Here is a 57,671-nt window from a genome sequence, read left to right as displayed (position 1 = left end):
GCAACGCGGGCAAGACTTATGAGATTTGGGAACAGATTTTTGGCGGCTCTAAAGGCGAACCCAACTCACTGCTTCAGAATGTAGTTGTGACAGATAAATCCACGATTCAGTTTGGGTTGAAGCAGCCGTTTGCGGCATTTCCTAGCACGATCGCGTCGGGTTATTTTGGCATCGCTAGCCCGACTGCGATTCAGAAGGCTGGGGCGAGTTATGGCACACCTGCCGCCGGAGCCGTGGGCACAGGAGCCTTTGTATTTAAAGAATGGCGATCGGGCGATCGCATTGTTCTCGAAAAAAACCCCAATTATTGGAACGCTGGATTTCCGAAAAGCAATCAATTAGTGATGCGATTCATCACCGATCCCGCCGCACGACTAGCACAACTCCGCGCCGGACAGCTTGATTTCACCGTCGATCTGGCACCCGATCAGAAGGCAGAAATCGATCGAGACTCCAATCTCACCGCCGTTGCCCGACCGTCGTTTAATGTTGGCTATCTGGCGCTGAATCCGACTTATAAGCCGCTGGCTGATGTGCGAGTTCGGCAAGCGATCGCTCATGCCCTTAATCGAGCGGCGATCGTCAAAGCCTTTTGGGGTGATTTGGCAGAAAGTACACCTCACTTCGTACCGTCTATTCTCGCGTGGGCGCAGTCTTCAGATTTAAAGGACTACGACTACAGCCCCCAAAAAGCTAAAGAACTGCTGGCTCAAGCAGGCTACCCCAACGGCTTCGAGATGGATTTGTGGTATATGCCCGTCTCTCGTCCCTACTTCCCGACTCCAAAGCCGATCGCTGAGGCATTTGCCGCCGATCTCAACGCGGTAGGAATTCGCGCCTCCCTCAAAACAAAAGACTGGACAGCTTATCTTGCTGATCGCATCAAACCTCCTGGCTATCAGTCTTTTATGATGGGCTGGACGGGTGACTATGGCGATCCAGACACATTTTACTATCCTCACTTTGGGACGGGTGGCACCAAAGATATTGGAAATTGGAAGAACGATCGCATTCTGCAAGCATTAGATCAAGCGAGACTGACTGCCGATCAATCCGCCCGATCGCAGCTCTACGCAGAAGTAGACGAAATTTTGCATCGAGAAGTGGTGCGGCTGCCGATCGTGCACTCTAAACCCCTGCTTGTTTCTCGCAAATCGATCGACGGTTGGCTGCCTAGCCCGCTAGGAACGGAACCCTTTGAAGCGATTTCTAAGCGATGACAGCAATTCTCATTAAGTAGCATAGAGCAACTGATCTCATCTACCTGCTGATGAGGTTCAAGATAGTCCTTTCGATGAAACAAATTTAGTCGGTGGAAGGATGTGAAAAATGAGGTAAAACCTATACTCTACGCAGAGTATAGATTAATACACCTCCTTGGAATAACAAATCATGGCTCTTCATAAGATTAAAGATTTTGACCCCGATTATCGCAGCCATTTTGATGGCGATGACGTGGTCGGGCTTGACCTCTATACTGGAAACGACAAAATTGGTTCAGTTGACGATGCGTTAGTTGACGATGAAGGTCAGTTTCGCTATCTCGTCATCAACACAGGCGTTTGGATTTTAGGCAAAAAAGTCTTGCTTCCGATCGGAGGTGCCCGCATTGACTACGTTGCTCGTCGTGTTTACGCCAAAAGCCTCAGCAAAGCCCAAGTAGAAAACCTGCCTGAGTTTACGCAAGATGCCACGATCGACTATGACCACGAAGAGCAAGTCAGAGGGATTTATCGCCCTTCTATGCTGAACACGGCTGCATCAGGCGTTGGCTATGTCGGTGACAGTGCGCCTGCGATTCAAAGTGCGGCACCGATGCTAGATGTAGATGCTGGCTACGATCGCGACACCTACAGCTATGACAAAGAGCCTGCACTCTATGGCGTAAACGAGCAAGACCATCAGACCCTACGTCTTTATCAAGAGCGATTGATCGCCAGCAAGACTCGCCAAAAAACGGGAGAAGTCGCGATCGGGAAGCACATCGAGACCGAAACGGCGCGGGTGTCAGTGCCGATCGACAAAGAGCGCGTGGTCATTCAGCGAACTGCTGGCAACACTGGAGCGGTGATTCCGGCAAGTGAAGCCAACTTTCAAGCGGGAGAAGTGGCGCGGATTGAAGTCTACGAAGAAATTCCTAATATTCAGAAAGAAGCCTTTGTGCGCGAAGAAGTGCGTGTCACAAAAGTTGTCGATCATGATACCGTCACGGCTGAAGAGCAGGTGCGGCGAGAAGAGCTAGATGTCGATACCGAGGGTCGCCCTGTCGTTGAGAAAAAGCTGTAAGTAGACCTTGCCCTATGCAGCTACTTTAGAATCAGGGCTTAGAGCGTGGTTTAAACCTTTCTCGCTGCGATGCTGCCCCGCCCTGAACTGAAGTTCGGGCTAACGTGGGAAAGTCCGCTGACACGGACTGAAGACCTGGCGATAACTCGCGTTTAGTCCGTCTTAACGGACTTGCCATCACTAGCCCGAACTTTAGTTCAGGGCGGGATGGCAACGAAGATTAGAGCTTTAAACCACGTCTAAGCCCCGGTGCTTCGATAGAAACACAGCGTCCTAATGCAGTTTCGTAGCGCCGTCTCATCAAGTGTGCATCTAGATCCCCGGTTAAAGAAATCGGGGATTTTGTTTGGTTGCTTTTCCAAGTTCTTAACTTTTTTCGGGTAGGTTGACACCACATCTAAACTTAGATAGACGATGAACACAACTCTGAAAAAGGCAGCAAGTGACTTCACAATCACCACGCCAAGTCTATTGAATTGACACATCAAGGGTGTAGATAATTCAATATTACTTTGGTGTAGCAGCCAACTTCCTAAAACTCTCATCCAACGGGGTGATTACCCCAGCGTCAGGAGCGCCATCTATGAAAAAGACGTTATTTCTCAGTCCCCCCTCGTTTAATGGATTTGATGGAGGTGCCGGGTCGAGATATCAAGCAAAGCGCGAGATTACCTCGTTTTGGTATCCAACCTGGTTAGCACAGCCTGCCGCACTCGTGCCAGGAAGCAAGCTCGTCGATGCCCCACCGCATGGTCAGACTGTCGAAGATGTGCTGAAGATTGCTAAAGATTATGAATTAGTGATCATGCACACCAGCACGCCCTCGCTGGCAAATGACGTGAAGTGTGCCGAAGCGCTCAAAGCCCAAAATCCGGCAGTAGAAGTAGGTTTGATTGGTGCTCACGTTGCGGTTTTGCCCGAACAAACGCTGCGCGACAACCCAGTCATTGATTTTGTCTGTCGTCACGAATTTGACTATACCTGCAAAGATCTCGCAGCAGGCGACCCGTGGGATCAAATCAAAGGCTTGAGCTATCGAGACCCCGACGGGAATCTGTGCCACACGCCCGATCGAGACTTGATTCACGATTGGGATGCGATGCCTAGCGTTCTCCCCGTTTATGCCCGTGACTTAGACATTGAAAAATATTTCATTGGGTATTTGCTGCATCCCTACATCTCGTTTTACACGGGGCGCGGCTGTCCGGCAAAGTGCAGCTTTTGCCTATGGCCCCAAACGATCGGAGGACACCAATATCGGACCAAAAGCCCAGAAGCAGTGGGGCGCGAACTGACAGAAGCGAAAGCGATTTTTGGAGATCGGATTCGTGAATATATGTTTGACGACGACACTTTCACGATCGACAAACAGCGCGCGATCGCCATTAGCGAACACATGAAGCGGCTAAAACTCACCTGGAGCTGCAACGCTCGTGCCAATCTCGACTACGACACGCTGAAGCAACTGCGTGATAATGGACTGCGCCTATTGCTCGTCGGTTTTGAGTCGGGCAATCAGCAGATTCTCAACAACATCAACAAGGGCATCAAATTAGAGGCGGCTCGGCAGTTTATGAAACACTGTCGCGACTTGGGGATCACGGTTCACGGGACGTTTATCGTCGGGTTGCCGATTGAAACTCGTGAAACCATCGAAGAAACGATTCGATTTGCCTGTGAGATTAGTCCCCACACGATCCAAGTCTCGATCGCGGCTCCCTATCCCGGCACCGAACTCTATCAACAGGCAATCGCAAACGGCTGGTTTAGCGATCAGGCACTCGTCGCCAATTCTGGCATTCAGACCTCGACGCTGCACTACCCCGATTTGTCGAGTGCCGAGATCGAGGATGCGGTTGAGCAGATGTATCGTCGGTTCTACTTCCGACCCAAAGCCATTGTGCCGATCGTGCGCGAAATGTTGGGCGATCGGCAAATGCTGATGCGCCGACTGCGAGAAGGGGGAGAATTCTTTTCGTATCTAAAAGATCGTCGCACCCAAGCGGCTACTAGATAACTCTCGCCCAGAGAATTGCTCCCACTCAATAATCACGACTATCAAACGGTAGAATCTCGGTGCGTAAGTATGTTGTTCTTTGTCTGTTGGTGGTTTTTCAGGTCTTGGGTGATGTCTGGTTAAGCCGAGGAATGCGGCAGATTGGGGCAGTGAGTCTTTCAAATCCTGCTGCGCTATTGACGATCGGAGTGCAAGTACTAACGAATCCCTGGATTGTGCTGGGCATCGCTTTTTTGGTGGGCGCACTGCTGCTTTATCTAGCCGCGATTTCGCGACTGGATTTGAGCTATGTGCTGCCAATGACCGCCTTTAAGTATGTGCTATCTGCTTGCTTTGCCGGGTTAATTCTCGGTGAAAGCATTTCGCAACTTCGCTGGGTGGGCACTGCTCTAGTATCAAGTGGAGTGTTGCTAGTGGCGTTGGGCGAAGCCGCCGCTGAGATCAAAAAGCGCAGAAAAGACCGTCAATTTTCTGGCTTGTTGCTTGCGCCGCTCTCGTTTTCTCTGTCTGCCTCCAAGGTGGGAACGACAATTTTGCAAAGCAACGCCCTGACCGGAATCGTGATCATGGCTCTTGCTGCGTCTACGGGCGACATTTTGCTGACGGCTGGCATGAAGCAGGTGGGTGGAGTGACAACGGTGAATGCGCGATCGCTGATGCAGCTTGCCCGTCGAGCGATGACAAATCCTTTTATAGGCTTAGGAGTTGCGTGTATGGCGGCTGACTTTTTCTTGTTCATTGCGCTGTTAAGTGAGGCTGATTTGAGCTTAATCATGCCCATGACTGCCTTGAGCTATCCTTTCAGCGTTGTAGGGAGCCACTATGTTCTCAAAGAGCGGCTGACATCTGGGCGACTCGCTGGCACCGGGTTGATTGGCATTGGGGTTGCGTTCATCTTGGTAAATTCAGCCCCATAGCTAATTCCATTAATTTATCTAAGAGAAAGCTTCATCAATCATGACACGTCTTAATTTACTGTCTGTCACGTTAGAATTTGATTTTGAAGTCTGGTTTGCATCTCATTTTCTGCTGTTGCTCCCATTGTTTTTTTGCATTACTGCCATTGGCTACTACAGCTATGCGATTTACGCAGCGCACACATTTTTTTCTCAGACTGAACGGATTGATCCTAATTTTCATCCCCCGATCAGCATTCTAAAACCCGTGTGCGGCTGCGATCGAGATGCCTATAAAAATCTTTCCTCTTTCTGTTGCCAAGACTATCCCAACTATCAAGTTATCTTTGCAGTGCAAGATTGGGCTGACTCTGGGATTGAGGTGATCAAGCAAATTATTCGCGATTTTCCGACGATCGACCTTCAGCTTGTGGTCAGCGATCGCGCGATCGGGTCAAACGGCAAAGTTAGTAATCTTGGCAATGCCATGACCAACGCCAGTCACGAAATAATCTTGATGGCAGATAGTGATGTGTATGTTGAACCTAACTATTTGCAGCAGGTGATTCAACCCCTAAATAATCCTCAAGTCGGAGTCGTAACCTGTCTCTATCGATCGCTCACAGACCGATGGTTAACTCATTTAGAAGCGTTGAGTTCAGCAACAGAGTTTCATCCGGGGGTTTTGGTCAGCAACCAGTTAGAGGGAATCAAGTTTGCGATGGGTCAAACGATCGTGATTCGTCGCTCAGTGCTAGAAGAAATTGGCGGGTTTGGGGCGATCGCTAACTATCTAGCCGATGACTTTCAGTTGGGTTATCTACCTGCTCAAATTGGCTATGATGTCGTGCTTTCTCATCACATTGTTGACCATGTGATTGCAACCAGCACTCTGATGGGTTCTTGGCAGCGTCAACTGCGCTGGATGGTAGGGATTCGAGTCTCGCGCCCTTGGGGATATTTGGGGTTAATATTTACTTACGGCACGGTGGCGAGTCTATTGTTCTTGCTGATCACAGCCGGATCGATTTGGGGTTGGATCGTTTTAGGAATTACGTGGACAACTCGATTAGCAATGGCGTGGTTTATTGGAGTCAAAAGCATTCGCGATCCGATCGCAAAACAATTCCTTTGGTTTGTGCCCTTGCGTGATCTGATCAGTTTTGCTTTATGGTGCTACGGATTTTTGGGCGATACGATTCGATGGCGCGATCGCCAGTTCAAATTGACGCGAACAGGTAAACTGGTTCCCTGTCCACCCGATTTGTCAGAAGAAATAAAGTCAGCTATCAGTTAAAGGACAAACCATTGAAATTCGATCAGACAGCACCTCGTCGATTAATTATCAACGGCGATGATTTTGGGTTTTCATCTGGCGTTAATCAAGCCATTATTGAGGCGCACGAACGAGGCGTTTTGACCAGCACTAGCCTGATGGTGACGGGCGATGCGTTTGAAGAAGCGGTGACGCTAGCAAAGGCACATCCGACCCTTGCAGTTGGGCTACATCTCGTTTTAGCCTGCGGACGATCGGTGCTGCCGCCCGCTCAAATTCCTCACCTAGTTGACGCTCACGGCAATTTCTCAAATCAGCCAGAAAAAGCGGGTATTTACTACCACTTCAGCGCGGCTGCACGGCGCGAAATTCCGCTTGAGATTCGGGCGCAACTCGAAAAATTTCGTCAAACTGGACTGCCACTATCTCATGTGGATGGGCACGTCCATGTTCACATTCAGCCCGTGGTGCTGAATCATCTAGTCAACTTGTCAGATGAGTTTAACATCCGATCAATGCGGTTGCCCCTTGAAGATCTGTCTGCCACTCTTCGAGCCGATCGCTCTGATCTGCCTATAAAACTGCTGCTGTCGATCGTTTATGCTGTGCTACGGCGCTATGGAGAATTTGTGCTGCGGTCACGCAATATTCAGTTTGTCGACCGCGTGTATGGCTTGTTCAACAGCGGTCGGATGACTGAAGACTATTTGCTCAAGCTGATTCCCCACATTCAGTCAAATTGGGTAGAAATCTATTTTCACCCCGCCGTTGCAATTGCGGGAGAACCTGCCAACGAATCGTATGGGTTAGGTGAGGCAGAACGCGATGCGCTGATTAGCGATCGAGTGCGGGCTATGATTCACGATCAAGGCTTTAAGTTAGCCAATTATTCTCAATTAGGAGCGGTTGTCCGTTAATGCTATCAGTCCTTCATTTAACAGAATTTGGTGGCTACGCCCGATTCATTCCCTTGTTGTTTTGCCTCGTCGCGATCTTTTATTACTGCCTTGCCGCTTATTCTGCGATCGCATTTTTATCTCAATCTACCCCGATGAATCCTGAGTTTCATCCGCCGATCAGCATTCTCAAACCTTTATGCGGATTAGATAGTCACACCTACGAAAATCTTGCCTCATTTTGTCGCCAAGACTATCCCAACTATCAAATCATCTTTGGAGTGCAAGATCCAAACGATCCCGTCGTGGCAGTGGTGCAACAGATTATGCAAGACTTTTCCGCGATCGAGATGCAGTTAGTGATCAGCGATCAGGCGATTGGAACCAATCTAAAAATTAGCAATTTGGCAAATGCCGCGATCGAAGCTGACCATGCGATTTTGCTGATTTCAGACAGCGATATTCGGGTGGGTTCAGATTATCTGATCAAAGTGGTGCAACCCTTGTGCAATCCCTCAGTCGGGGTAGTGACCTGTATGTATCGTTCACAGGTTCAAGGATGGACGGCTGCGTTTGAAGCATTAGGAATTTCAACCGAGTTAGCCCCCACTACGTTGGTGTCTCGAACTCTGTCAGGCATGAATTTTGGCATCGGTGCCACGATCGCGATTCGCCGCTCTGTGTTAAACGCGATCGGAGGATTTCAAGCAGTCGCCAACTACCTTCATGACGACTTTCACTTGGGACGAATGCCCTTTGATGCAGGCTATCAAGTGGTGCTGTCTCACTACGTCGTCAACCACGGATTAGACACCAACCGCTTTTCTGATCTAATTCAACATCAGACTCGCTGGAATCGAGGCATTCGAGTCTGCCAACCTTGGGGATATGCAGGGCAAATCTTCACTTTTGGAACGGTGACAAGCCTGTTGTTTTTGCTGACCACACAAGCCTCTCAGCTAGGCTGGATCGTGCTGAGCGTCACCTGGCTTTTTAGACTAACAATGGCTTGGATTGTTGGGGTAAACGTCTTAAACGATCCCACGGTCAAAAAACTATTTTGGCTGGTGCCGTTGAGCGATCTGATGCGATTTGCGCTCTGGTGCTATGGGTTTGTCGGCGATCGCATTGAGTGGCGAGGGCGACACCTCAAGCTGACCAAAGAGGGTAAGCTTATCGACCTCAGTTCTAAACCGATGGCTGAAGTGAACCTTGCCTAAGACGGTTATATCAGCAGAATAATTCTCAATGAGATAATCTCAGGTGCTGTTCTGCTGATGATTTAAAACGGAGAGAGAGGGATTCGAACCCTCGTTAAGTTGCCCTAAACAGCATTTCCAGTGCTGCGCCTTCAACCACTCGGCCATCTCTCCAAGGCTGTGCTGTATTCTCAGTCACAGAATTTCTATCCTACCAGAATTGTTCCATACTGGAAAGAGAGCGAACGAACTTTGGCAATTTATGACTCAGTTTCATACCATCCGCGTTTATAACCGTCAAAAAGACACCTATGCCTCGTTTCAGGTGCCCGACGATCGCTACATTCTCCACAGCGCCGAACATCAGGGCGTTGAGCTACCGTTCTCGTGTCGCAACGGGGCATGTACGACATGTGCGGTTCGGGTCAAAGCGGGGGAACTCTATCAGCCAGAGGCAGTAGGGCTATCGATCGATTTGCAGCGACAAGGCTATGCCCTGCTGTGCGTGAGCTATGCCCGATCGGACTTAGAAGTCGAAACTCAAGATGAAGACGAAGTGTATGAGCTTCAGTTTGGTCGCTATTTTGGCAAAGGCAGAGTCAAACGGGGGTTGCCACTCGACGAAGAGTAGAAAACAAAACGGGGCGGTGAAGTGTGAAAATTTGGAAAAAGCGTGTCCCGTTCTGGATCGTGCCTGTTTTGCTTTGTCTATTAGTTAGCTGCCAACCAGTAAATTCTCCTCAAGGAGACACGATCGCCGTTCAACGCGTTTTGAGCGGTCAAGAACTTGAGCTGCAAGGCATCTCTGGGGAGCCGGACATCACCGAACGAGTTCGACTTGCCGGAATCGCGGTGCCAAACCTGACTCAAAAACCGTGGGGAAGTGCGGCTAAAGTCCGGTTGGAGGCGATGATTCTCAATCAGTCTGTGGTGCTGGAGTCCGATCGCACTCCTCGCACCGCCAAAGGACGGCGATCGGTCTACGCTTGGCTAAATGGAGTTTTGTTAAATGAACGGCTAGTTGCAGAAGGACACGCGATAACGGTTTCCAATCCGCCGAAATCTGCATACGAACTGCGGTTAAGTCGTGCCCAAGATCGCGCTCGAATTTTAGGACTAGGCATTTGGAATCCTCAAGACCCAATGCGGCAGCCTCCGGGAGACGTGAGCGATCAAGCCTAGACCAACGCCTCGATCGAACCTGAGCAGATGCTAAACTTTCCCCATTTCCACGGCTTAAATTCATGTCCCACACGCCTCAACAACTCCAAATCTTTTTAGACATCGCGACCGAGGCAGTGTTAGCCGCCGGAGCCGTTCTGCAAACTCACTGGGGCAAGCTCGAAGACATTCAGGAAAAAGGTCGCCCAGGAGATTTAGTCACTGAGGCAGACAAAGCCGCCGAAGCCGCCGTTTTAGAGGTGTTGCGTCGTCATGTGCCCGATCACCCCATTTTGGCAGAAGAGTCAGGACAGTTTGGTCGCTCTGACAGTGAGTATTTGTGGGCGATCGACCCCCTGGATGGCACGACCAATTACGCCCATCAATATCCTTGTTTTGCGGTCTCAGTCGGCTTACTGATTGACGGCGTTCCCCAAGTGGGAGCCGTGTTTAACCCGATTCAGCAAGAGCTTTTTAGAGCCGCCAAAGGGCTAGGGGCAACCTGCAATCGGCGATCGATTCGAGTGTCGCAAACCGACGAATTGAGTAAAAGCCTGCTCGTCACGGGGTTTGCCTACGATCGCCACCAAACCCCCGACACTAATTACGCAGAATTTGCTCATCTGACTCATCTAACTCAGGGCGTTCGTCGTGATGGCTCTGCCGCCCTTGACCTTGCCTACGTTGCCTGCGGACGATTTGACGGCTATTGGGAACGAGGCTTATCCATGTGGGATATGACAGCGGGAATCGTGCTCGTCGAAGAAGCAGGAGGCAGCGTCACCGCCTACGATCGCGCTCCCTTTAACCTCTCATCTGGGCGAATTTTAGCCACAAATTCCAAGATTCATCACTCATTGAGTCACGAGTTGATGCAGGTAAAACGGACAGATCCTATAGAATAAGCGGATACTCTTTGAAAGACGTTTTGAATTGCGGCGATCGTTCTTAAAAACGGGTCGTTAAAACCCCATCACTTACCCAGATAGACAGAGCACATGAGTTTTCAAATTGAACGAGGTTTGTTCATGTTGGACTTCTCCGACTATCACTCGGTCATCGGGGTGTCGGTCGAAGCAGACATCAAAGAAATTCGCAAGAATTATTTGAAAATTGCCCGTCGCCTGCATCCAGACAGCAGTGTTTTAACGAGCGAGAGCGATCGTCATCTGGCAAGTCAATTTCTCTCAAAAATGGTCAACCCCGCCTGGGAAAAGCTGTCTCAAGAGCGCACTCGCGTTGATCACGCGGTCTTGCTCAAACTCAAAGGGCAAGGAGCCATGCGGCATCAAACCCACACTCAAGTGTTAGGAAGTCTGGCAAAACAGTTGTTGACTGCCAACAATCTTGACTACTTTTATCGAACTGCACTGCAAGATCTCGCCGATCGCCAATATCAGCAGCTTGACCAAGTTTTAGAATTGACCGCGCAGATTAGTGAACTTAATCTAGTCTACCTGGCGAGAAAAGAAGGCAAGGGCGAGGGCACGATCGGAGAACCCAAAAAACCGCTTTACACGACTGCGACTCCAACCTCTACAGAAGCTCCTAATTCGGCAGCAGTGACTCCTCCCTCCGCCCAAGAACAGCGAGATTCGCTCCTCGAACAATATTATCGTCGAGCAGAAGGATTTATGAAGAAGGGGAATCACGCGCAAGCGACGTTAGAACTGCGAGATGCGTTGCAAATTGATCCCAACCACTGCCGTTGTCATAGCCTGATGGGGATGGTGTATCTGCAACAAAAGCAAGGGACGATGGCAAAAATCCACTTCAATAAGGCGTTGGCGATGAATCCAGACGACCCAACCGCCCTAGAAGGAAAGAAATATCTAGAGCAACAGACCAACAAAGCAGCCTCTCAGGCGACTACAGGCAGCAAGCCCGATCGCAACAAGTCAGAGGGCACTGGCGGGCTGTTTGGCGGTTTATTTAGTGGAAAGAAAAAATAATGGTTTATCAACCTCCAGCAGGTGCCAGAGATTTATTGCCTTTGGATGTCACGCAAAAACGCTGGATTGAAGAGCGGCTACAGCAAGTCTTTCATCGCTGGGGCTATCACCGGATCATCACCTCGACGCTAGAACGGCTCGACACGTTGATGGCAGGGGGTGCAATTCAGCGATCGACGGTCATTCAACTCAACAATTTGGATGATGAAGTTTTGGGGCTGCGTCCCGAACTGACGGCTTCGATCGCTCGCACTGCGGTGACTCGCATGGCTGGCGCAACCTATCCTCAGCGGCTCTACTACAACACAAACGTGTTTCGTCGCGCCCAAGAAGGCAGTCACAGTGGTCAGCAGGAGTTTTATCAGGCAGGCGTTGAGCTGCTCGGCGGCGGTGGGCTGTTAGCCGATGCCGAAATTCTCTTATTGCTGATCGATTGTTTGAATAATTTGGGATTGGGACAGCTAAAAAGCTCATCTGATGCGTCTTGGAGCCTGATTTTAGGGGAAGCGGGTTTGACGCGATCGCTCCTTTCTCCCTTCCCGGCAAATGTGCGCGATAAAGTCCGCTATGCTATTGCTCAACTCGATCGACTCGCGCTAGAGGCGTTGCCACTCTCGGCGGAATTGCAAGATCGGGCGCTCCTCCTGCTCGATTTGCGAGGTAAACCTGCCGATGTGATTCAGCGAGTCAGCAGTCTTGATCTCGATGACACACAGCGAGAGTCAGTCAATAACCTCAAATCGTTGATCGAACTGCTGCAAGAAAGTCTCGATTTACGGTTGAGAGATTCGACGATCGCGCTGCCGATTATCCTCGACTTAAGCCTGATTCGCACCTTCGACTACTACACCGGAATCGTGTTTGAAGTCACCAGCACGACGGCATCGGGGCAAAAAGTTTTGGGTCAAGGCGGACGCTATGACCAGCTTTTAGGGCTTTTCCATCCTCAAGGACAGTCAATTCCGAGCATCGGGTTCTCACTGCAAATGGAGCAACTGCACCAGATTCTGCTCCCTACGGGGCAACTGCCTGACCAGACCCCCGCCAGCGATTGGTTAGTCGTGTCAGAGACTCCGCAAACTCACGCGATCGCCTTTGCTCATGCCCAAAAGCTGCGAGAATCTACCCACCCGCTCCAGGTCGAACTCGATCTGAGCGGCACCAGTCGAGAAGCCATTCGAGACTATGCCCGTCGTCGTGGCATTGCCCAAATCGTTTGGATGGATATCAACGGCTCCCCGGTTGATGAAATTCTGACGCGATAATAGAAAGCGTTCTCAGTGAATTCTCTCACTCAATTTTTTAGGAAGCAACTACTGTGTCTCATACGATCGTTACAAACATTTGCGAAGGCGTTGCAGATTGCGTTGATGCCTGCCCCGTTGCGTGCATTCACGAAGGTCCCAGCAAAAACGCCAAAGGAACCGATTGGTATTGGATCGATTTCTCCACCTGCATCGACTGTGGAATTTGTCTGCAAGTCTGTCCGGTTGAAGGCGCGATCGTGCCCGAAGAACGACCGGAACTGCAAAGCACTCCCCAATAACTCTGCTTATCATGAATAACACTGCCCCTCTGCTCGAAGTTGAAAATGTCTACGCTGGCTACATCAAAGACCTAAACATCTTGCAGGGGGTCAGCATGAAGGTTTATCCGGGCGAGTTGGTGGCGATTATTGGTCCCAACGGAGCCGGAAAATCGACGCTGGCAAAGGCGGTGTTTGGCTTGCTGACTCCTAATCAGGGCACGATCGTCTTTAAGGGCGAAAGCATTGCAGGGCTAAAATCCGATCAGATTGTCCGACAGGGTATGTGCTATGTGCCGCAGATTTCCAACGTCTTCCCGTCTCTCACCGTCGAAGAAAACCTGGAAATGGGCGCGTTTGTCCGCGATGTTTCGCTCCAGCCACTCAAAGACGAGATTTTTGCTAAGTTTCCTCGCCTCGCCGATCGTCGTCGCCAGCGAGCCGGAACGCTGTCGGGAGGCGAACGGCAAATGCTGGCAATGGGCAAAGCGTTGATGCTGCAACCCAGCTTGCTGTTGCTAGACGAGCCTTCAGCCGCGCTGTCTCCGATTCTTGCCAACAGCGTCTTTGAGCAGATTCAGCAGATTAACCAAAGCGGAACGGCGATCGTCCTAGTCGAGCAAAATGCTCGTAAAGCGCTAGAGATGGCAGACCGAGGCTATGTTTTAGAAGCGGGACGCGATCGTTTTGAGGGTCGCGGGGCTGATCTGCTCGACAATCCCAAAGTGGGAGAACTCTATCTCGGCGCAGGAAAATCGGGCGTTGCTGAATCTGGCTGTGAATCAAAGAATTTGCCCTCACCCTAGCCCTCTCCCGCAGGAGAGGGAACAGGATTTCTAGCTCTCCTCTCCTGCGGGAGAGGGGTTGGGGGTGAGGGTCATTCATAGTTCTATTCAGCAACGCCAAAAATCGCACTAGCATTCAAGCAAGGAGACAACAATCGATGCGGGTAATTGGTCTAATCAGCGGCACTTCTGTCGATGGAATCGATGCGGCTCTGGTTGAAATCTCAGGCACCGTCCACGATCTCACCGTTCAGCTTTTGGCAGGAGAAACCTATCCCTATCCCCCTAACCTGAGAGAAAAAATCCTTTCGGTCTGTAGCGGGGCGGCTCTGTCAATGGCAGACTTTGCGGAGTTGGATGACGCGATCGCCGCTCAATTTTCTCAAGCCGCATTATCGATTCAAACTGGGCACCCGATCGCGGAGTTGATTGGCTCTCACGGGCAGACCGTTTATCACAGACCGAGAGAAAAAGATGAGAACGGAAGGATGGAGGCTCAATTAGGATATAGCCTTCAGTTAGGTCGAGGTGCCACGATCGCCGATAAAACAGATATCACAACCGTCAGCAATTTTCGAGTTGCAGACATCGCGATCGGAGGGCAAGGTGCCCCACTCGTTCCGCCCGTTGATGCCGCCCTACTGAGCCATCCCATCTACAGTCGCTGTGTTCAAAACATTGGCGGCATCGGCAACCTAGCTTATCTGCCCGCAACCTCCGCGCCTCACTCCCAAAAGATTCTCGGCTGGGACACCGGACCTGGAAACGTGCTGCTCGATCTCGCCGTTCAGCAGTTCTCGAATGGGTCAAAAACCTATGACCAAAACGGCGCTTGGGCAGCCACCGGGCAGCCGTGTCAAGCTTTGGTCGATCGCTGGCTTCAGCAAGACTTTTTCCAACAACTGCCTCCCAAATCCACGGGGCGAGAGCATTTTGGATCGGACTATCTGCAAACCTGTCTTGCGGATGCCGTTGCTTATCGGCTCAGTTCTGCCGATATGTTGGCGACTTTAACAGAACTGACGGCTGCGTCGATCGTTCACAGTTACCGATCGTTTCTGCCTCAGATGCCCGACCAAGTTCTGCTCTGCGGTGGCGGCAGTCGCAACCTATACTTAAAACAAAGAATACAGAACCTACTCAGTAATATTCCTGCAATGACCACTGATGAAGTAGGTTTAAATGCAGACTTTAAAGAAGCGATCGCCTTTGCAGTGTTAGCCTACTGGAGACATCGCAAGATTCCTGGTAACTCCCCTGAGGCTACGGGTGCATCAAAAGCGGCACTTTTAGGGGAAATCAACTACGCTCACAAAAACTCCCGCGTGATAGCATAAAGTGCCATTAGAGCCGCTGGCTCGCCTTTGGGCATAATCTCACTAGACCCCAAAATCTGCCAGCCATCTAGTTGGTCTCAATGACGCAAGGAATGGCACTGTGACCCACACCTTTTTAATAGAACCAGGACGGTGGACCCTTCACGGAAGCTGGTTAGAACGTCACGGCTTGCCCATCACCGTCAAAGGCAAAATACTGGTCGCTTGGAGCCGCGATGACTGGTTTACAATGGTGACAAAACTGGTTTTTCCCAACACCGATCGAGAAGAAATTAGCTTTCAATACAAGGGGCGATTAGACTCTGGAGAGCGCCGCTACAGCTTTGTGCTGCAACACAGTCTATTGGGTCGCGTCGAAGGAGAAGGATGGGTCGCCCCTGACTCGATCGTGCAGCGCTATTGGGTGCTAGGCGATCGTCAACGCCGCAGTGGCTTTGAGACGATGGTGCGCCTCGACGATAATAAATACTATCTTTCAAGCGGCATTCTCTCAGGGCACTACTTAACCAGCGCAATGGAAGCAACCCTAGAACGACAGCTAGAGTAGCCGTCTCTCGTTACTTTAGGGTTTAAAGTGTCCATAATTGAAGCTACCAATCGGTATCATTCTTTACGACTAATTTAGTCTGATTGATTGAAAACTTAAACTCTACAATAGAGTAGCAGACTAAGTTTGGCGGGCAAACCTAGCATTCCCCTTCCCCCTGTGCAGAATCGTTCACCTTCAATGGCAGACTCTAAAAGCGAATCCCTATTGACCAATCGCTATCGGCTAATGGAGTTGATAGGTCGCGGCGCAATGGGGCAGGTTTATCGAGCTGAAGATGTGTTGCTGGGCGGAGTCATCGTCGCTGTCAAGTTTTTAGCACAGACTTTGCTGACTCCGAGAATGCGCGATCGCTTTCGCAGTGAAGCTCGCACCTCTGCGCTGCTCAGCACCAAGAGTATGCACATCATTCGCGTGATGGACTATGGAGTCAACGACGAGGGGGTGCCCTTTTATGTGATGGAATATTTGCAGGGTCACAGCCTCAGCGAAGTGATCACGACTCAAAACCTGCCGCTACCCAGGTTTCTCAGCACTGCCCGTCAGATTTGCCAGGGGCTTCAGTGCGCCCATCAAGGAATCGCGATCGATGGCTCGGTTTATCCAATCATCCATCGCGATGTCAAGCCCAGTAATATTCTCGTCAGCCAAGACCCTAGCTGGGGTGAGCTGGTTAAGATTTTAGACTTTGGCATTGCCAAAATTCTGCAAGCCGATGCTAATCAGACCAGTTCATTTATGGGCACTCTCGCCTATTCGTCTCCTGAGCAGATGGAGGGAAAAGAGCTAGATTCTCGATCGGACATCTATAGTCTGGGGGTGATGCTGTTTGAGATGCTCACGGGCAAGATGCCGCTGCAAGCGGAAACCCATTCCTTCGGCAGTTGGTATAAAACTCATCACTTCCAGGTGCCGCGCAGTTTTGAAGCGGTCAATCCTGATTTAAAGGTTCCCAAAGTTTTAGAGAGCCTGGTGATGAGCTGTCTGGCAAAATCAGCCAACGATCGTCCGCAGACCGTGGGCGAAGTGTTAAGAGCACTAGAACCATTAGAGCAACGCTATAACGCGACTCGTCAAATCAGTCACCGCATTGGGGAAGCGTTGCTAAGGCGACCAGTGGCAGCTCCAGCGCGAGATCCTGAAGCGCTTTCACCCGATGAAGCGTGTCAACTGACGACTTGGCCTCAAGATAAGCCCATCGCTCAGATTGTCTTTCCTCATGTGTTGAAAACTAGGCGAGAAGAAATCGCAACCGTCTGGGTGATGCTGCACCAGCAGGAGATCGAAAACCTTCAGTTAGGCAAGCTTTATAACAAACTCTATAAAAACTTTTTGTGCTGCATGTCTCCACACCCAATGCTGCTGTGGATGACTGCCCTTTATAACCAGCTTCACCATAAAGAAGCAGATCCGCGTTGGCTGCGTTGCTATCTAGATTTAAAGTCGGCTCAAGGGCAGCAAATTATCCGCCTGTTGGTCGAGCGTAAGCAATATCACGTTTTGTTTTTCGCCCTCGAAGACCCGCAGCACTGTGCCTATGTGATGCCGATGGCGCTCAATGATTCTCAACTCTCTCAACTTCAAACGTGGACTGTAGACAGCCAGAATTGGAGGTCGATTGGAAACCCCGCTCTCAGCAAAGAGGTTCTCAAAGGGGAGTTTGAAAAGCTCAAACCCAAAATTATCGGAGACTTAGCGGGTCGTTAAGGAACGTGGATTCATTAAGGTGCAATTTTCTGCTCTCGCCAACCCTTCGTGAGGAGGGCAGAAGCTGCCTACAAGTTTTACAGCTTATTTAATTCACGATCCTAAGTGAGATTCTCGCTCGACTCGTTGATCCACTGTGAAAACTGCTCTTGCTCGGATGCAGAAATTCCCTGCATGGTTTCTTGCATGACTTTAAGGGCGATCGGCGGCAGCACTTGGCTGAGTTCTTGTCCTGCATCGGTCAGCCAGATTCGCCAAACGCGGCGATCGTGAGAGTCTCGTTCGCGGCGAATTAGATTTCGTTCTGCCATGCGATCGAGCACTCCCGTTAACGTGCCGCCTACTTGCTGAAGCTGATCGCTAATATTTGAGGTTGCTAGCCCGTCTTCTTGCCAGAGACAGCAGAGCACAATCCAATGAAATGGCGTTAACCCGATCGGCTCTAAATTCTCTTGAAAAGTGCGGGTCAGCAGTTGAGCTAATAGTTTGATGCGATAGCCCAAGCTATAGGGAGCCAAAATCTCTTGCCAGCCTCGCCTCGATTCGGTCACGTCTAATTCGATCGAGCCTAGCGACTTTTCAGAGATGGGAAGCGTAAATCGCTGCCTGTTAATCAGCATCCGATCGAGGAGTTGAGACAGCCGATCTCGATCAGCATAGGAGATGCCTTGCAAAGCGACTTCCCGCAGTTCGATCGCGATCGGGGGCAAGGTATCCTGCAATTTGCGACCCTCATCAGTGAGCCAAATCCGCCAAACCCGCCGATCGTGAGCATCTCGTGTACGGCGAATCAAATTGCGCTCTGCCATGCGATCGAGCACCCCGGTGAGAGTGCCGCCCACTTGCTGTAGTCGATCGCCCAGCACAGACGTTGCCAGTCCGTCTTCTTGCCAGAGACAGCAAAGCACAACCCAGTGAAAGGGCGTTAACCCAAAGGGATCAAGACGTTCTTGAAATTTGCGCCCTGATAGCTGGGAGAGCAGTTTGATCCGATACCCAATTCCGTGCGGAGCCAAGATGCCTTGAACCTCTGATGACAAAGGTGAATGGTGTGAGGGCAAAGAGATCATCTTGGATTTAAGAATTACTTAGAACACTTAATATAAATAATTCTACCGGAGTCTGCTGTGACATCAGTTCTAAATTTCGTGAAGAGTTTTTAAGCGATGAAAAATCGAGGGAGAGTGAGCCAAAATAGCTGGCTGTTTGAGATGGGCGACCCGGATAGAGGAAGAGTTAGCCCGATCGCGCCCGCTTTTTTTAAAGTGAATTTTCCTTGAGATTCACCCCAGATCAAAATCTCAGCCCAAGCACTCAAATCTGGCTCATGACCCACCAGTGCGAGCGACTTTTCAGATTCTTTCCAGCCTTCTAGCCAATTCACCCAGTCTTGAATGTTGCCACCCGGAGCGAGATAGGCAGCGTCTTCGAGATGTTTGGTTAGCCCAGCGTCTTTGAGAATGGCAGCCGTTTGCTTTGCCCGAACTAAAGGACTCGTCAAGATTAGATCAAACTTCAAGTCCAACTCAGCCAATCGTTGAGCGACTTGCTGAGTTTTGCGCTTGCCTTCATCGGTTAAAGGACGATCGGCATCGTTGTCATAGTCGCCGTGCTGCCCTGCCAAGCCGTGACGGATCAAATACAGATTAAAAGTTGCCATAAAAAAGGGTAGAACGCTCTCCCTTCCGTTCTACCCTTTTCACGGATGATTTAATTCACGCCTTTGGGATAGTTTTGCTCAGGATTGACCAAGTGCAGCAGTTTTTGTTTGACTTGGGCATCATGAACGCTCCACTTCATCTTGGCGTAATCGCTGTTTTCGGTAAAGCCAGACAAAAAGCCCATCGGAATCTCGAACCCGCCTGCCTGCAGTCGTCCGCCGCCAAAAAAGCGCCCTTGAGCGTCTTGCCCAAAAGCTTCTTTGATAAACTCGTCGGGATCAAGGGTAAGCTTATTCGTTCTGAGCGAACCGACGACTACCTCTAGTTCTTCATCTTCATCGTGAACGATGCCATAAACGACGGCGGTATGGACATTTTCTTCAGTGACTAAGAAATCGGCGGCTTGGGGGATCGCGTCGCGATCGTCATAGCGCAGATAGCCCACACCCGCGATCGAGAAGTTGTTGTGAATCGTGCGATTTTTGAGCGATCGCTCGATCACGTCCATGACTTGCTTCGATCGAGCCGATTGCAGCACCGCGTTAAGCAACTGAGCGTCATAAAATCGACTCAGATAGGCGGCTGCTAAGAAATCTTCTTCTTGAGCCTGCATCAGACGGTTGGTGTCTGATCGCAACCCGTGCATCAGCGAAGTCGCACATTTGACGTGTTCAGTCAGATTATTGTCGAGCTTTAGCAGCCCAGACTGTAGGTATTGCGTCAATATCGTAGCGGTCGCACGAGTGTGAGGACGGATATCGATAAATTCCGCCTTCATGTCCTCTTGCATACTGTGATGGTCGATGACAACCGCGATCGGCACTCCAGCCTGCCGCATCGATGCAAATAGCTGGCTCGTGGTTCCCTGATTGTCGATGAACACGCAGCCTTTATAGAGAGACAGATCTTTCGTCTTCAGCGACTGCACCGTCCAGCGTTGAAGCGGCAACCCGGTGAGCTTGACGAGCGCAATATTTTCTTGGTGACTGAGCGTTCCTGCATAGACGATATCGCACTGAATATCATATTTTTGGGCGATAAGTTTATAAGTCCACGCGGAAGAGAGCGCATCGGGATCGGGAAAGTCTTGCAAAATCACAACTTGACGATCGCCGCGATGCCGTTCTAGCGTTTGCCGAAACCCATCGATTTTTTGCTCTTGTTCGGGCGATCGAGCCGCGTCGTAGGGAAAGCGACCCCGATACTCACTGGCGTATCCCATTCCATTTGCCGCTTTGACAGCAGGCTCAAGAGTCGGATATCCAACCGTCGAACTCGCACTTAACGCGAGAGAGTCTGGTTCCATTGTGGTCAGTAAGGTGTTAAGCGATGAACTCGAATCAGATTGCATAGTTGAGTGTGACACAACGGAGAAGCCCAGGACGCTGACCTGGTTTGGCATTTCTGCCAGTTTGGAATGAATCTTTAACCGCTTGAGGCGATCACTTCCTTGATCTTCGCAAAAAAACTCATAAAACGGTGAAGTCTGATCAGGTTTCTCCCTCAAGGCAGACCAAACTCTGTGCATCTCATAAATTAATCAAAAACCCCAAACCAAAAAGGCAAGGGGTTAGATACCAATGACATATTTGCGCCACTCTTGGTTCACGCCGTTTTTGACGTGTTTGGTGACTTCAAAGTAGAGACTGCTGTAAGGCTTACGAGGTGGATGTTGAAGCGGCATATTCGCCTCTTTGGGGGTGCGACTGCCTTTCTTGACGTTGCAGCGCACACAGGCAGTCACAATATTTTCCCAAGAGTCGCCGCCGCCGCGCGATCGAGGAATCACATGATCTAACGTCAGTTCATCTCCAGAATAGCCACAATATTGGCATGAGTGACTGTCTCGATGCAGCAGGTTCTTCCGAGTTAGAGGAATTTCTTTGTAGGGAACGCGGACATAGTGACGCAGCCGGATCACCGTTGGCAACGGAAACCCTGAATAAACGTATTTACCGTTATGTTCGACCTGCTCTGCTTTACCCTTGATCAACAAAACGACCGCTCGTCGCCAACTGGTTATGTTGAGCGGTTCGTAGGAGGCATTAAGCACCAGAACCTTGCCCATTGCTCAATCACTTAAGACAATATTTGCAGTGATGCTAACACATAACGCTGGGGAGGGGTTTGAGTTCTAAGGATAATGACGACTCGGTAACGGGAAGGGAGTGAATAGTTAAGCTTGATTGTTGAACTTAAAAAGAAGTCGTTGCACCGCTTCGAGAATGACTTCGGGTTGGTCTACCCAGACAAAATGACTGCTCCGATCGGCGGAGATCTGCGAAACGTCAGTGGAGAGCTTGCTCAGTTTAGATTGCATCTGGTCTCTCAGGCGATCGGCAAAGGGAATCGGAAACGAAAACAGTCCCAGTGAAGGTTTGAGAAAGTGTTTGGCTTGAATGCTGACGATCGGGAGATTGCCCAGGTTTTGCGCTTGCTGAAGCTGGCGACTGCTAGTGTTGAGTGAACGCATTTCTCGACTCATCGCTGCCCAGTGATTTGAGCGGTAGAACGATCTCATCACAGGCTTGAGGGCGGCGGTCGAAAAATTTCGCAACGTGGGCTTAAGAAGATAAAAAAGTCCGATCGCTCCACAGAGGCGAATGATTCCTAGAAAGGCTCCGATTTGTGCTAGCCCAAAAGAGAGCGTCAGGAATGCTTTGACGAGTTTGAGAAAGACGGGCATTTTGAGCATCAAATCTTCGTGGAGTCCATCAGTCAGCACTATGCCAACCACTTTTTGGGGAAACTGATGGGCATAGAGACGCATATTATAAGACCCAAAAGAATCGCCAATTAAAAGGTAAGGTGGCTCGATGTTAGCCATTGTCAGCAAGGCATCCAATTCATTCACAATTTGCTGGCTGGTTCGAGGCTTTGGGCTGGGCTGACTCCATCCATAGCCGGGACGATCGTAGATAAAAACCCGTGATATTTTAGAGAGTTCTTCGATTAAGAAATAGCCATCTAGCCCACCTAAACTGTGATCGAGCACAATGGTTATATCGCCCTTCCCTTTCCACCAGCAGTGAAATCTACGCCCATCTAGTTTAATGACTGTTCCGGGAGGATTTATGGTTTTATCTTCAAGGATTCTGGATATCAGTTGATAAGCGATCGCGATCAGCAAAAATATTAGCTGCCTAGAAACTTCTGCCACTTTGGTTGATTAAATCTTGTTTTTGAGTGCTTCAAATCTCTGACTTCCTGCAAAGTCAGTACTATTTAATTTAACTGCATTTCAACTTTGCTGGATTAATTTGAAACTGTACGCTCACAATCTTGTTTTTACCAGGCAATTCTTGTGCGCCTAAAATGTAGCCTTCCTGCTTTAATTCTTCGACAGTGCGCCAAAAAATTTGATTATTTCGAGAAGAATTGCTGCCTAATAAATCTAAGTTCTTAAAGAGATATTGTTTGGAAATAACAACATATTGACCCTCTTGAAGAATGTCCCATTTCATGCGGCTGGCTAAGTAGATCAAGAGCTTAGTTTTATAATCACTTTTGGCATTGCTGCCCAACTTTTGAGTGATGTCAATATTGTTTGCGAATAAGACAGAATCTCCCGTGCGGGATGGACCGTCAAAAAATTCTAAAGAAATCGTGTAAGCGTCGGCTAATTCATAGGTGTAGTCAGCGGCTTTGCTGAGATCAAAATCGCGAGGCACGTTGTCAATCTCGTAGTCTTTGATTCGCAGCACGCTTTTGATCATGACTTTGGCACCCATATTTTGAGTGCCCTTTCTAAACGATTGAGCAAGCACTAATTCGGTGCGATGAAGGGAGACCAAATCGCAGTTGAGCTGCGATCGCAGCTTCGAGGCAAAGCCGCCATCTCTCGTGCGAGTGTAGCCCAAAATTTCTAGCAAATCATTCGATCGGAATGTGACGATCGCGCCATTGTTTTGCTGAGAGGCGAGTTTGTAGAGATAGAGAACGATCGAGACTTGGCGAGGGTTGAGAAACGTCATCAACGCCACAAATAATCGCTGAGTTTTGCGATCCTGGATCTTTTCTAACCCTTTGCTAATGCCCTTGTTGGCACAAACGCTCCAGTCAAGTTTGGCATATTCGACTTTGAGATCTTCCCACTCTTCGGCAGAGAGATTTTCGAGCGGCACCCGTCGAATTAGGGTGAGTTCACTGTTTTCTCGCGGGTCTGCTTCGACGCGCACTTCAAGATAATAACCGTCTGCGTCAGACCGCAAGATCGGCAGTTGCAAATCTGGGTTTTTGAGAGATGCGGCAGCCCTGGGCAACACCATCAAGAGTTGCCCGTCTACAGGGAACGTTGCCTCTAATTTTTTCATCGATCGTGAATAAAAGGACGGTGACTCAGGTTTGTGGTTACCCACTGATAGGGTCTTGCCAGCAACCACAAACGGCTAACCGTTCATATCCTGCATTAAGGTTTCCATTTTGTCCAGCAATTAGACGCTACCTATAGCGGTGTGAGATCTGAGAGTTTGGGTGACACCCTGCATCTAGGTAGTACTTTCGCTCTGATTCTATAACGCCCGCGTATGTTTTTCGTTCGCTAACCCGTCACTCTAGCGTCTACCTGTTACCTGTAACTTTAGCGTAGAGGAGGTCCTCAATCCTGTAACTTTAGCGTCGCGTTTAGTCCATCACTCAGACATCACTCTAAGCAAACAGAAATCTGTTTCATCAAGCGTTCCATCCTTTGTCCTGTAACTCTAGCGTCCACCTCTCGCCTGTAACTCCTGCGTCAGAACAACCCTTGATTCCGTTACTCCCGCGTCCGGCTTTTACCTGTAACTTGCGCGTAGAATTTGCCTGTAACTTGCGCGTATGGGTTGTGAATGCCTCTTGAGTTGTCAAATCTTCAGTGTTAATGTCTCATTCACACCACGGCGGTTGATCAAACTACTATCTGTGGTGTGACGACAAACCCTGCTTTGCTAGATGTAGCCTGACCTACCACTCAGACTGACTCCGACCTACCACCGGATGCTATCTAGACAAGCAAAATCCCTCTAGCGTCCCTACCACAGTCTGCTAAAGGGGTCTGAATGCAACCTTGTGATCCCAACATTTTGCTGGGAATCGATTCTTATGCTGACAAATTGTATCAGTTGTGGCGACTCAATGCTAGAGTCGTCTTCATTTTGGCAACCTTCGAATTCGGCTCCAACGACCTCTGAGCTTGCCGTTGAGCATGAACAAGAATGGCTTGAAAGTGGAGTCGATCAAGACCTCATTCGCTTGAATGTGCAGACGTTGCATGACACGGCGGTCGATCCCTTTAGCCACGAGGTTTCTTACCCAATCGCCGAGCATCTGCACTGGAGCGTGACGCGCTTTGGGCAAGAGGCGCGGGCAAATGTGCGGGGCTGGTGGGTGAGCGGCATTGACCCGTTTAGCGACTGGCAGCGCATGGAATGGGGGCGGTTTAAGCCAGATGCTGATACACCTGTGTTCGATCGGGCGAAGCGCAAGCCTGCTAAGTATCTCAGTCCCAGTTTGGGCAAGGGGTCTAGCCGGCTCGTGCTGTTGGATGTGCCTGAGTCGATTTGGCGGCGCGTTGCCGGTCGCTACCAGGTCGCAATCCCTACAGAACTTGAGGATAAAAAATCTTTCTGGCAGTGGGTTTGGGAGAATAATCTGCCGCTGGTTTTGACTGAGGGTGAGAAAAAAGCGGGATGTTTGCTGAGTTTGGGATATGCGGCGATCGCGCTACCCGGAATTTTTAGCGGCTATCGCAGAGATACTCGGCAACTGATTGCAGAGTTGGCACACTTTGCGACAGAAGGGCGATCGGTGCATATCTGCTTTGACTATGAGACGAAACCAAAGACGATTCAAAACATTTTGCTGGCAACGTCTCGGCTCGGTCAACTGCTGACCCGTGCAGGCTGTGAAGTCAAAATTATCGCGCTGCCGGGACCTCAAAAAGGAGTGGACGATTTCGTCATCGCTTGCGGACAAGAGGCGTTTGAAGAAATCCACGAGTCTGCGATCACGCTGGAATTTTGGCAAGCTTCTCGGCTGTGGTCTTTGACTTATGCGCCAACGATCGCGCTCAATCAGCCCTATTTGGGAGATTTGCCTTATCCAACGTCTGGTTTAGTCGGAGTCAAAAGTCCGAAAGGGACGGGTAAGACAACGGCGCTGCAAAATTTGATCAAATCCGCTCGATCGGACGGGCGAAGAGTCTTAGTGATTACGCATCGGATTCAGTTGGGTAAAGCAATCTGTAACAGCTTAAACCTGGACTGGATCGAAGATGTTCAAGAGTCTGAAACTCAAGGGATGTATGGCTATGGCTTGTGTATTGACTCGCTGCATCCCGGATCAAAAGCGCGATTTAACCCCGAAGATTGGGAGGGCGCGATCGTCATTCTCGATGAGGTCGAACAGGTGCTTTGGCACGCGCTCAACAGTTCGACGTGCTATCACCAGCGAGTCAGAATTCTAGAGACATTGAGAGAATTGGTGCAAATCGTTCTCTCGACACAAGGATTATTAATCGCCCAAGATGCTGATTTGTCGGATGTCAGTTTGGACTATCTAAAAGGACTGGCAGAATTCCCGATCGCGCCCTGGCTCGTCACCAACCAATGGAAGCCCGAACTGGGTTGGGATGTGTCACTCTATGACACCAAAAATCCCGCTCCGCTCGTCGCTCGAATGGAAGACGTGATTAAAACCGGAGCCGTGTTTGTTTGTGTCGATTCTCAAAAAGTTAAAGGCAAATGGAGTTCTAAAAACTTAGAGACTTATTTAAAGTCACGCTTTCCAGATAAGCGCATTTTGAGAATCGATAGTGAAAGTGTTGCCGATCCCGAACATCCGGCGTTTCGAGTCGTCGATCGGCTGAATCAAATTATTCCCGACTACGATATTGTGCTGTCAACTCCGACCATTGGAACCGGAGTCTCGATCGACGTTCGCGGACACTTTAAAGCCGTGTTTGGCATCTTTCAGGGAGTCACGCCCGACTCAGAATCGCGTCAGGCGTTGGCACGAGTGCGCGAATCAGTGCCCCGGTTTGTGTGGGGCGCGCACTTCAGCCCGGTCAAGATTGGCAACGGAAGCTGCAACTATCGAGACGTGGCGCAATCGATGACCAAAGCCGTCAAATACAACATTTCTCTCTTAAAAGAAGTGGACTTTGATTTGGACGAACAGAGCGACCCGATCGCGCTTCGCACTTGGGCAAAAATGGCGGCACGAGTCAACGCCTCACTCTGGAGCTATCGCAAAGAACTTCGCAACGGCTTATTGATGGAAGGTCATCAAGTGACGACGGTTACTGACGATGCGACCAAGATTTTTACCCAAACTGCGGTCACTGAAGAAATGCTGTATCTACTCAAAAATGGCTCGCTACAAGTTCCTGGATTTGAATTTCTAGACTGGCGACACACCTCACAAACCACTGAGCAAGTCGTGCAGGCGATTACAAAAATTAGAACTCAAAATCAAAAAGCAGAAGCGATCGCGATTTCAACTTCTGCTGAATTGAGTCTCTCAGAATACGACCAACTCAACGGTCAATCATCACAAACGACACGCAAACGCAACAGTAAACGCAAACACGAACTGCAACGCCGATACTCAGTTGAAATTACGCCAGAAGTCAAACTCAAAGATGACGAAGGTTGGTATTCTCAACTGCGTCTACATTATTATTTGACTCACGATCCCAACTTTGTGCAACTGCATGACATGCAAGAGCTTCAAGGACACTTGGATCGAGGAAATGGCAAAGTCGCCGTTCAAGATTTACGGTTGCTAACCGCCCAAGTCGAAGCGCTGCGATCGCTCAAACTTCTCGACGTGTTTAAACTTGACGAAAAGATCCGCGCTACCGATCCCGAAGTGCAGCACATTGTCTCATTTGCAATGCAATATAAAGACGACATCAAAACTCTATTCAACGTCACCATTACCGAAAAACTGGCACCGATGGCGATCGTGCAGGCGCTGCTCGGCAAAATTGGCATCAAGCTCACCTGCACCGGACGCGATCAGGCTCCTGACGGGCGACGCGGCGGAGTTCGGGTTTATCGCTATCATCCGCCAACCGACGATCGAAAAGCCATCTTTGACGAGTGGGAAAAGCGTGACTTAGCCACTTTGCAAACCTTAATGGACGTGACCGGATGCGGCTCATTCGAGGATATGGATGATTGGATGCAGATGTCTGCTTAGAAATCCAAAAACCTGAAGTCAGACAGAGATAGAGCGCTGATATTCCCGTTACCCTGAAGAGAGTCACTCAAGGATAGGCATCTATGCAGCGCTCCGATCGCTCTCCTCAATCAGTCTCTAGTCACCAAATTGCGACAATCGCGGCGATTTTGGGCGCGATCGCGGTGAATGCCCTCTCTAATTTCTTCCCGCTCAATGGGCTGAGCATCGGCGCAATTTCAAATACGCTTTTTGGTGGGGTTTTGGTGACTCCTGCCAACTATGCGTTTGCGATTTGGGGCGTGATTTATTTAGGGCTGATCGCCTTTGGCATCTATCAAGTCGCCCCGGCTCAGCGAGAGAACGTTCGGCTGCAAAAAGTGCGATCGCCCATCATCGCCGCGTCTCTCCTGCAAATCCTCTGGGTGTTTGCCTTTCAAGGACGGCTATTTTGGCTCTCAGTTGTGATAATGATTGGCATTTTGTTGTCGCTAGTCGCAGCATTTTTGCAGCTTAGAAAGGTGGACGATCGTATTTCTCGCACTGAGAAATGGCTGATTCAAATTCCCATCAGCGTTTATTTTGGGTGGATTACCGTCGCATCTGTGGTGAATATTGCGTCCGCTTTCTATGATTCTGGCTGGACGGGTGGCGGAATTTCTCCAGCGATCTGGACCGTGATCTTGTCAGCAGTCAGCGCCGCGATCGCCGCAGTCATCACGCTTCGATATCGCGATGTTGCGTTCCCGTCGGTGATTATTTGGGCATTGGTGGCGATCGCTATTCGTCAGATAGGTCAGTCTGCCCTTGTGATGACAGCGCTCGGACTCGCGATCGGATTGGGATTGCTGATTCTCTTCGTGAAGTTTAAACCTAGAGCATTAGTGCGATAGACCTCTTGCAAAAGTCTCTGCCCTCACCCTAAATCCCTCTCCCACATTTGGAAGAGGGACTTTGAAATCTGGCTCCCCTTCTCTCAAGCTTAGGCTGGGGAATGAGGACATCTTCAGACTGCAAGAAGTTTAATGATTCCGGTTGCTCTAGTGTCCATCAAGCTTAAATTTTGCTGTCAAAAATCGAAGGCGCTTGCTTTCACTGGTATGAATTTAAGTAACGTTTAATAAGTTCTATAAAACTCGCTGTCTGCTGTCCAAATCTCAAGCTCAGAGCCGTGCAAGTTTATTCTGATTCAGATCCCGATCGTCTTCCTCAACTGACTCATCCTCCCAATCTTCAACGAGTGCTCGATCGACTCGCTGGCAATATCGAGCGAGATAACTTAGTCCAACAGACCGCTGACCAAGTTCGTGATGCCCTTGAAGTCGATCGAGTGGTTTTATATTATTTCTATCGCCAATGGAAAGGGCAAGTCACCTTTGAGTCTTTGAGTTCTGACAGATTTTCTATCTACGGCTCGACTGGACCGGATGAATGCTTTAACGGTGACTACGCCAGAATGTATTTAGAAGGACGAGTTCGAGCGATCGCAGACATTGAGACCGAAGTGATCGCGCCCTGTCACCGTGAGTTTCTTCGCAATCTGCAAGTGCGCGCTAATCTAGTCGTGCCGATTCTGACCGCCAAAGGGTTGTGGGGGTTGCTCGTTGCTCATCATGGCTCGATTCGTTCGTGGTCACACTACGACATTGAGCAGGTGAAATCAGGGGCAGAAACCTTGGCAGCGGCTCCCTCCATTCGAGAAAGCTGATGACGAAAGTTATAGATCGGACTCGTCTTCAACGTCTCGCACCTCAACCTCTGTCGAGATCATCAGTGGCTCAAACACTGGACAATAGCCATCCAGCGTGACTTTAAAGTTAAACAACGGCGAACTCGGATTCCAGCAGCGTTGCCCTCGACAGTGACGGCAATTTGAGCAGCAGTCTTTCAGCGTCCCGTCTGCCGAAATGGGTGAGCGATCGCCCCCCGGACTCAATAACTCTCGCTGATGTAGCCCCCGCAAAACGAGATCTTCTCCTTGCCAACGGGCTTCGATCAGCCCGGTGTCTGCAAGAGTGCGCCAGCGAGGATCAGCCCTAATTGCGTCGGGTAGCGTAATCGTTACCACCGTTCCCAGTTCGGCTAACTCTCCTTCATAGCTGTGGTCTGGGGCGGCAGGTTGCAGAAAGGTTTCTCCGATCGGCAGCTCAACCAAGGCTCCGATCAAGGGTGAATGCAGATGATATCGGTTGTGCAGTTCTTCTAAGCCCGTTAAGTCTGCCAGATAAGTCGGCGACCCATGCACAAATACCACATGCTGAGGACGCAAATTGTGAATCAGTTGCGTCGTACTCGGTCCATCGCAGTGCTGTGCCAACAGATAAGATTCAACACTCACCTGCACAGACTCAGCCGAAAGGAACGAAGAAAGCTCTTGAGAGTCGATTTCTAGCTGACTGCTCTGTTGAGGAAACAGCACCAGCCATGAAGAATCGGAGTGACAAAACTCGTTGAGGTCAACGGTCAAATCTGTTAAGACAATGCAGGGAGACTCGATTGAAGATCGTCGATCGGGCTGCAAATGCCGCACATGGGGTCGCACTCGCTCATCCCAAAAGAGCGGTTGGTGACGCGCAAAATTCTGCACAGAACTGGGCAGATGAGGCAGCAAATCTAAGTAGGCATCACAGCCTGCGGCAACCGTTCCATCGACCCAAATCGTCAAATCCCGCCCCGTAAACAAATGATGGCTCCGCAGCAGCATCAGCAGTTCTTGCCCCAAACCGAGAGTTGGCAACGGCAGCAAAACGGATTGCCCTTGGGCGATCGCGTGACTAATCCGCTCGATCAGTTGGTTTTCTTGCTGCCGCCGATGCGGATATCGAGCCGTGCCATAACTGCCTTCCACAATCAGCACATCTGGCTCTAATCCCCGCAATTCCTCAATCCGCAACCCTTCGACGAGCCGAGAATTCGACAAAAAGAAATCGCCTGTGTAAATCAGCCGATAAGGGCGATGACCCTCCGATCCAGGGGGTGTATAGGTCAGCAAAATCACAGCCGCTCCGGGCAAGTGACCTGCTGGAAACAATTCAGCAGTTAGCCCGTCACAAAATTCCACGGGCGATCGCCACGGCAACGCATGGCAAAACTGAGGCACTGACTCCCCAATCCAGTTTAGTGGAAGCAACTGAGTCGTGACTTCACTGGCATAAATCGGCAGTTTAGGAAAGGCTTGATGAAGCGATAGCAATCCTCGTGCATGATCTGAATGAGCGTGACTGCACAACACCAAATCAGCAGGAAACGCCAAATCAGAGCGTTGCTGACTCAGAGGTGAAACGTCTCTTAAGCCACAGTCCAGCAAGATCCGATACGGTCCCATGCGAACTAGGAGAGACACTCCTTCATCGGCATGACCAACGCCATAGGGCAAACATTCCAGTTGAGTCACGTTGGATGGCTACTTTCTGTTGTCTAAAATTATGAAGCCTAAGTTGAGTGAATGGCTAATCGTAGGAGGGGATTTGCGATTCTTAACACTCGATTCACCCCTCACACCTTTGAAATCTCTAGTGTGCTGATCCATTACCGTGATAATTGTCGGAGTCATAAAAACCGTTACGGGTGCCAAAAAACAGGCAGGCTATCGTAAAAACCCCAGTGAGAACCAGTAAAACAAGTTTGACATCCATAATGGTTATAGCTTTCTATGATGGTTTTTGTAGAGTTGAGTCGTGCTAGAGGCACATTTTGCTCGGAAGTTCCTAGCTCAACACTACCGCAAAGATCCTCAGATCCTAGCAAACCAAAGATTTTTGACAGATTCTCCTAAAGACTGAAAATGACGATCGATTCATCTTTTATTCAACCTGAGTGGCTATCACGATCGTCTCTCGAAGTCGCGCCTGATCTATTAGGCTGCACTTTGGTGCGCCAATTTGACGATGGGCTAACGCTTCGAGGCATGATTGTTGAAACCGAAGCTTACACGGTGGGCGACCCGGCGTGTCATGCCTATCGACGACAGACCAATCGCAACCGCATCATGTTTGGCGCGGCGGGAATGAGCTATGTCTATCTCATTTATGGGATATATCACTGTCTAAATGTGGTGACCGATCGAGACGGGGTGCCCAGCGCTGTATTGATTCGGGCGCTGCAACTCGACACTCTGCCGCCTTGGTGTATAGATGAAAAGTTAGCTCGCGTTGCCGCAGGTCCTGGCAAACTCTGTCGGGCGTTCAAAATTGATCTCACGCTGACTGCCCAACCCTTTCAACCAGGACAACCTCTGTGGTTAGAGCCTCGAAGTTCCCGATTTCAGGAGCAGATTGAGCAGGACTCGATCGGGTTCGTTCAAACGACTCGCATCGGGCTAACTCAAGGAGCCGATTCGCCTTGGCGATGGTATGTCAAAAATTGTGCGGCAGTCTCGAAAAAAGGTTAAAGAACCACCTCTTTGCCTCGATCGGTAAACCGGACTGATTTAATTTTCCATTGAGCATTGCTGGTTAAAGTTTTGCGAAGACTGCCAAAAATCGCCATTTGTTCGCAGCTTGAGAGAGACACCAACTTGCGCTTTGAGTCGGGCGCAACTCGCAGATCAATGGTTGCGACACCAGAGGCAACATTCACCCGATATCCAGACAAGCTGAAGTCGGCACTATCCGCGTTTTCTAAGACCTTGCCCACGGCTGCGGCGATCGGTTGATTTGCCGAGACTGCCGTTTTTTCTGCCACAAAGTCTCGACATTGGCTATCCAATTTATAAACGTTTACAGGAACTGTCTTTGCAGAAACTACCGAAGAGGTTTGAACGGGTGAGCTTGTGCGAGATGCCGCAGACGGGCTTTCTTTAGGAGCAGGCGATGAACTGGGACTAGGTGTGCCCGTCGGACTCGTCTCTGGAGACGATGCAACAGGCAGATTAGAGGGAGCCGTACCGCAACTACTCAATACTACTGAAACGGTCAACGGCACGACGTAAAAAAAGAGTTTGTGCATTCTTCCGGTTTTTGGCTTCTTGCTTAAGAGAGGAGAGACATACCTCTGAGCGCTGATTATGAGCTTTATCATCGTTAACAAAAGTGGGATCTTTGATTAAGAAAGCCATCTCCACCGTTGTAGGTTTGTGGCTTCGGGACGAACGAAGGCGTGCATCCTACCTCTGCAACAAGAGAGAACAGAAATAAAACCATATAGATAGAAGTTAGGACTTACGCATTGACAGAAGATCCAAAATAGCAGGTGTGGTTTCCAGCCCTTTGAGCTTGATTTTTCGGTTCCTTTCTGCCTGATCTAAACCCCAAGAGCGGGATATGTAAAAGGCTGAAGCGACGTATTTGCGTTGATTCACAATATGTCCATTTTGTACAGTGCGTAAGTCCTAGAAGTGATCGAATCCCACGGTCTCAGAACCAGTGGACGGCTTGAGTGGAAGTTAGCTCTACCAGAGGCTTTGGCAAACCTAACTGTTCATTCTTTAAAGATGGGTAGATTAGCATGACCAGCTTTGGAAGCGGTAACCCGATAGAGTCGAGCCAGTTGGTAAGCTGTCGTAGATCTCCTTGCGTCTGCATCAGTTTTCAGCTTACTTTGAATTGAATCTACTGAACGCCTTCGCGAAGAGTTTTCTCAATAGAATGATCGATCAATACTCCGGACATTTTTTTGAACGGTTCCACAAGGCTTTCAGAGTTTATGGTTCAAGGATCGAGCTATTTTTTCAAAGTTAGCTCTGCCTCTGACTTGGAAAAAAAGATCTTGTCCACGGCAGAATAAGGGTTTGAGCCTTAAAATCTGCTCAAATTTTGTCCGGAGTATTGATCGATGGAAGCGCCATAAAAACTTTATAACGTTATTTCTATGCTAAAGCGAACGTTTCCCTCTCCTGAAGCTCTACGACGATTCCCCTTTGGGCTGGCAGATATTGCTGTCATTCTGGGAACGCTAGTACTCCTTGCCCTAATCGCCCGGATCGGTGCAGGAACGCTAGTCAGTTTTCAGCCACCCGATGTAATGCCAGGAATTGATCTCGATCCACGCAATCTGCCGTATTATGCAGGGCGATCGACCCTGCGAATGTTCATCGCTTTGCTTTGTTCAACAGTATTCACTCTCGTTTATGGCTATGTCGCTGCCAATAGCCGTCGTGCTGAACGGGTGATGATTCCACTGCTAGATATTTTGCAGTCTGTGCCAGTGCTAGGCTTTTTGTCGATCACGGTGACGGGCTTTATTGCCCTGTTTCCAGGTAGTCTGCTGGGGTTGGAAGCTGCCTCGATTTTTGCAACGTTTACCAGCCAAGTTTGGAACATGACCTTTTCGTTTTACCAATCACTGCGGACAGTGCCTAAGGAACTGGATGAAGCTATGACGCTCTATCGTCTGTCGCGTTGGCAGCGGTTCACCAAGCTTGAAGTGCCTTCTGCCATGATTGGACTGGTCTGGAATGCAATGATGAGCTTCGGTGGAGGCTGGTTTTTTGTGGCGGCGAGTGAAGCCATCAGCGTGTTGAATCAGAACTATACGCTACCGGGGATTGGATCATACGTAGCAGCCGCGATCGCCAAAGAAGATCTCCCCTCTTTGGGCTGGGCACTGCTGACGATCGCCGTAGTGATTCTGCTCGTTGATCAAATGTTTTGGAGACCTTTAATTGCCTGGTCAGACAAGTTTCGCTTAGAGCAAAGCGCCTCTGCCGATACACCGCAATCCTGGGTCTATGACCTGCTGCAAACCGCTCGGATTCCTCGGCTCTTAGGGAAGGCTCTCACTCCGATTCAAGACAGGATCAATCGGCTGTTGTCTGCCCTCACGCCTCCTTCTCCTCCACGTTCTGATGCACCAGAGCAACCAAACGATCGCCTCTACAGCTTGATTTTGCTGTTTGTCGTAGGGGCGCTGGTCGTGACTGCCATCCATTTCATCTTGACGACTGTGGGCATCAACGAAGTGGTGACGACCTTTGGGCTGGGCTTGCTGACGTTGTTGCGGGTAACGGTGCTATTGATTTTTGCCACGCTAATCTGGACACCGATCGGCGTAGCGATCGGCTTCAATCCAAAACTGGCGCGGCTATTGCAGCCTGTGGTGCAGTTTCTGGCATCTTTCCCAGCAAACTTTATTTTCCCGTTTGCCACGCTCTTCTTCATTCACACCCATATCAGCATCAACTGGGGCAGCATTTTGCTGATGTCTTTGGGTAGTCAGTGGTATATCTTATTTAACTCGATCGCGGGCGCTCAAGGCATTCCAACTGACCTGCGTGAAATGTCGATGGATGTAGGACTGCAAGGCTGGCAGCGCTGGCGTAGACTGATCATTCCCGGTATTTTCTCTGCCTGGGTGACGGGCGGCGTGACTGCCAGTGGCGGAGCCTGGAACGCCAGCATTGTTTCAGAGATTGTCTCTTGGGGGCAAAGCACCCTGATTGCAACAGGGCTAGGAGCCTATATTGCCCAAGCTACAGCCGTTGGCGACTGGCCTCGCATCACCTTGGGCATCGGCATGATGAGCTTGTTTGTCGTAGGGATCAATCGTCTGTTGTGGCGGCGACTCTATCGACTGGCAGAGACCAAATATCATCTCTAGAAAGACGTGCAAGATATCATCGGTAAAGAGACGTGTAACGATGACAACTATGCAAACGCCCCCCGATTCGCTCATTGCAGTTAAACAGGTTCACAAAAGCTTTCCCTTACCAGATGGGAAAGGCGAGTTTAACGTTTTGCGAGACATTAATATGACCGTTCGTGCGGGTGAAGTGGTTGCCCTGTTGGGACGCAGTGGTAGCGGCAAAAGTACCTTGTTGCGGATCATGGCAGGCTTGATTCCTCCTAGCCAGGGGCGAGTGTTTAGCAATGGAAAGCCCTTATATGGGGCAAACAAAAATGTGGCGATGGTGTTTCAAAGTTTTGCCCTGCTGCCTTGGCTGACTGTGCAAGAAAACGTTGAGCTAGGTCTAGAAGCTCAGGGGATGCCGCGAGATGAACGCCGACATCGGGCATTAAAGGCGATCGACCTTGTAGGCTTAGATGGTTTTGAGAGTGCCTATCCCAAGGAGCTATCGGGTGGGATGAAGCAGCGAGTAGGCTTTGCGCGAGCCTTTGTGCTGGAACCCCAGGTGCTGCTTATGGATGAACCTTTCAGTGCCCTGGATGTGCTGACCTCCGAGAACCTGCGGGGTGAGATAGATGACCTGTGGAATGCAGGCACGTTTCCGTCAAAAAGCATTTTGATTGTGACCCACAATATTGAAGAAGGCGTGTTTCTTGCCGATCGCGTGATTATTCTCGGTTCTAATCCAGGGCAGGTGCGTGGGGAAGTGGTGATCGATCTGCCGCGCTCCCACGATCGGACTAGCGATCGGTTCAAAGCCCTAGTCGATTACATCTACACCATCATGACCAACCCAGAAGTGGAAGTAACCGCTAGTGCACCCGCGATTGTCTCTAAAACGCCTACAGAAACTCCTGTACCGAGATCGCCTTATGCTAAAGCATTGCCCCATGCTAGAGTCGGCGGAATTAGCGGATTGTTAGAACTGATTATCGATCAACCCGATGGCAAGGATGACATTCCTCGACTAGCAGAGCGCATTCAGCTAGAGGTGGATGACCTATTGCCGATTCTCGATTCGGTTGTGCTGCTAGGCTTTGCGGAAGTGTCTCAAGGCGATGTTCAGTTAACTGAGATTGGGCAGGATTTTGCTACGACGACGATTCTGCGAAGTAAAGATTTGTTCCGTCAGCAGGCGTTGCAGAATGTGCCTATGTTGAGCAGTATTGTGCAGACTTTACAAGAAAAGCGTAGTCGATCGATGCGGGCAGATTTCTTCCTAGATTTACTGGATGAATATTATCCTCACGAAGAAGCCGAACGGCAGTTTGCAACGGTGGTTGATTGGGGGCGCTATGCTGAATTGTTTGAATATGATGCCAGCGAGGATCGGCTGTATCTGCCGGAGCTGGTCGCTGCCGCAGTCACCGAGGAACCGTAATGACACGGTTCCTCGCCAGTTGTCTCACATCTTTGCAATCATGACTATTACTCATATCAAATTGATCCATGAATACGTCAGATAATTGATTGACCCGATGCCGTAGAGACGTTCCGGTGGAACGTCTTGCCAATTTCGCTACGACACTGGATCTGTCACATTCAAAAATTAAATAGGTATCAGATCTTTATCCTCTGAGTCGAGCGGGCTTTAACATCGCCCTCTTAACTAAAGGCTCAACTGCAACCTGTAGGACTGAAATGTGCCTTTTCACAGTTAATATATAATTAGCAGCACCCTAAGCGGATGTTGATGTTGCATTTTTTAAAGTTCATGGACCAAAGTCCATTACCCCACAGTATTAAACTTCTTTAGCGTCGGAAGCCTTAGTCTTCCAGCGCGAGGGAGATTGAGGAGGTTTCATGCTAATCCCGGAAAGTCGCACTTCCCTGTCTGAGATTGCTGATCTCAATCAGCTTAAGCACGAGTTAAACGAAATGCCCCCGATCGACGTGGGCGATTATGTTACCGAACTTCCTCCTGAAAACGAGCGATCGCGTTTCGACTGCTCAACAAAACCCAGGCAACCGACGTTTTTGAATATCTGCCCCAAGAGATTCAAGAAGACCTAATTGGGTCGTTGCATAACGTCCAGGTCTGTCAGATTGTCGAATCGATGCGCCCCGACGATCGTGCCGAATTGTTTGACGAGCTTCCCGCCGGGATTGCTAAACGACTTGTTCAACAACTCAGCCCCGAAGAACGACAGGCAACCACCACGATTCTCGGCTATGCAGAGGGCACCGCAGGTCGGGTGATGACCACCGAATATGTCCGGCTGCGACAGGGCTTAACGGTCGGCGAGGCACTCAGCAAGATTCGGCTGGCTGACCGAGATAAGAAAACGGTTTACTACGCCTATGTAACCGACAATAATCGCAAGCTCAAACAGGTCGTTTCTCTGCGGCAATTACTCTTCTCGATTCCCGATGTGCGGATTGAAGATATTGCCAGCGATCGAGTGATTAAAGCCAAAACCGAGATGCCGCAAGAAGAAGTTGCGCAACTGATGAAGCGCTATGACTTGATTGCGGTGCCTGTCGTCGATCGTGAAGAGCGTCTCGTGGGGATTATCACAGTCGATGACGTGGTAGATATTCTCGAACAAGAAGCCACCGAAGATATTCAAAAACTGGCAGGGGTCAGCGGCGGAGATGAATCGTCGCTCTCTCATCCCCTAGAGAAGCTGCGGAATCGGCTGCCCTGGCTCGTGGGTGTTATGGCGCTCTATATTGGGGCATCTAGCGCGATCGCGCCGTTTCAAAAAACGATTTCAATGGTGCCTGTTCTTGCCGTGATCATGCCTCTGTTCTCCAACACGGGGGAACAGTGGGCATCCAAGCTTTGACGGTGACGATCCGATCGCTAGGCGTAGGTGAAGTCACTCCAGCAGATACAATGAAAATTCTTCGCAGGGAATTATTGGCGGGTTTGGGAACTGCCCTAGCACTAGGAACCACAATGGTTTTGCTGTCATTGATTTGGACATCGCCCGAAACCCGCTGGGTCGGATATGTCGCTGGAATAGTTATGGCAGCAAATTCTGTGATCGCAGTGACACTAGGAACCTTACTTCCAATGGCTTTGAAGCAATTAAAACTTGATCCGGCTTTGATTAGCGGTCCTCTCGTGACGACGATGCTAGACACGATCGGATTTATCCTGTTCCTAACCCTGATCACGATCAGCTTAAATGTTCTGCATCTGCCGACTTAAATCATGAACATTCACCCAAATTAACCCCGAAACCTTTCTAGCAGTTGTTCTCGCGACAGTTGTAGTAGAAGTGGTGTGTATTCCTCAGCGGGGAATGTCAGGACCGTAGAAATCAAAGCAGCGAGTTGAGCATCTACTTCACCAAACCGAGCTTTCAGTAAGTTCTCGACGACCAAGCGTTGTCCTGCTTGCGTACCTTCTTGTCTGCCTTCTTGTCTACCGCGCTCGACGGTTTCTCGTTCCCACTGTAAATAAGCTTGGTTAATTGCCATAAATGAAATCCGATCGTCCTCATCAAGGTCTTCAACTCTCATAGTAATTCTCCAAGCTGTTAAGAGGTTTAAAGTTTGGAAACGGCGCGGGTCATCTTCAGGCAGTGCAAGAATTTCTTCAACGGCTTGCTGCTGAGTTTTGCCTCTTCCCAAAATCCTGAGCCAGAGGGTGTCTGGAGTTTTAGGAAGCTGATGAATCACCACGATCGAGGTTCTCAAAGCGGCAGGAAACGAGTAGATTCCGGACAGCCAGTCTAGAGATTGAATGGCACCAAAACTGTTGAGAGACATCTCTGAAGCAGTGGGCGACAAAATCCACAGGTGGGGAAGTCTATCCTCTGAGAGCGAGGCATCTTCGCGTCTAGCTTGGCGCTGTTGGTCAGAGTGAACGAGAAATAGCTTGAGTAAGCACGATCGGATCTCTGAAAAGCCAGGTGCGTTACGATAAGGTTCGATCAGGCAGGGCGTTGCGGCGATGCGTGCCAGTAGACCTAGACTGCGATCGGGCGGAGCAGATGGCGAAAACCAAACATCCACAAATCGAGATTCTCCAGCAATTTCTCGATTCAGTTCAACGGTGCCGAAGGGCGAGAGAAATTCTTCTAAAAGCTGTTTAGAGAAGGCATCAAAAGGAGTGCGCGTCATGCAAGCGATCGTCGAATAAGTACAAGCATACTTCTTTCGAGGAAATCTAGACGTGGGTTGTTGGGACGATCGTTTTGCGTTATGAATGGTGAGTTGTTCTCTCACGCACCCCTTCAATGGTTTGGACTCGTCGCCACATTCTCTCCCTCGCTGACTTTTCTCAAGCTGAGTATGATGTCGTTTTGCAGACGGCTAGCAGCTTTCGAGAGGTGCTGTCGCGCCGGACTAAGAAGGTGCCCACGCTACAGGGGCAGGTCGTCGCCAATCTGTTTTTTGAGTCGTCTACTCGCACTCGCAGCAGCTTTGAGCTAGCCGCCAAACGCCTATCTGCCGACACGATTAACTTTGCTGCCGGAACGTCTTCCCTGTCGAAAGGAGAAACGATTCTCGACACGGCAAAAACGTATCTAGCGATGGGCACTGACATGATGGTGATTCGTCACAAAGAAGCGGGAGTGCCGCAAGCGATCGCCGCCGAAATGGACCGTTTGGGGGTTCGAGTTGGGGTTCTCAATGCGGGAGACGGTCAGCACGAGCATCCTTCTCAGGCGCTTCTAGACTTATTTACCATCTGTACGCTGTTAGATTCTGAGCAGCCAACGCTGTCGCTGTTAGAGGGAAAAAAAATCGCGATCGTGGGTGATATTCTCCATTCTCGCGTTGCCCGGTCTAACATTTGGAGTCTGACCGCAAGCGGGGCTGAAGTTCATTTAGCGGCTCCGCCGACGCTGTTGCCCAAGTGGTTTGCTGAGTACGTCACAGACTCAGATAATCAGTCTGCTGCCAAGCCTCGCCAGCTTTTTCTACACTGGGCGCTTGACCCAGCGCTTGAAGATGCTGATTTTGTGATGACGCTGCGGCTGCAAAAAGAGCGAATGACCAGTCATCTGCTACCGAGTTTGCGAGAATATCATCAGCAGTTTGGCATCACGCGCGATCGTCTCAAGCGGTGCAAGCCAGAGGTCAAAGTTCTTCATCCCGGTCCGGTCAACCGGGGGGTAGAAATTAGCTCTGATTTGATGGATGATCCCCAGTTTAGTTTGATTTCGCAGCAGGTGACTAGCGGCGTTGCAGTGCGGATGGCGTTGCTCTACCTGATGGGAGGCGGCAAAGTTGCTTAGAAGTTGCTTTTTAGGAGTTTGGAAAAATCGGTTCTTGCTCGTTTGAGAAAATCTCCTCGTAGTCAAAGTCAAACGAATGAGCATGGCGAATGATTGAAAACCCAAAGCTTGTCGTCACTTCTGTCGTGAAGGTGGCGATCGCTAGCTCTACTAATTTTTTATCTGAAAGCTTGGGTTTTTGGACAAAGTAGTCTCGTCGTGCGAAGAATAATTTTTCGTCTCGCGGCACGATGATTTTATTAACTCGATGGGCGTGTCGAATTGGCTTAATATAGGTTTCGATAAACTCTTCTTGATTTTTTTGCAGCCGATAAAGTTTTTCGTGCTGTAGCCAACTCATTGTGAACATCATTTTGATCAGTTCAAATCCCAAAATGTAGTTCAAGATATTGCTGCGTTCTTCAGTGCTGGCAACGATCCGAAGGGCTGATTCTAAAAACAAATCGGGCGTTCTACGAGCGTCTTGGGCTGAGTGAATATAAAATTGTCGAATGTAGCTTCTCACAAAGCTTTCACTCAACTCGGTGTGAATGTGAAATCGATTGAGATTGTCTCTGACTTTTTGTTTGACTTCTCGATTTTCAACCAGCTTTGCGATCAAACCATTGGCAGTATATTCATCTAAAAACTCTGCCTGGATATCAGGAGTTGCTGCACAGAGCAAGTGGCAGAGTGAAAGCACATATCGTCGCTGATTCCAAGGCAAGCTTTCTGCCCAATTCTTAGCTTCTGAAGGTAGCTTATTGAGAATATTTTTAACTTGAGATTCTTGAGAAGAAGCCGATGGAATGGGCTTGACGATCGGGTCTGATTTTTTGATAGGCTTGTTCATTCGCGTGCATCAGTTATGCAAAGACTAACGATCGGTTTTAACGGTTCTGCCACTTCCTGATAGACGCTAAATTAGCCTTGAGACTAGACGATGATGTTTAGTGTGCCCTGGCTTCTTAACTTCAAACACTCGACTCAGCAGACTTCTTACTTCTCAGTATAATATGCTACCCTCAGTTTTTGCGTGAGCAACTGGCAACTTTAAACTCGACGAAAGGCAGACTGTATCGCTGATTAATATATGTTATATTTCTTAATAATAAGGATATAAAAACTTTAAGAGGTCATCAATGATTATTCTAGCTGCACTTTTTGTTACTGCTTGGGTCGCGATCACCGTCTTAGGAAATCAGGACTATTTTCTTGATGACCAATCTGGGTCGCGTCAAGCACAAAGCTGGAACTCGCAAGAACTTCAGATGATCGCAATCCGTGTAAAAGACGACAGACGTTTTTCGAGAAATTAGCTCAACTTGGGGTTTAGATTGGTTCTAGCATCTAAACCCCAATCAGCTAGATTCTGATGAGGCAGGAAATCTGTACATCATCAGCCTGATCTAAACTTTTAATACTTAGTGCCAAGAATCGCAGTTCGAGATTGAATTTCCTCACCCAAAGCACTGAATTTGGGATCGCAACAAGGTAGGGAGATCATCTCCTGTCTCACGCGCATTGAAGAGACGTAGAGAGTTGACGATAGCTTGACTGCAGCAGACAGCGCCGGACTTCTTCAGAGCAGATCAATAAAGTCGAACATTCTCTTTAGTAAAAGCTTCCTTGCGTCACGCAGCGTAGACAAATAGGGTTGCCTTCAAAAAAGGGTACTGCTATTTGGCAAAGGGGGAAGGTCACGAATTAAATTGGAGCAGCTACGAAGCGCCCAATGATCTGATTCCAAAGGACATCAACTGTTGAAAGAATAACCCCGCCATCCAGATTATCACTGGAAGCTTTAATCCTGTTGGATTGGCAAAAGCTGACATCCGAGGGGATCAAACCAGCTCTCTAAACTTCAGTGAAAACCTAGAGCGGTCTGACACAACCTAGTGAAGGCTTTGTGCCGGAACCGCAGGGCGATAGTCGGAAGGCTCAATGTGGAACTTGACTAAATTAGCTAGTTCTTGAAGCTGGCTGATAGCTTCGGCACCTTCAAGCTTCATCAACTCTCGATCGTCACGCATCTCCGTCCAGGTGATTCCATAATCCGACACCAAAAAACGGATTAGGTGGTTGTCTCCCAAACTCACCATAAACGAAGCGCTATTCATCTGACCGCCGCAGGTATAGCAAGAAGCCAGATAACCTCGATTCTCTAACACGATCGCCATCGCTTGGAGATTCATCACGAGGTCTTGTACAAACTGTCGGTGTTGTTCTGCAAGTCTTAAGAACACAATCGTCCTCCAATCACCACAACCAATTCTAAACCCTTTATTAAAAATTTGACGGTCTACTCTTAAGCAGTGAGCTATCTCTCTAAAAAGACATACCAGCGAATGCTAGCAAAGCATTCAGAGACACTTCACTATACTATGGTAACGAGTCATGTAAAGTCACAACGTATCGTCTATCACAAGTCTGGTCAAATCTCTCAGTCTTCAGGTTTTTTGTAGAATTGCGGATGCAGCATGATTTTATAGAATTAAGAGTGTCTTGACGACTCTATTATTCTAAAGTTCCTGCTCAATCAGTCAACTTGCCACCAGCCAAAAAGAGGACCGACAAAAAGGACTATGACCCAAGCCGCCACAAGACCGACAATGCCGATCCAAGCACCTGTAGAAGACCACTTGACAAATTGTTGTGCCTGAGTCTTGGTGACGGGCAGCCAGGGGGAAATATTGGACTCTTTGCCATAGCTTTCTCCTAGAGATTCTTTACGGCGCTTTGCTTCTCCCATTGTTCTTCGCTTTTAGATAAAGGATTTGTCCTGATAATAGCGCTTCTGGTTTACCGATTTTCAGTCTCGAAAGTCAAGAATCTTAATAAGCGCTAGAAGGTTAATCTTGCCAACCTGTTCCTGGCAGATTTGTAAACAAGCTGGCATCTAGATAATTAATTCGCGCTAGAGGGCTAAGAGCTGCCAAAACTTGATTGCCATAGCTGCGGTGAATCACTCGACTGTCTAGAAGTGCAACGACTCCTTGACATTCGCGAACTGGAGCGATCGCGCGCTGCAATTCACTCAACGCTTCTGGAAATAAGTAGAGCCGAAACCAGTCTTGACGGAGCTTTTTGTAGTGAGCAACCCGCCCAGCAACCAGCGGATTTTCTAGCGAGGGAATGGGCAGAGTCGCGATCGCCAACAGTCGGGGCGCAGGCAGCACACTCTGATGCTCTCGCCAAAATTCCCAGCCCGTCACTAAAATGCCGTTGTCGTCGAGACAGGTGCGCTCAACTTGGACTCTAGAGCCAAACTCAGATGCCAAAACGCTTCCTACCTGGGCTTTGAGCGGCATATCACCAACCAAAATTACCGATAGCCCTTGCACGGCAGTGCTGGCACTCAGAAGCGATCGCAGTTCTTGCAGCAACCCTCCTTGAAATTGAGGCGTGTTGGGCATCGGAATGCCGTCAGGCTGATAAAGCTGAATGAGGTCATCTTGACGATCGAGCGAAAATTTCAAACAGGTGAGATCTTGACTCAACCCTAATTTTTGTCGATAAGTCATGGCATCCGATTCAAGATCCAGTGCGCCGCCAATTAAAACAGTTGGCTGCTGCGACCAAATCGACGTTAATCTCGACGCGATTTCAATAGGGGCACAGTGGAGAGAAAACTGCCCTAACGGACGGGCGATCGTTGCCCAAACAAGCTGTTCTTCAGACTGGACGCGATCGAAAAAGTTACCCCAGCGATCGGGCAATGAGGAAGGAAGGATTTGAGCCAGTGAATCGAGAATATCCTGTTCGGATTGCTCAATTAAGTAACACTCGTAGGGATTGGCGGGATGATGAAAAATCGTTTTCGTCAATTGAACCCGTGCATCCCGAATCTCTTCGGTCTGTTCAGGACACGCCAACATCAAATCATTCCAGTCTGAAGGCTGTAGATCGATCGTGAGTTGATTTCGCACCCAGCTTTCGAGATCATCTACGTTGTCAATAATGGTCGGAATATCAGACGGAAATCTGCCTTCATTGTTGAGTCGATCGCTTAACCAAGCTTCTGGAGTCGTGAGCAAAATTCCTTCAAAATCAGGACTGACCCAGCGATCGCCTGTGCGAATCGGCTTGGGCGTATCGATCCACTGTCGCAACCGTGGAATCTCAACCATCAGCAGCCGTTGCTGAACCGATTCGGGAGCTACCACAATCACTGACCCTTTCCACATCAAAATCGGCACCAGATAGCTGAGGCGATAGCGCCCATGATAGCCAGACGGTGCCCCGGTTTGAATCAGAGCACTGCGACCGATCCGTAGGGCACGCGCCACTAATCGAGCCATTGTTAAATGGTGAGACCAATAGGGTTCGCCCTGCTCTCGCAGAAAGGCGCGGAGTTGCTGATGAACTTCTACCTCAATCACAAGCTTGAACTCAAGTCGTACTAGATGACCATTCTGACATACCCATAAAAAACCCTGCGGAGATTAATTTGACCGCAGGGAAAAATAAGGGTGAAGGATAAATGAGGCGTTAGCGTCTGCGGCTGCTGCCTGCTCGCGATCGCCCACTGCCAAACGAGCTAGGACGGTTGACGCGGCTTGGAGTAGAGCCAGTAGAGCGGCGCAGATTGCTAGAGCCGTAACCAGACCCAGTAGGGCGACCATTTCCGATCGAGGGACGGCTGACTCCAGGATTGTTGTAGGACGGGGTGTTGATGCGTCCCGTAGAGCGGAAGGTTGTGCGGTTTCGCACGGCGGCAGGAGGAGCCTGATATCGCTGCTGATAGCGATCGACCGCCTGACCATAGCTGCTGCCATAGCCTCCAAACCCAGTCAGTGGGCGACCTGCTTGATAGACGGGCGGAACATAGTATTGAGGACGAAAGAGAAGACTTCCGATCGCTTGACCTGCGATCCCTCCGGCTACCGCTCCAGCAAACGGACTCCAAAAGCTTGGCTCTTGACGGACAATTCTCGTCTCGGTTTGTCCCGTTTGAGGGTTTGTCACATTTTCAGCGACGTTGTGAACATACTCAATTTTGAAATCTTCAGGAATGTGCAGCGATGCCTGATTGTTCTCAACTTTGAGATAATTTTTTTGCCCCGCTTTGACTTCATCGGGAGTTAACTGAGCGAGCGGCAAGTTTTGGGTGCGGAAGGATGAGGGAACGCCCGGTTGTGTGTTTAGCAGCAAAACCGTGTATTCTCCATCTCCATCGTTGTAGGTCGCTTGCTGAACCGAATATTGCCCATCAGGAAGGCGAGTCTGCTCAGTGCGAGTGTTAGCAGGACGGTTGCCCTGTCCATTAACTTGTGAATCTCCAGGAGAACCACACGCAACCGTCGTTAGACACAAGGCGGCAGTCATAGAAAGGAGTAAAAGTCGGCGGAACATAGACTTTAAACAGGAAGTGAATGGTGGAGAAGACATACTCTAAGAATTAGCTATAGGGGAATCAATTCTGGGAAAAACTCTAGAAGCTGGTCAGGGTCAAGTTCTTCGCCGAGTCTCGCTGGGGAGAAATGAACCTGAACCGCCTGTAAGCGCTCTTGATAGTGCAGATTGATGATTGACTTTAATCCTGTCTCTAAAGCCCGGACGCTGGCAAGATCGGTTTCCAGGTCAGGAACCTCACCTTCTGCGGCGATCGTGATCATCACAATCAAATTCTGAGTCACGGGCAACGAGAGCGGATCAACAGGTTGCCCAGACGCGTCTTCCAGTTCGGGCGCACTCAAATAGCGTTGGGCAGAATCTGTAAACAACTCGTTCACATAATCTCCGGCTTCACCCTCGCTCCAAAACACGTCGCCTTCGTTGCCCGCAGACTGCCAGTAAGTTTGATATTGCAAAAGGCTTTGACAAATCTCGACCAGCCCTTCGCCCAAAACCTGCATCTCTCCTTCTGCATCCACCGCTTGCCGCGCTGCCTGATTAAGCACTCCCAGCAGCGGAGCGACTTCTTGACCAGCCAAGTGGATAAATAGACGGCAGACGACAAATCGAGTTTTGCCAGTAAATTGATTAAAGCGATCGCGCAGTGAACTCATCTTTAGCCTGACCCTTCATCCATTTCAAGAGGGATATTCTGAATTCTAGTGAGGTCTTGACAAGATTGAATCTACCGGAAGATTAGCTAACTGAGATGATATGCAGTAATTACGCAGTTTCCCTTCCTCTATCTGGTCTATGATCGCAACGTCCTGAAGTATGAATCTTCTGACACACGCCTCTCACTCACCCATCTCTTCTTCAAAACTGAAGGTGGCTTCTTTCCATGACGTTCTCTCAAGTCAAGCAGTTTTTATTGGGTAAAACGCTACCAACCAGTGCCCACGACGAAGAGCGATTAACCAAAGCCGCCGCCCTAGCCGTGCTTTCTTCAGATGCGCTCTCATCGGTTGCTTATGCGACTCAAGAAACCCTGATCGTTTTAGTTGCAGCGGGATCGGGGGCAGGCATCTTAGGGTTTTCGGTGCCGATCGCGGGGGCGATCGTAGTGCTATTAGTTCTAGTCATCCTGTCTTATCGGCAGACGATTCGCGCTTATCCCAAGGGGGGTGGATCTTACTATTGTTGCCCGTGGCAATTTGGGGCTGCTGTCGGGCTTAATCGCGGGTGCCTCACTGATCATTGACTACATTCTCACAGTGGCGGTTAGCGTCTCAGCCGGAATCGATAACTTTGTGTCTGCGGTTCCCGTGCTGCGTCCGTTCACCGTCGAGTTGTGTCTGGTTGCCATCTTTTTGCTGATGTTGACGAACTTAAGAGGCGTAAAAGAGTCAGGGCGCATTTTTATGGTGCCGACTTATGCCTTTATCGTCAGCATTTTTGTGTTGATCGGGGTCGGAATGTTTAACCAAGTTACAGGACAACTCACGCCGATCCCGCCTGCCGAAACCGTGCATAAAGTCACTGAGCAACTGAGTTTGTTTTTGATTTTGAGAGCGTTTGCGGCGGGCTGTACGGCACTGACGGGAGTTGAAGCGATCTCAGATGGAGTGCTGGCGTTTAAGCCGCCAGAGTGGATCAATGCACGTCAGACGCTCCTTTATCTGGGCGTTATTCTGGGTCTGATGTTCTTGGGCATCACCTATCTTGCCCACATTTATCAACTGGTGCCTAACGAATCAGAAACAGTTTTATCGCTGCTGAGTCGGCAGATTTTTGGCATCTCGCCCCTCTATTATTTCCTGATTTTGTTTGCGACTCCGGCGATTTTGTTGTTGGCAGCCAACACCAGTTATGCAGATTTTCCGCGTCTCTGCTACTTTTTGGCACGCGATGGATTCTTGCCTCGGCAGTTGGCGCTATTGGGCGATCGCCTCGTCTACTCAAACGGAATTTTGCTGCTCAGTATTTGTGCTGCCGTGCTAATTGTGGTGTTTCGGGGTGACACGACTGCGATTATTCCTCTCTATGCAGTTGGGGTGTTTACCTCTTTCACGCTGTCTCAGGCGGGAATGGTGATTCACTGGTATGAAGGCAAAGAGCGCGGATGGCAAGCCAGTGCCGTGATGAATGGGCTAGGAGCCTTAGCAACAGCAGTTGTGCTGGTCATTGTAGTCTGGACGAAGTTTGCGATCGGAGCTTGGATCGTTGTGCTGGCGATTCCGCTTTTTGTGTGGCTGTTTGTGAGCATTCGGAAGCACTATCAATATGTGGCAAACCGTCTCAGCATTCAGGAATTGGCACCTCGCAGCTATATGACGCGACCCAAAGGCGCACTCGCAACGCATCCGGCGATCGTCATCGTCGGTCAACTGCACCGGGGCACCGTTGAGGCATTAGACTATGCGCGGAGTATTGGAGATGAAGTCGTCGCGATTCATGTAGACACTGGCTCAACTAATCGCGAAAAACTGCAAACGCGATGGCAGGAATTAGAGTCTGATATTGACCTCTATATTTTAGAGTCGCCTTATCGATCGGTCGTTACGCCAATCCTACAGTTCGTCAGCGACTTTGAAGACCAACACCCCGATGTGCTGTCTACGATTATCATTCCTGCCTTTGTGCCCCGTCGTTGGTGGGAAAGCGTTTTGCACAACCAGACGACTTTATTTCTCAAAGCAGCCTTGCGGACGAAGAAAAGTCGAGTCGTGACCACGGTTCACTATTATCTGTAGTCTGTTTCACCACTACACTAGATATTGCAAGAGACAAATTTTAGGTCTTGAAGAAAAACCCATGAACACAAATTCTACTGATCCGGCAAGACAACTGGATGTAATGAGGGAACAAATCTCTAGCAGCCTCGAAAAAGCGCAAACGCAAAAGAATCTCCTCAAGCGCAACAGTACTCGATACACGACAGCTAACATTGTCCTTGGTGCGATCGCCGCACTCTTAGCTGGAACAGCCGGAACGGTCGATGTTTGAGTGAGAAAGTCGTCGCGAATATCCAGAAATCTGACTCGTTCCCCTATAAAGATTCCTGTTCTCACTCACATTAACCCTGGGTGAAAGCCTTTCACAAACTCGATCGCGGTCTCCAAGGATGGAGGCTTGAAGCTTTGAATCTGATTCAGCGCATTCAGCACTTGATCAGACTGAGAGGTCACGATCGGATGTTTGCCAAACTTGGGATTGTGATAGAGCGTCAGCCGTTGATTATTAGAGTTGACCAGAATTGTCTTGGTCGGTGCCTGAAAGAATGTCATCTTTTTGAGGGCGATCGGAATGGATTGCAGCAGTTTGACGGCGTTGACTTGTTGGACTTGTTGACTCAATACGGTTACAAGCTGCTGAAACTGTTGAATCTTTCCAGCATCTTGACTAAGTTTTTGGGTGGGGATCTGGTGCAGCAAGTCCATCAACGTTTGTTGAGTCATTTTGTTATCCTCAAAGGGAAAAATTGCCACATAAGCCGCAATCAACAGCTGCTCATCTCGCTCTAGCCGAAACGTTAACGTGGTTCGGCGTAAATGGGCTTCGATCTCAGGGGGGGGAGCCAAAAAGCCGCACTGTCGCGCCACCTGCTGATAGGTGACGGCTAACGCGCAGTTGGCATCTGTGTCGAGCCGAGCGTCGATGACCACTTCCACGATCGGGGGCATCTCATTAAAATATTCCTGGCAACTCTCAGTGGCAAAGGTATAAATCTGACTTTGATCGCCATTCTGACTGAGATCAATCCAGCGACAGGTTGCCCCAGTCGTTTTGATCCCAAAGGGCGACACACCATGAAGCTTGATGCCCGTCATTGTAGAACCGCTGAGGTCGGCTCCTGACCAGTCGGCGTTTGCTAAGTTAGCACGAGTCAGGTCAACGTGCACCAGCGTGGCATTGAGTAAGGTGGCATGGCTCAAATCGGCTCCCGTCAGGTTGGCACCACTGAGTTTCGCGCCACTCAAATCCGCCCATCGGAGGTTGGCACCACTCAAATCAGCCCATCGGAGATTGGCACCTGATAAGTTTGCCCCTTGCAGATTGGCGCGGCTGAGATTGGTTTGTCGAAGTTCGGCATGGTTGAGATCAACGCCCGTGAGATCGGTGCTGCTCAAATCACTGCTGGTTAAGTTGGCTTGCTCTAAATTTGCCTCGGTGAGAATGGCATGACGCAAATCGGCTCGACTCAGGTTAGTTTGACTGAGGTTGGCGTAGCGCAATTTGGCATCTCGCAGATCGGCATTGCTGAGATTGGCTCCCCGCAGGTCAGCCCCGCTCAAGTCCGATCGCGTCAACTCTGCCTTAATCAGCTCTGCTTGCACAAGCTTGGCTTCTCGCAGATCAGCCATCGTGAGATTGGCAGCACTGAGCTTGGCACCGTTGAGTTTTGCATTACTGAGGTTGGCACCATTGAGTTTAGTAACACTGAGGTTTGTCTGGCTCAGGTCAGCGTGGCTGAGGTTCGCTCCTGCAAGATTGGCGACGCTCAGATCAGCACCGCTAAGATCTGCACCGCTCAAATTAGCTCCGCCGAGGTTGATTTCTCTCAAATCAAGGGCAGAAAACTCTCGTGACCCAGCGGCATATTGTTTCAGAACGTCCTCGGCTTTCATCTACAGTTTCTGACTAATATCCCCAAGATTGGGGGGCGGCTTGGTGCTAACGTACCCAGATCTAGATCAAAATTAGCCTGGAGCACTGCACGCAAGTTGGATGGACAAGGCATGAAAATTGGGATCGTGGGTCTGGGGTTGATTGGGGGATCGCTGGGGTTAGATTTACGATCGCTCGGTCATCGAGTCTTAGGAGTTAGTCGTCAAGAACGAACCTGTGACATTGCTGTAGCAAGAGGTGCAGCCGATGAAGCCGTCACAGATTTAGCACTCTTGGCAGACACAGACGCAATTTTCATCTGCACCCCGCTGGCATATGTTCAAACAACGGTCGCTCAACTGATCCCGCATATTTCTCTGACGACAATAGTAACAGATGTCGGGTCGGTGAAAGCTGCGATCGTGCGAGACATCACTCCTCTGTGGCGTAACTTTGTGGGAGGGCACCCGATGGCGGGAACTGCCGAAAGCGGCATCGAAGCAGCCCAACACGGTCTGTTTGCGGGAAACCCCTATGTGTTAACGCCGACTGAAGCAACGCCATTGGACGCGATCGCGCTGGTCGAATCGATTATTCGTCCGCTGCAAGTGCGGCTTTATCACTGTCAGCCCGACGAGCACGATCGGGCAGTTGCCTGGATCTCTCACCTGCCTGTAATGGTGAGCGCAAGTCTAATCACTGCCTGTCTAAGCGATGCTGATCCCGCCAGCCTCAAACTCGCTCAATTGCTGGCTAGCTCCGGGTTTCGGGATACCAGTCGAGTGGGCGGCGGCAACCCCGAATTAGGGCTGATGATGGCACGATATAACCGCGAAGAAGTGCTGCGATCGCTCCGAGTCTACCGGGAAACGCTCGATCGGATGATTCACACGATCGACCAGCAGGATTGGACGACTCTTGAAGAAACCCTTCAGCAGACGCAAGCCGCTCGCACCAGATTTGTAGATTAGACTTTGCTAACCGTCAGGCTTTCAGGCTTGGCTGGATTGCCATGCAGCTTCACCCCACGTTGATTGGCTTCAAGGTGACGGACGATTTTATAAACCGCTTCCACCTGGTCAGGAGCACCCGCTTTGAGTGCCAACGTTCCCACCGGAAGAGGCGTGTTTTCGGCTTGCAACACCTGCACGACGTTGCGCTGCAAGTCTAGAATCCCGGCAGCGGCTTTTTTGCCTGCTTCGACTCCGGGCTGGTTATAGGCGTTGACGTTGACGAGAAACCCATACAGCCCGACTGCTCGTTCATAGAGAGCGATTAACGCACCGATACTGTGAGCATTGGCTTCAGGAATCGTAACGGTGATGGAATCCCGATGATTTTCATAAAGTGCCTGACGAGTGCCCTGAAGCAGACCCGACAGATAATCGCCAGAGGTGACTCCTGGCTCAACGTCGATCGAGTGCCCCGCCCGATCGTGCAGCACTTCAATAAAGGTCAAGAAGAAATTAGGGATGCCTTCTCGCAGTTGTTGAACGTAAGCGTGTTGATCGGTCGATCCCTTATTGCCGTAAACCGCGACGCCTTGACAGACCGTATTGCCGTCTAGATCTTTTTCTTTGCCCAACGACTCCATCACGAGTTGCTGAAGATAGCGGCTAAACAGCAGCAAACTATCTTTGTAGGGCAACACGACCATATCTTTCTCACCTTTACCGTTACCCGAAAAATACCAGGCTAACGCCAGCATCGCCGCCGGGTTGTTCTTAATTTCGCGCAGACGGGTGGCGGCATCCATTTCTTTTGCACCTGCCAACATTGCCCGGATATCAATGCCTTGTAGAGCAGCAGGCACCAATCCTACGGCTGAAAATTCGGAAGTCCGTCCGCCCACCCAATCGTGCATGGGAAAGGTAGCTAGCCAGCCCTGAGAGTGGGCAATCTGATCTAAGTTGCTGCCTCTGCCCGTGATGGCAACGGCTTGTTTGCTGAAGTCTAAGTTGCGCTCCTGATAGGCGTGTTGAACTTCGATCATGCCGTTGCGGGGTTCTGGGGTGCCGCCCGATTTTGAAATGACCAAAACGAGAGTGCTGTTGAGTCGATCGCCAATTCGAGCCAGCACTCGATCGATACCTGCGGGGTCAGTGTTGTCAATAAAGTGAATCGCCATTGGCGGAAAATCGGGAGACAACGCCTCTGCGATGAATTCGGGTCCTAGCGCTGACCCACCAATGCCGATCGACAAAACATCCGTAAATCTCTCAGCTTGTAGAGGGCGAATCTCGCCAGCGTGAATCTTTTGAACAAACGACTCAGTATCTGCGATCGTCTGAATAATGTCCTGCTTAAACTCTTGATTAGGAGCCAAATCGGGGTCGCGGAGCCAGTAGTGACCGACCATGCGGTTTTCGTCAGGGTTGGCGATCGCCCCAGATTCTAGCGCCGCCATTTCCTCAAATGCTTTGTCGAACTTGGGTTTTAGCTGTCGAACAAAGTCATCATCAAACCGCATCCGACTGACATCAAGATAAAAACCCAAGCCTGCATGGTAATAGAGCCAGTCTTGATAGCGTTGCCAGAGTGCAGCCGAGTCCATAAAATTCTTTGCCCTTTTTGAGGTCGCCACAAAACAGTGTATAGGGGCTAGTGACTCTGAGCGAAGAACTTCAGGGAGAAATTTAAGGCAAAGCCAGTAAATCTACTAACCTTCTGGTTTGCTGTCACGCAGCATCAGCGCTTCGACCGCCGATCGGGGCGTGATTTCGCCTTGAATCAGTTGATAAACCTGGTGAGAAATCGGGACAGAAATAGCTTGTTGATGAGCCAACTTCACCAAAACGTGAGTCGTGTTGACTCCTTCCGCCGTGCCTTCTAGTTGGCTGAGAACGTCCTTTAACAAACTTCCTTGCGCTAACCCGTAGCCCACCTGATAGTTTCGGCTTAGAGGGCTGTTGCAGGTCGCTAATAAGTCACCCAACCCTGACAAACCGTAGAACGTCTCAGCATTTGCACCCCAATAAGCCCCAATCCGAATCATTTCTGCTAATCCGCGAGTCACCAAGGCGGCTTTGGCGTTGGTTCCTAGCTGCAAGCCATCACAAGCACCGACCGCGATCGCGATTACATTCTTTAATGCCCCTCCCAACTCAACCCCCAACGGGTCAGAATTGGTATAGATCCGAAATCGAGACGACGAAAGAACAGATTGCACCTGTTCGGCAGCGGCTAGATTGGTGCTGGCAACCACGCTTGCAGCAGGCAACCCGTGCTGAATCTCTTTTGAGAGATTAGGTCCAGAGAGAATCGTGACCGCGTGAGTCGGAAACGCGGCTTGCCAGAGTTGGGAGGGCAATCGCGGCAAATCTACCTCGGTTCCTGATTCGGGATCGAGTCCTTTCGTGGCAGTAATCAGAATTGTGTTGGGCGAAAGAGACTGCGATTTTAGCAATTTGATCACTGACCGCACCCCTGTCATCGAGACGGCTGACAGCACGATCGCTGCCCCATCAATCACCGTCTCAAGGCGATCGGAGCTTTGACGCGACCACACACTGACCTGGTGCCCGTTATCTTTAGCCAAACCTGCTAGCGTCGAACCCCAGGCACCTGCGCCAATCACGGCAACCTTCATTCCTCACCCTGTTTGCGTGGATACTTTGCCATCAGGTCTCGCACTTGCTCAGCGTGATAAGAACTGCGCGTCAGGGGCGAAGAGACCACTTGCAGCAGACCGATCCCTTCTCCATAGTCTCGCCACGCATCAAACTCGTCAGGAGTCACAAACGACTGAACGCCCAGATGTTTCTGCGTCGGCTGAAGATATTGCCCGATCGTCAAAATGTCACAGTTGACCTCCCGCAAATCTCGAATCACCTGCCGCACTTCTGCATCGGTTTCGCCCAAGCCGACCATGATCCCCGACTTTGTGTAGACGTGAGGGTTGATTTGGCGAGTCCGCTGCAAGAGTTCGAGCGATCGAGCATAGTCTCCCTGAGGGCGCACCCGACGGTAGAGACGAGCGATCGTTTCAGTATTGTGATTCAGCACGTCAGGCGAGACGCTGAGAATCTGTTCTAATGCGCCCCAGTTGCCGCACAGGTCGGGGATGAGAACCTCGATCGTCGTGTCGGGCGAGACGGCTCGAATCTCTTGGATGCAGCGCATAAACTGAGAAGCTCCCCCATCGGGCAAATCATCGCGATTGACAGACGTGATCACCACATGATTGAGGTGCATTCGCCGCACAGCTTCTGCGAGTCGCGCTGGCTCAGTTGGGTCGAGAGGCTGAGGTTTCTTCTCAAAGTCAATATCGCAATAGGGGCAGGCACGCGTGCAGGCGGGACCCATGATCAAAAATGTGGCAGTGCCATTGTTAAAGCACTCCCCAATGTTGGGGCAAGATGCCTCTTCGCAAACGGTATTGAGTGACAAATCCCGCAAAATTTCTTTAACGTTGCCGACCCGCTCCCATTGAGGAGCCTTAACCCTTAACCAGTCTGGCTTAACGACCACGCCTATTAGTCCTGAAGTTGTGCAAGACTTATCTTAACAAGTTGCAGCCCAAGATTTTAGGAGGAAGCTCTTGTGTTAATCTAGATTAGGCAATATTGATTGCGGGATGTAGCGCAGCTTGGTAGCGCACCTCGTTCGGGACGAGGGGGTCGTAGGTTCAAATCCTATCATCCCGACTTTGATTTTTTGTCCATCTGTCCTGTCGAATAACACTTTATTTGTCATCGTTAACGAATTGATGTCGTCCTTACCAGATTGATGTCGTCGTTAACGACTTTTTGTCATCTAGCACTTCTTGGCGATCGTTAACACGTTAATGTCATCGACTGTCAGTTCGACTAAAACAAGTGGGGACGGCAGCTAAATCATTAGCTGTCAATCCCGAACGAAGTGCGCCTTTCAGTCCACCCTAACAATGAATCTAAACTAAAAAACTTACCACTTAGCTTTGATAAGCAAAATTTATAGTATTTAAGTGTTCCTAAGTAGTTTTGAAGTTACTGCTTTCAGTTCCGTTAGGACTAAAGAGACGATCTCTACCGAAGAGTCTTATGGCTCCCACAGAATCTGGACATCCTTCTGCTCTATCCTTTGTTGGAGAGGCGATCGCAACAAGCATCGGAGCAAGCGGTATAGAGAGATTTACAACTTTCAATCCGCCGTCTGCTGAAAAGGCAATCGCGACGGTCATCGTAAACCAGTTCGATCCGTCTGGGCTTAACTTTCGACCCGCCTCTCGCTGGAAAGGCGATCGCAACCCTAAGCGTTGAAACTCAGTCACAAAAGGCTTTTCAGCAGTACTTTTGGCAAACCTCGCTTTCAACCTGATTTCTAGCTTTTCATCAGCCGTTTAAGGTTAGAGAACAACCTCCGAAAAGAAGTCTCAGAGCGAAATACAGCCTTTTGGCAAACCTCCTAGGAATTTTGCCCTTGCTTCGGTTTGTCAATTTGAACAGTTAAGGTGGATTCCTCCTTGCTCGGAGGTGAAGACAGTAACCATCACTGCGGTAGACCCGCACCTTTTTGGTGGGAGCGCACCCAACTTCGAGGTGGACAGTCACCAAAGCCAGAAAGCAAGACTATCTTCCAATAGTCAAACTAGCTCATAATTGTCGATAGCACAGAGACCATTTCTGGCATGAACTACGGCGCATCTAATTTATATAGTAAGTTTGAACTGATTGCAAGTATTTTTTATTTTCGGGATTGATAGGCTGCGATCACTAAACTTTTAGCCTTTTCTTGGGGAGTTCCTGTAAAGGGTTGTTTCACTACCTCGATAGAAATGCCGACTTGGGCAGCTTGGCTTCCGATACATTGGCTGAGTTGAGCATGCCTCCAGCGATGGACACTGGCTCGATACTGAAGGGCATATCGTCGTTGGAGTTCTATAGAACCGGGGATTTCTTGCTCTGCTTTAGCTTGAACTTCGCCTTGGACAATTTCTCGAATGTCGCCTAGATCAGGCAATATAAGGCTGCTAACCTGATATTTTTGAGCGATCGCCACGATTTCATGAGCTATCAGACGGTCTAAATATTCTCCTGAGTTGGATTCTCCAAACCGATTGAATGCACCTTTTTGCTGGTTCTTGTGCCGCTGATGAGCGTTGTGTTGCCGTCGCAAACGATATCGGTTGAGAAGCTTATAGTTTTCACCCAGAAGTTGTCGGATACTTCTGTACGTGATAGCTTTGCCAGTTTGAATATCGACAATCGCGAGAGTAGCAGGTTTATCAAGCCCATAGCTTACACCTGCTAAAATCGATGGCTGACCTTGATAAAGAGGGCGGCTTGGACGAGAAAATGGATTATCAAGCAAAGTCAGCATTGTTGTCCGTCTTTTAATAAATGCTTCTTGGTTCTTGCTCAAGTTTTCCTTGACTTTAGTGCTAGCGATAACTTTTGCACACTCACTAGCTTTTTTCTGCCGAATTTGTTCTGTACCTTCTTGAGTCCAAGAATCAGTGTCTACAGTGCAGGATAAAATCAACCGATGAATGTTCCAGTGTTCACCTTCGCCTTTACCCTCCTGCCAAGCAATTCGCCCAGAGCGTAAGGTAAATAAGCTGGCTGAATGTTGGTTTTTGCTAGCTTTCCTAGTTTGTTGATCTTCTAGAAATCGCTTGAACCAGTGGAGATCCCTTTGATCACAGTAGATCTCAAATGAATGTTCACTTAAGCCATTAAAGTTGACACATAGTCTTCCTTTTTCATTCAGAAACCAGCGAAGGTCTTCGTTCGTCTCGAAATCTACTGGAAAAGGTAAAGACCTGGCTTCAGTAAGGAGACTCGCTTGCCAGCCTGTGGCTTGCTTTTCGTTCTCAGGCATCTGAGTAGTCGCAAGGGCTAATGCATTTAACCAGGTCTGATTAGAGAGATCTCGACCACTAGGAAGACGGCTGTTTTGGAATTGCATCATGAGCCGTTCTAACCGAATTTCGACTTTACGACGGCGTTTAGCAAATTTTTCGTAATCTTCAGGTTTCTCAGGCACTCTACAGCCGTTTTTAAGTAGGTAGACGATCGCGCATTGAGTCAGCACTTCCTCTGTCTGTTCGTACAGTCTGAAGAGCATACTAGGAATACTGTCTCCCTGCTGCCTGGTTTTTTGCGCGGATTGCTTTCTGCTGCGAGCTTTTTTAGGTTGAGGGTCGTCGTCTGCTGAAGTTGGAGAACTGCACTGAGCCAGAATCTCTCTGGCTTTGAGCTGTAGAGTACTCAGATTACCCTGAATAGCAACTGTTAGCTCATCATCACTTTGGAGAATGGCAAGCCATCGAGTTTGCCCAGCAATCTTTTGCTTAAGACGTGCTTGAAGAGCTAACCAAGATTTACAGATACGATGGACAATCGCGACCACGGAGGCGTAGAAGCGCCCTGGTTGTCCTGCGAATCGAGCATCTTGCCTCAATTTCTGGCAGAATTCTTTGACTACGACCAGTGAAATCTTTCCCGTTTGATACCAGTCGTCAAAGTTGTCGTGCCTAGCAATTTTTTGTAGAAGTTCATTAATTACAATAGTTCGGACAGTTTTTGCGGTCAGACGTGGACAGAAAAGCTATCCATCAGCTAGGGTGCAGATTAGAAACAAAGCGCACCGGATGGATAGCCA

52 protein-coding genes and 2 tRNA genes (1 of these 54 running past the window's edge) are annotated in these 57,671 nt (G+C 49.6%); 33 read left to right on the top strand and 21 right to left on the bottom strand.

All coding sequences use genetic code 11. The features are described from left to right. The 7 genes from A8707_RS14375 to hpnI (A8707_RS14345) form a co-directional block, all read left to right on the top strand. Positions 1-1,220, top strand: partial view of an ABC transporter substrate-binding protein gene (locus A8707_RS14375; RefSeq protein ID WP_231948079.1) — the 3' portion only. The gene continues 436 nt to the left of window position 1, outside the view; 1,220 of the gene's 1,656 nt are visible here — the last part of the coding sequence; its start codon lies beyond the left edge, outside the window; it ends in the stop codon at positions 1,218-1,220. Between the two features lie 172 nt (positions 1,221-1,392). Further along, on the top strand, positions 1,393-2,286 hold the full coding sequence (locus A8707_RS14370; RefSeq protein ID WP_068817932.1) for a DUF2382 domain-containing protein: 894 nt from the start codon (positions 1,393-1,395) through the stop codon (positions 2,284-2,286). Between the two features lie 583 nt (positions 2,287-2,869). Next, on the top strand, positions 2,870-4,303 hold the full coding sequence (hpnJ, locus tag A8707_RS14365; RefSeq protein WP_068817931.1) for a hopanoid biosynthesis associated radical SAM protein HpnJ: 1,434 nt from the start codon (positions 2,870-2,872) through the stop codon (positions 4,301-4,303). Between the two features lie 59 nt (positions 4,304-4,362). Then, entirely contained in the window at positions 4,363-5,220 is an 858-nt protein-coding gene (locus tag A8707_RS14360; protein ID WP_156518576.1) for an EamA family transporter, read from the top strand. 40 nt (positions 5,221-5,260) lie between these two features. After that, positions 5,261-6,496: a bacteriohopanetetrol glucosamine biosynthesis glycosyltransferase HpnI gene (hpnI, locus tag A8707_RS14355; protein ID WP_082906365.1), complete on the top strand. Its 1,236-nt coding sequence runs from the start codon at positions 5,261-5,263 to the stop codon at positions 6,494-6,496. 11 nt (positions 6,497-6,507) lie between these two features. Further along, positions 6,508-7,392, top strand: coding sequence for a hopanoid biosynthesis-associated protein HpnK (gene hpnK, locus A8707_RS14350; protein ID WP_068817929.1), 885 nt, complete (start codon positions 6,508-6,510; stop codon positions 7,390-7,392). Next, the gene (gene hpnI, locus A8707_RS14345; protein WP_068817928.1) at positions 7,392-8,591 is read left to right on the top strand and encodes a bacteriohopanetetrol glucosamine biosynthesis glycosyltransferase HpnI; all 1,200 of its coding nucleotides are present in this window, start codon (positions 7,392-7,394) and stop codon (positions 8,589-8,591) included. The genes hpnK and hpnI (A8707_RS14345) overlap by 1 nt, the downstream gene beginning before the upstream one ends. A 68-nt stretch (positions 8,592-8,659) precedes the next feature. Here the strand turns inward: hpnI (A8707_RS14345) and A8707_RS14340 are convergent. After that, positions 8,660-8,744 (bottom strand) — tRNA-Ser (locus A8707_RS14340). 88 nt (positions 8,745-8,832) lie between these two features. On the opposite strand from A8707_RS14340, the gene A8707_RS14335 reads away from it, so the two are divergent. From A8707_RS14335 to A8707_RS14290, 10 genes are all read left to right on the top strand, one after another. Then, positions 8,833-9,201, top strand: coding sequence for a 2Fe-2S iron-sulfur cluster-binding protein (locus A8707_RS14335; protein ID WP_068817927.1), 369 nt, complete (start codon positions 8,833-8,835; stop codon positions 9,199-9,201). A gap of 23 nt (positions 9,202-9,224) precedes the next feature. Further along, positions 9,225-9,752 carry a thermonuclease family protein gene (locus A8707_RS14330; protein ID WP_197484772.1) on the top strand — a complete coding sequence of 176 codons (528 nt, stop codon included), beginning with the start codon at positions 9,225-9,227 and terminating at the stop codon, positions 9,750-9,752. A gap of 62 nt (positions 9,753-9,814) precedes the next feature. Next, positions 9,815-10,636, top strand: a complete 822-nt coding sequence (locus tag A8707_RS14325; RefSeq protein ID WP_068817926.1) for an inositol monophosphatase family protein — start codon at positions 9,815-9,817, stop codon at positions 10,634-10,636. A 123-nt stretch (positions 10,637-10,759) separates the two neighbouring features. Next, positions 10,760-11,683, top strand: coding sequence for a J domain-containing protein (locus A8707_RS14320; protein ID WP_231948078.1), 924 nt, complete (start codon positions 10,760-10,762; stop codon positions 11,681-11,683). After that, positions 11,683-12,948 carry an ATP phosphoribosyltransferase regulatory subunit gene (locus tag A8707_RS14315; protein ID WP_068817924.1) on the top strand — a complete coding sequence of 422 codons (1,266 nt, stop codon included), beginning with the start codon at positions 11,683-11,685 and terminating at the stop codon, positions 12,946-12,948. Before A8707_RS14320 ends, A8707_RS14315 begins: the two co-directional genes overlap by 1 nt. A 53-nt stretch (positions 12,949-13,001) precedes the next feature. Beyond that, complete coding sequence (locus A8707_RS14310) at positions 13,002-13,229, top strand: indolepyruvate ferredoxin oxidoreductase subunit alpha (RefSeq protein WP_068817923.1); 228 nt, start codon at positions 13,002-13,004, stop codon at positions 13,227-13,229. Between the two features lie 11 nt (positions 13,230-13,240). Then, positions 13,241-14,014 carry an ABC transporter ATP-binding protein gene (locus A8707_RS14305; protein ID WP_068817922.1) on the top strand — a complete coding sequence of 258 codons (774 nt, stop codon included), beginning with the start codon at positions 13,241-13,243 and terminating at the stop codon, positions 14,012-14,014. A 77-nt stretch (positions 14,015-14,091) separates the two neighbouring features. Further along, a complete protein-coding gene (locus A8707_RS14300) occupies positions 14,092-15,330 on the top strand; it encodes an anhydro-N-acetylmuramic acid kinase (RefSeq protein WP_331711722.1) in 1,239 nt (412 codons plus the stop codon). 100 nt (positions 15,331-15,430) lie between these two features. After that, positions 15,431-15,877: a hypothetical protein gene (locus tag A8707_RS14295; RefSeq protein WP_068817920.1), complete on the top strand. Its 447-nt coding sequence runs from the start codon at positions 15,431-15,433 to the stop codon at positions 15,875-15,877. A gap of 180 nt (positions 15,878-16,057) precedes the next feature. Then, positions 16,058-17,584: a serine/threonine protein kinase gene (locus A8707_RS14290; protein ID WP_068817919.1), complete on the top strand. Its 1,527-nt coding sequence runs from the start codon at positions 16,058-16,060 to the stop codon at positions 17,582-17,584. 101 nt (positions 17,585-17,685) lie between these two features. On the opposite strand, the gene A8707_RS29735 is transcribed toward A8707_RS14290, so the two are convergent. From A8707_RS29735 to A8707_RS14260, 6 genes are all read right to left on the bottom strand, one after another. Beyond that, positions 17,686-18,624: a MarR family winged helix-turn-helix transcriptional regulator gene (locus tag A8707_RS29735; protein ID WP_231948077.1), complete on the bottom strand. Its 939-nt coding sequence runs from the start codon at positions 18,622-18,624 to the stop codon at positions 17,686-17,688. A gap of 119 nt (positions 18,625-18,743) precedes the next feature. Beyond that, on the bottom strand, positions 18,744-19,244 hold the full coding sequence (gene sixA / locus A8707_RS14280; RefSeq protein ID WP_068817918.1) for a phosphohistidine phosphatase SixA: 501 nt from the start codon (positions 19,242-19,244) through the stop codon (positions 18,744-18,746). Between the two features lie 50 nt (positions 19,245-19,294). Then, complete coding sequence (locus tag A8707_RS14275) at positions 19,295-20,551, bottom strand: DHH family phosphoesterase (RefSeq protein WP_231948076.1); 1,257 nt, start codon at positions 20,549-20,551, stop codon at positions 19,295-19,297. 264 nt (positions 20,552-20,815) lie between these two features. Further along, complete coding sequence (locus A8707_RS14270) at positions 20,816-21,313, bottom strand: HNH endonuclease (protein ID WP_068817917.1); 498 nt, start codon at positions 21,311-21,313, stop codon at positions 20,816-20,818. 108 nt (positions 21,314-21,421) lie between these two features. Further along, positions 21,422-22,405: an alpha/beta fold hydrolase gene (locus tag A8707_RS14265; RefSeq protein WP_068817916.1), complete on the bottom strand. Its 984-nt coding sequence runs from the start codon at positions 22,403-22,405 to the stop codon at positions 21,422-21,424. 70 nt (positions 22,406-22,475) lie between these two features. Beyond that, complete coding sequence (locus A8707_RS14260; protein WP_068817915.1) at positions 22,476-23,558, bottom strand: hypothetical protein; 1,083 nt, start codon at positions 23,556-23,558, stop codon at positions 22,476-22,478. Positions 23,559-24,324: 766 nt separating this feature from the next. Here A8707_RS14260 and A8707_RS14255 point away from each other — a divergent pair. From A8707_RS14255 to A8707_RS14245, 3 genes are all read left to right on the top strand, one after another. Further along, complete coding sequence (locus tag A8707_RS14255; protein WP_231948075.1) at positions 24,325-27,426, top strand: plasmid replication protein, CyRepA1 family; 3,102 nt, start codon at positions 24,325-24,327, stop codon at positions 27,424-27,426. Positions 27,427-27,509: 83 nt separating this feature from the next. After that, entirely contained in the window at positions 27,510-28,298 is a 789-nt protein-coding gene (locus tag A8707_RS14250; RefSeq protein ID WP_068817913.1) for a tryptophan-rich sensory protein, read from the top strand. 278 nt (positions 28,299-28,576) lie between these two features. Next, the gene (locus A8707_RS14245) at positions 28,577-29,113 is read left to right on the top strand and encodes a GAF domain-containing protein (RefSeq protein ID WP_068817912.1); all 537 of its coding nucleotides are present in this window, start codon (positions 28,577-28,579) and stop codon (positions 29,111-29,113) included. Between the two features lie 9 nt (positions 29,114-29,122). Here A8707_RS14245 and A8707_RS14240 read toward each other — a convergent pair whose 3' ends face one another. After that, positions 29,123-30,799, bottom strand: a complete 1,677-nt coding sequence (locus A8707_RS14240; protein WP_068817911.1) for an MBL fold metallo-hydrolase — start codon at positions 30,797-30,799, stop codon at positions 29,123-29,125. A gap of 390 nt (positions 30,800-31,189) precedes the next feature. On the opposite strand from A8707_RS14240, the gene A8707_RS14235 reads away from it, so the two are divergent. After that, positions 31,190-31,795 carry a DNA-3-methyladenine glycosylase gene (locus tag A8707_RS14235; RefSeq protein WP_068817910.1) on the top strand — a complete coding sequence of 202 codons (606 nt, stop codon included), beginning with the start codon at positions 31,190-31,192 and terminating at the stop codon, positions 31,793-31,795. On the opposite strand, the gene A8707_RS14230 is transcribed toward A8707_RS14235, so the two are convergent. Further along, a complete protein-coding gene (locus A8707_RS14230) occupies positions 31,792-32,352 on the bottom strand; it encodes a hypothetical protein (protein ID WP_068817909.1) in 561 nt (186 codons plus the stop codon). The two genes, A8707_RS14235 and A8707_RS14230, sit on opposite strands and share 4 nt — an antisense overlap. Before the next feature lie 861 nt (positions 32,353-33,213). On the opposite strand from A8707_RS14230, the gene A8707_RS14225 reads away from it, so the two are divergent. The 5 genes from A8707_RS14225 to A8707_RS29720 all read left to right on the top strand — a co-directional run bounded on the left by A8707_RS14225 (position 33,214) and on the right by A8707_RS29720 (position 38,125). Beyond that, positions 33,214-34,941 (top strand): ABC transporter permease, encoded by a 1,728-nt coding sequence (locus tag A8707_RS14225; protein WP_068817908.1) that lies wholly within the window; start codon positions 33,214-33,216, stop codon positions 34,939-34,941. Between the two features lie 40 nt (positions 34,942-34,981). Next, positions 34,982-36,349 (top strand): ABC transporter ATP-binding protein, encoded by a 1,368-nt coding sequence (locus A8707_RS14220; RefSeq protein WP_068817907.1) that lies wholly within the window; start codon positions 34,982-34,984, stop codon positions 36,347-36,349. A gap of 422 nt (positions 36,350-36,771) precedes the next feature. After that, positions 36,772-36,981, top strand: a complete 210-nt coding sequence (locus tag A8707_RS29730) for a hypothetical protein (RefSeq protein WP_231948074.1) — start codon at positions 36,772-36,774, stop codon at positions 36,979-36,981. After that, a complete protein-coding gene (mgtE, locus tag A8707_RS29725) occupies positions 36,903-37,757 on the top strand; it encodes a magnesium transporter (protein WP_331711721.1) in 855 nt (284 codons plus the stop codon). The genes A8707_RS29730 and mgtE overlap by 79 nt, the downstream gene beginning before the upstream one ends. Continuing rightward, the gene (locus A8707_RS29720; protein ID WP_231948073.1) at positions 37,739-38,125 is read left to right on the top strand and encodes a magnesium transporter; all 387 of its coding nucleotides are present in this window, start codon (positions 37,739-37,741) and stop codon (positions 38,123-38,125) included. Before mgtE ends, A8707_RS29720 begins: the two co-directional genes overlap by 19 nt. Before the next feature lie 20 nt (positions 38,126-38,145). Here the strand turns inward: A8707_RS29720 and A8707_RS14210 are convergent, their stop codons facing one another. Beyond that, positions 38,146-39,147 carry an RpnC/YadD family protein gene (locus A8707_RS14210; protein WP_231948072.1) on the bottom strand — a complete coding sequence of 334 codons (1,002 nt, stop codon included), beginning with the start codon at positions 39,145-39,147 and terminating at the stop codon, positions 38,146-38,148. Between the two features lie 11 nt (positions 39,148-39,158). Here A8707_RS14210 and A8707_RS14205 point away from each other — a divergent pair, with 11 nt between their 5' ends. Further along, positions 39,159-40,163: an aspartate carbamoyltransferase catalytic subunit gene (locus A8707_RS14205; RefSeq protein ID WP_068817905.1), complete on the top strand. Its 1,005-nt coding sequence runs from the start codon at positions 39,159-39,161 to the stop codon at positions 40,161-40,163. A 10-nt stretch (positions 40,164-40,173) separates the two neighbouring features. On the opposite strand, the gene A8707_RS14200 is transcribed toward A8707_RS14205, so the two are convergent. From A8707_RS14200 to A8707_RS14175, 6 genes are all read right to left on the bottom strand, one after another. Further along, positions 40,174-40,995, bottom strand: coding sequence for a cobyrinic acid a,c-diamide synthase (locus tag A8707_RS14200; RefSeq protein WP_231948071.1), 822 nt, complete (start codon positions 40,993-40,995; stop codon positions 40,174-40,176). A 1,042-nt stretch (positions 40,996-42,037) separates the two neighbouring features. After that, positions 42,038-42,388: a DUF1815 family protein gene (locus A8707_RS14195; protein ID WP_068817904.1), complete on the bottom strand. Its 351-nt coding sequence runs from the start codon at positions 42,386-42,388 to the stop codon at positions 42,038-42,040. 293 nt (positions 42,389-42,681) lie between these two features. After that, a complete protein-coding gene (locus A8707_RS14190) occupies positions 42,682-42,894 on the bottom strand; it encodes a DUF2839 domain-containing protein (protein ID WP_068817903.1) in 213 nt (70 codons plus the stop codon). 100 nt (positions 42,895-42,994) lie between these two features. Further along, positions 42,995-44,524: an ATP-dependent DNA helicase gene (locus tag A8707_RS14185; RefSeq protein ID WP_068817902.1), complete on the bottom strand. Its 1,530-nt coding sequence runs from the start codon at positions 44,522-44,524 to the stop codon at positions 42,995-42,997. Positions 44,525-44,633: 109 nt separating this feature from the next. Further along, positions 44,634-45,470 (bottom strand): hypothetical protein, encoded by an 837-nt coding sequence (locus tag A8707_RS14180; RefSeq protein ID WP_231948070.1) that lies wholly within the window; start codon positions 45,468-45,470, stop codon positions 44,634-44,636. Between the two features lie 77 nt (positions 45,471-45,547). Further along, positions 45,548-46,153, bottom strand: coding sequence for a DUF1517 domain-containing protein (locus A8707_RS14175; RefSeq protein ID WP_068817900.1), 606 nt, complete (start codon positions 46,151-46,153; stop codon positions 45,548-45,550). 227 nt (positions 46,154-46,380) lie between these two features. Between A8707_RS14175 and A8707_RS29715 the strand changes: the two genes are divergently transcribed. The 3 genes from A8707_RS29715 to A8707_RS14165 all read left to right on the top strand — a co-directional run bounded on the left by A8707_RS29715 (position 46,381) and on the right by A8707_RS14165 (position 48,485). Then, positions 46,381-46,740, top strand: a complete 360-nt coding sequence (locus A8707_RS29715; RefSeq protein ID WP_231948069.1) for a hypothetical protein — start codon at positions 46,381-46,383, stop codon at positions 46,738-46,740. Beyond that, a complete protein-coding gene (locus A8707_RS14170; RefSeq protein WP_231948068.1) occupies positions 46,664-48,232 on the top strand; it encodes an APC family permease in 1,569 nt (522 codons plus the stop codon). The genes A8707_RS29715 and A8707_RS14170 overlap by 77 nt, the downstream gene beginning before the upstream one ends. A gap of 61 nt (positions 48,233-48,293) precedes the next feature. Next, entirely contained in the window at positions 48,294-48,485 is a 192-nt protein-coding gene (locus tag A8707_RS14165; RefSeq protein WP_068817899.1) for a hypothetical protein, read from the top strand. A 65-nt stretch (positions 48,486-48,550) separates the two neighbouring features. Here the strand turns inward: A8707_RS14165 and A8707_RS14160 are convergent, their stop codons facing one another. After that, a complete protein-coding gene (locus A8707_RS14160; protein WP_068817898.1) occupies positions 48,551-50,107 on the bottom strand; it encodes a pentapeptide repeat-containing protein in 1,557 nt (518 codons plus the stop codon). Here A8707_RS14160 and A8707_RS14155 point away from each other — a divergent pair. Next, entirely contained in the window at positions 50,081-51,058 is a 978-nt protein-coding gene (locus A8707_RS14155; RefSeq protein ID WP_269452727.1) for a prephenate/arogenate dehydrogenase, read from the top strand. The genes A8707_RS14160 and A8707_RS14155 overlap by 27 nt on opposite strands. Here A8707_RS14155 and A8707_RS14150 read toward each other — a convergent pair. The 3 genes from A8707_RS14150 to lipA form a co-directional block, all read right to left on the bottom strand. Further along, positions 51,055-52,641 (bottom strand): glucose-6-phosphate isomerase, encoded by a 1,587-nt coding sequence (locus A8707_RS14150; protein ID WP_068817896.1) that lies wholly within the window; start codon positions 52,639-52,641, stop codon positions 51,055-51,057. The genes A8707_RS14155 and A8707_RS14150 overlap by 4 nt on opposite strands. A gap of 105 nt (positions 52,642-52,746) precedes the next feature. Continuing rightward, positions 52,747-53,676, bottom strand: a complete 930-nt coding sequence (locus A8707_RS14145; RefSeq protein WP_068817895.1) for an NAD(P)H-dependent glycerol-3-phosphate dehydrogenase — start codon at positions 53,674-53,676, stop codon at positions 52,747-52,749. After that, a complete protein-coding gene (lipA, locus tag A8707_RS14140) occupies positions 53,673-54,557 on the bottom strand; it encodes a lipoyl synthase (RefSeq protein WP_068817894.1) in 885 nt (294 codons plus the stop codon). Before lipA ends, A8707_RS14145 begins: the two co-directional genes overlap by 4 nt. A gap of 102 nt (positions 54,558-54,659) precedes the next feature. On the opposite strand from lipA, the gene A8707_RS14135 reads away from it, so the two are divergent. Together A8707_RS14135 and A8707_RS14130 are read left to right on the top strand one after the other, a co-directional pair. Beyond that, a tRNA-Pro gene (locus A8707_RS14135) sits at positions 54,660-54,733 on the top strand. Between the two features lie 375 nt (positions 54,734-55,108). Continuing rightward, positions 55,109-55,327: a hypothetical protein gene (locus tag A8707_RS14130; RefSeq protein WP_068817893.1), complete on the top strand. Its 219-nt coding sequence runs from the start codon at positions 55,109-55,111 to the stop codon at positions 55,325-55,327. Positions 55,328-55,751: 424 nt separating this feature from the next. Here the strand turns inward: A8707_RS14130 and cas12k are convergent, their stop codons facing one another. Then, entirely contained in the window at positions 55,752-57,551 is a 1,800-nt protein-coding gene (gene cas12k / locus A8707_RS14125; protein ID WP_231948081.1) for a type V CRISPR-associated protein Cas12k, read from the bottom strand. Positions 57,552-57,671 lie beyond the last annotated feature (120 nt).

The sequence above is a fragment of the Phormidesmis priestleyi BC1401 genome (assembly GCF_001650195.1).
Classification (GTDB): domain Bacteria; phylum Cyanobacteriota; class Cyanobacteriia; order Leptolyngbyales; family Leptolyngbyaceae; genus Phormidesmis_A; species Phormidesmis_A priestleyi_B.
Note: the sequence above shows the minus strand (reverse complement) of the source record. Positions and strands in the feature narration are given on the sequence as shown.

Coding starts and splice junctions, on each gene's coding strand:
- A8707_RS14370 (WP_068817932.1), top strand. CDS start 1,393: ATGGCTCTTCATAAGATTAAAGATTTTGACCCCGATTATCGCAGCCAT.
- hpnJ (WP_068817931.1), top strand. CDS start 2,870: ATGAAAAAGACGTTATTTCTCAGTCCCCCCTCGTTTAATGGATTTGAT.
- hpnI (WP_082906365.1), top strand. CDS start 5,261: ATGACACGTCTTAATTTACTGTCTGTCACGTTAGAATTTGATTTTGAA.
- hpnI (WP_068817928.1), top strand. CDS start 7,392: ATGCTATCAGTCCTTCATTTAACAGAATTTGGTGGCTACGCCCGATTC.
- A8707_RS14335 (WP_068817927.1), top strand. CDS start 8,833: ATGACTCAGTTTCATACCATCCGCGTTTATAACCGTCAAAAAGACACC.
- A8707_RS14325 (WP_068817926.1), top strand. CDS start 9,815: ATGTCCCACACGCCTCAACAACTCCAAATCTTTTTAGACATCGCGACC.
- A8707_RS14320 (WP_231948078.1), top strand. CDS start 10,760: ATGTTGGACTTCTCCGACTATCACTCGGTCATCGGGGTGTCGGTCGAA.
- A8707_RS14315 (WP_068817924.1), top strand. CDS start 11,683: ATGGTTTATCAACCTCCAGCAGGTGCCAGAGATTTATTGCCTTTGGAT.
- A8707_RS14305 (WP_068817922.1), top strand. CDS start 13,241: ATGAATAACACTGCCCCTCTGCTCGAAGTTGAAAATGTCTACGCTGGC.
- A8707_RS14290 (WP_068817919.1), top strand. CDS start 16,058: ATGGCAGACTCTAAAAGCGAATCCCTATTGACCAATCGCTATCGGCTA.
- sixA (WP_068817918.1), bottom strand. CDS start 19,244: ATGGCAACTTTTAATCTGTATTTGATCCGTCACGGCTTGGCAGGGCAG.
- A8707_RS14275 (WP_231948076.1), bottom strand. CDS start 20,551: ATGGAACCAGACTCTCTCGCGTTAAGTGCGAGTTCGACGGTTGGATAT.
- A8707_RS14270 (WP_068817917.1), bottom strand. CDS start 21,313: ATGGGCAAGGTTCTGGTGCTTAATGCCTCCTACGAACCGCTCAACATA.
- A8707_RS14260 (WP_068817915.1), bottom strand. CDS start 23,558: ATGAAAAAATTAGAGGCAACGTTCCCTGTAGACGGGCAACTCTTGATG.
- A8707_RS14255 (WP_231948075.1), top strand. CDS start 24,325: ATGCTGACAAATTGTATCAGTTGTGGCGACTCAATGCTAGAGTCGTCT.
- A8707_RS14250 (WP_068817913.1), top strand. CDS start 27,510: ATGCAGCGCTCCGATCGCTCTCCTCAATCAGTCTCTAGTCACCAAATT.
- A8707_RS14235 (WP_068817910.1), top strand. CDS start 31,190: ATGACGATCGATTCATCTTTTATTCAACCTGAGTGGCTATCACGATCG.
- A8707_RS14230 (WP_068817909.1), bottom strand. CDS start 32,352: ATGCACAAACTCTTTTTTTACGTCGTGCCGTTGACCGTTTCAGTAGTA.
- A8707_RS14225 (WP_068817908.1), top strand. CDS start 33,214: ATGCTAAAGCGAACGTTTCCCTCTCCTGAAGCTCTACGACGATTCCCC.
- A8707_RS14220 (WP_068817907.1), top strand. CDS start 34,982: ATGACAACTATGCAAACGCCCCCCGATTCGCTCATTGCAGTTAAACAG.
- A8707_RS29730 (WP_231948074.1), top strand. CDS start 36,772: ATGCTAATCCCGGAAAGTCGCACTTCCCTGTCTGAGATTGCTGATCTC.
- A8707_RS14205 (WP_068817905.1), top strand. CDS start 39,159: ATGGTTTGGACTCGTCGCCACATTCTCTCCCTCGCTGACTTTTCTCAA.
- A8707_RS14200 (WP_231948071.1), bottom strand. CDS start 40,995: ATGAACAAGCCTATCAAAAAATCAGACCCGATCGTCAAGCCCATTCCA.
- A8707_RS14190 (WP_068817903.1), bottom strand. CDS start 42,894: ATGGGAGAAGCAAAGCGCCGTAAAGAATCTCTAGGAGAAAGCTATGGC.
- A8707_RS14180 (WP_231948070.1), bottom strand. CDS start 45,470: ATGACTGCCGCCTTGTGTCTAACGACGGTTGCGTGTGGTTCTCCTGGA.
- A8707_RS14175 (WP_068817900.1), bottom strand. CDS start 46,153: ATGAGTTCACTGCGCGATCGCTTTAATCAATTTACTGGCAAAACTCGA.
- A8707_RS29715 (WP_231948069.1), top strand. CDS start 46,381: ATGACGTTCTCTCAAGTCAAGCAGTTTTTATTGGGTAAAACGCTACCA.
- A8707_RS14165 (WP_068817899.1), top strand. CDS start 48,294: ATGAACACAAATTCTACTGATCCGGCAAGACAACTGGATGTAATGAGG.
- A8707_RS14160 (WP_068817898.1), bottom strand. CDS start 50,107: ATGAAAGCCGAGGACGTTCTGAAACAATATGCCGCTGGGTCACGAGAG.
- A8707_RS14150 (WP_068817896.1), bottom strand. CDS start 52,641: ATGGACTCGGCTGCACTCTGGCAACGCTATCAAGACTGGCTCTATTAC.
- A8707_RS14145 (WP_068817895.1), bottom strand. CDS start 53,676: ATGAAGGTTGCCGTGATTGGCGCAGGTGCCTGGGGTTCGACGCTAGCA.
- A8707_RS14130 (WP_068817893.1), top strand. CDS start 55,109: ATGGCTCCCACAGAATCTGGACATCCTTCTGCTCTATCCTTTGTTGGA.